The sequence below is a fragment of the Pseudorhizobium marinum genome (assembly GCF_000705355.1).
GTDB lineage: Bacteria > Pseudomonadota > Alphaproteobacteria > Rhizobiales > Rhizobiaceae > Neorhizobium > Neorhizobium pelagicum.
This window is the reverse complement of record NZ_JMQK01000008.1, coordinates 1-55,470: the sequence shown is the minus strand read 5'-3', so window position 1 is coordinate 55,470 and position 55,470 is coordinate 1. Positions and strand designations below refer to the sequence as shown.

Annotated in this window: 57 protein-coding genes (1 of these 57 only partly in view); 31 read left to right on the top strand and 26 right to left on the bottom strand. The window is 64.0% G+C overall.

Annotation, left to right across the window (positions count from 1 at the left end):
• Positions 1-1,116: the 3' portion of an ATP-binding protein gene (locus tag EO99_RS0111165; RefSeq protein ID WP_029618722.1), read on the top strand. Its footprint begins 264 nt before the window's first position; 1,116 of the gene's 1,380 nt are visible here — the last part of the coding sequence; its start codon lies off the left edge, out of view; the stop codon is at positions 1,114-1,116.
• Positions 1,117-1,118: 2 nt separating this feature from the next.
• On the opposite strand, the gene EO99_RS0111160 is transcribed toward EO99_RS0111165, so the two are convergent.
• The 4 genes from EO99_RS0111160 to EO99_RS0111145 all read right to left on the bottom strand — a co-directional run bounded on the left by EO99_RS0111160 (position 1,119) and on the right by EO99_RS0111145 (position 3,437).
• On the bottom strand, positions 1,119-1,460 hold the full coding sequence (locus EO99_RS0111160) for a tRNA-binding protein (RefSeq protein ID WP_029618721.1): 342 nt from the start codon (positions 1,458-1,460) through the stop codon (positions 1,119-1,121).
• An 8-nt stretch (positions 1,461-1,468) separates the two neighbouring features.
• Positions 1,469-2,278, bottom strand: a complete 810-nt coding sequence (gene proC, locus EO99_RS0111155; RefSeq protein WP_029618720.1) for a pyrroline-5-carboxylate reductase — start codon at positions 2,276-2,278, stop codon at positions 1,469-1,471.
• Positions 2,278-2,778, bottom strand: coding sequence for a type III secretion system chaperone family protein (locus EO99_RS0111150; RefSeq protein WP_029618719.1), 501 nt, complete (start codon positions 2,776-2,778; stop codon positions 2,278-2,280). Before EO99_RS0111150 ends, proC begins: the two co-directional genes overlap by 1 nt.
• Before the next feature lie 401 nt (positions 2,779-3,179).
• A complete protein-coding gene (locus EO99_RS0111145; protein ID WP_029618718.1) occupies positions 3,180-3,437 on the bottom strand; it encodes an accessory factor UbiK family protein in 258 nt (85 codons plus the stop codon).
• Between the two features lie 156 nt (positions 3,438-3,593).
• Here EO99_RS0111145 and lgt point away from each other — a divergent pair, with 156 nt between their 5' ends.
• From lgt to EO99_RS0111105, 8 genes are all read left to right on the top strand, one after another.
• Positions 3,594-4,448 (top strand): prolipoprotein diacylglyceryl transferase, encoded by an 855-nt coding sequence (lgt, locus tag EO99_RS0111140; RefSeq protein ID WP_029618717.1) that lies wholly within the window; start codon positions 3,594-3,596, stop codon positions 4,446-4,448.
• A 23-nt stretch (positions 4,449-4,471) separates the two neighbouring features.
• Positions 4,472-5,569 carry a class I SAM-dependent methyltransferase gene (locus EO99_RS0111135; protein ID WP_029618716.1) on the top strand — a complete coding sequence of 366 codons (1,098 nt, stop codon included), beginning with the start codon at positions 4,472-4,474 and terminating at the stop codon, positions 5,567-5,569.
• Between the two features lie 126 nt (positions 5,570-5,695).
• Entirely contained in the window at positions 5,696-6,490 is a 795-nt protein-coding gene (pgeF, locus tag EO99_RS0111130; RefSeq protein ID WP_029618715.1) for a peptidoglycan editing factor PgeF, read from the top strand.
• A gap of 1 nt (position 6,491) precedes the next feature.
• A complete protein-coding gene (locus EO99_RS0111125) occupies positions 6,492-7,643 on the top strand; it encodes a M24 family metallopeptidase (protein WP_029618714.1) in 1,152 nt (383 codons plus the stop codon).
• Positions 7,644-7,723: 80 nt separating this feature from the next.
• The gene (locus EO99_RS0111120) at positions 7,724-8,494 is read left to right on the top strand and encodes a hypothetical protein (protein ID WP_029618713.1); all 771 of its coding nucleotides are present in this window, start codon (positions 7,724-7,726) and stop codon (positions 8,492-8,494) included.
• Positions 8,495-8,607: 113 nt separating this feature from the next.
• A complete protein-coding gene (locus EO99_RS0111115; RefSeq protein ID WP_029618712.1) occupies positions 8,608-9,540 on the top strand; it encodes a ribose-phosphate pyrophosphokinase in 933 nt (310 codons plus the stop codon).
• Between the two features lie 211 nt (positions 9,541-9,751).
• Positions 9,752-11,911 (top strand): methyl-accepting chemotaxis protein, encoded by a 2,160-nt coding sequence (locus EO99_RS0111110; RefSeq protein WP_235776806.1) that lies wholly within the window; start codon positions 9,752-9,754, stop codon positions 11,909-11,911.
• Between the two features lie 133 nt (positions 11,912-12,044).
• Positions 12,045-12,296 carry a hypothetical protein gene (locus EO99_RS0111105; protein ID WP_029618710.1) on the top strand — a complete coding sequence of 84 codons (252 nt, stop codon included), beginning with the start codon at positions 12,045-12,047 and terminating at the stop codon, positions 12,294-12,296.
• Between the two features lie 33 nt (positions 12,297-12,329).
• On the opposite strand, the gene EO99_RS0111100 is transcribed toward EO99_RS0111105, so the two are convergent.
• Positions 12,330-14,390 (bottom strand): putative bifunctional diguanylate cyclase/phosphodiesterase, encoded by a 2,061-nt coding sequence (locus EO99_RS0111100; RefSeq protein WP_029618709.1) that lies wholly within the window; start codon positions 14,388-14,390, stop codon positions 12,330-12,332.
• Positions 14,391-14,653: 263 nt separating this feature from the next.
• Here EO99_RS0111100 and EO99_RS0111095 point away from each other — a divergent pair, with 263 nt between their 5' ends.
• The 5 genes from EO99_RS0111095 (at position 14,654) to EO99_RS0111075 (ending at position 19,949) form a co-directional block, all read left to right on the top strand.
• Complete coding sequence (locus EO99_RS0111095; protein WP_029618708.1) at positions 14,654-15,271, top strand: 50S ribosomal protein L25/general stress protein Ctc; 618 nt, start codon at positions 14,654-14,656, stop codon at positions 15,269-15,271.
• Between the two features lie 250 nt (positions 15,272-15,521).
• Positions 15,522-17,897: an EAL domain-containing protein gene (locus EO99_RS0111090; protein ID WP_029618707.1), complete on the top strand. Its 2,376-nt coding sequence runs from the start codon at positions 15,522-15,524 to the stop codon at positions 17,895-17,897.
• A 282-nt stretch (positions 17,898-18,179) separates the two neighbouring features.
• Positions 18,180-18,677, top strand: a complete 498-nt coding sequence (locus EO99_RS25655) for a substrate-binding periplasmic protein (protein WP_051679806.1) — start codon at positions 18,180-18,182, stop codon at positions 18,675-18,677.
• A 76-nt stretch (positions 18,678-18,753) separates the two neighbouring features.
• Positions 18,754-19,485: an aminoacyl-tRNA hydrolase gene (gene pth, locus EO99_RS0111080; RefSeq protein WP_029618706.1), complete on the top strand. Its 732-nt coding sequence runs from the start codon at positions 18,754-18,756 to the stop codon at positions 19,483-19,485.
• Positions 19,482-19,949 carry a GNAT family N-acetyltransferase gene (locus EO99_RS0111075; protein WP_029618705.1) on the top strand — a complete coding sequence of 156 codons (468 nt, stop codon included), beginning with the start codon at positions 19,482-19,484 and terminating at the stop codon, positions 19,947-19,949. Before pth ends, EO99_RS0111075 begins: the two co-directional genes overlap by 4 nt.
• A gap of 40 nt (positions 19,950-19,989) precedes the next feature.
• Here EO99_RS0111075 and clpS read toward each other — a convergent pair whose 3' ends face one another.
• Entirely contained in the window at positions 19,990-20,298 is a 309-nt protein-coding gene (clpS, locus tag EO99_RS0111070) for an ATP-dependent Clp protease adapter ClpS (protein ID WP_037111663.1), read from the bottom strand.
• A 177-nt stretch (positions 20,299-20,475) separates the two neighbouring features.
• Here clpS and ychF point away from each other — a divergent pair, with 177 nt between their 5' ends.
• The gene (gene ychF / locus EO99_RS0111065) at positions 20,476-21,579 is read left to right on the top strand and encodes a redox-regulated ATPase YchF (RefSeq protein WP_029618703.1); all 1,104 of its coding nucleotides are present in this window, start codon (positions 20,476-20,478) and stop codon (positions 21,577-21,579) included.
• A gap of 61 nt (positions 21,580-21,640) precedes the next feature.
• Here ychF and EO99_RS0111060 read toward each other — a convergent pair whose 3' ends face one another.
• Positions 21,641-21,847, bottom strand: coding sequence for a YgaP family membrane protein (locus tag EO99_RS0111060; RefSeq protein ID WP_029618702.1), 207 nt, complete (start codon positions 21,845-21,847; stop codon positions 21,641-21,643).
• Between the two features lie 65 nt (positions 21,848-21,912).
• The gene (locus tag EO99_RS0111055) at positions 21,913-22,590 is read right to left on the bottom strand and encodes a Crp/Fnr family transcriptional regulator (protein WP_156034734.1); all 678 of its coding nucleotides are present in this window, start codon (positions 22,588-22,590) and stop codon (positions 21,913-21,915) included.
• A gap of 67 nt (positions 22,591-22,657) precedes the next feature.
• Here EO99_RS0111055 and EO99_RS0111050 point away from each other — a divergent pair, with 67 nt between their 5' ends.
• Complete coding sequence (locus tag EO99_RS0111050) at positions 22,658-23,128, top strand: MaoC family dehydratase (protein ID WP_029618700.1); 471 nt, start codon at positions 22,658-22,660, stop codon at positions 23,126-23,128.
• The gene (locus EO99_RS0111045) at positions 23,125-23,592 is read left to right on the top strand and encodes a MaoC family dehydratase (protein ID WP_029618699.1); all 468 of its coding nucleotides are present in this window, start codon (positions 23,125-23,127) and stop codon (positions 23,590-23,592) included. The genes EO99_RS0111050 and EO99_RS0111045 overlap by 4 nt, the downstream gene beginning before the upstream one ends.
• A gap of 18 nt (positions 23,593-23,610) precedes the next feature.
• Here EO99_RS0111045 and EO99_RS0111040 read toward each other — a convergent pair whose 3' ends face one another.
• The 4 genes from EO99_RS0111040 to petA all read right to left on the bottom strand — a co-directional run bounded on the left by EO99_RS0111040 (position 23,611) and on the right by petA (position 27,056).
• Complete coding sequence (locus EO99_RS0111040; RefSeq protein WP_029618698.1) at positions 23,611-24,150, bottom strand: adenine phosphoribosyltransferase; 540 nt, start codon at positions 24,148-24,150, stop codon at positions 23,611-23,613.
• A gap of 115 nt (positions 24,151-24,265) precedes the next feature.
• Complete coding sequence (locus EO99_RS0111035; protein ID WP_029618697.1) at positions 24,266-25,147, bottom strand: cytochrome c1; 882 nt, start codon at positions 25,145-25,147, stop codon at positions 24,266-24,268.
• 27 nt (positions 25,148-25,174) lie between these two features.
• Entirely contained in the window at positions 25,175-26,464 is a 1,290-nt protein-coding gene (locus EO99_RS0111030; RefSeq protein ID WP_029618696.1) for a cytochrome b, read from the bottom strand.
• 13 nt (positions 26,465-26,477) lie between these two features.
• Positions 26,478-27,056 (bottom strand): ubiquinol-cytochrome c reductase iron-sulfur subunit, encoded by a 579-nt coding sequence (petA, locus tag EO99_RS0111025; protein ID WP_029618695.1) that lies wholly within the window; start codon positions 27,054-27,056, stop codon positions 26,478-26,480.
• A 357-nt stretch (positions 27,057-27,413) separates the two neighbouring features.
• Between petA and EO99_RS0111020 the strand changes: the two genes are divergently transcribed.
• On the top strand, positions 27,414-28,355 hold the full coding sequence (locus EO99_RS0111020; protein WP_029618694.1) for an endonuclease/exonuclease/phosphatase family protein: 942 nt from the start codon (positions 27,414-27,416) through the stop codon (positions 28,353-28,355).
• Positions 28,356-28,361: 6 nt separating this feature from the next.
• Here EO99_RS0111020 and EO99_RS0111015 read toward each other — a convergent pair whose 3' ends face one another.
• Positions 28,362-30,224, bottom strand: coding sequence for an ABC transporter ATP-binding protein (locus EO99_RS0111015; RefSeq protein WP_037111658.1), 1,863 nt, complete (start codon positions 30,222-30,224; stop codon positions 28,362-28,364).
• 180 nt (positions 30,225-30,404) lie between these two features.
• A complete protein-coding gene (locus EO99_RS0111010) occupies positions 30,405-32,258 on the bottom strand; it encodes an ABC transporter ATP-binding protein (RefSeq protein WP_029618692.1) in 1,854 nt (617 codons plus the stop codon).
• A 378-nt stretch (positions 32,259-32,636) separates the two neighbouring features.
• On the opposite strand from EO99_RS0111010, the gene EO99_RS0111005 reads away from it, so the two are divergent.
• Positions 32,637-33,101, top strand: coding sequence for a tRNA (cytidine(34)-2'-O)-methyltransferase (locus EO99_RS0111005; RefSeq protein ID WP_029618691.1), 465 nt, complete (start codon positions 32,637-32,639; stop codon positions 33,099-33,101).
• A gap of 18 nt (positions 33,102-33,119) precedes the next feature.
• On the opposite strand, the gene EO99_RS0111000 is transcribed toward EO99_RS0111005, so the two are convergent.
• Entirely contained in the window at positions 33,120-33,377 is a 258-nt protein-coding gene (locus EO99_RS0111000) for a hypothetical protein (RefSeq protein WP_029618690.1), read from the bottom strand.
• Between the two features lie 157 nt (positions 33,378-33,534).
• Here EO99_RS0111000 and hemF point away from each other — a divergent pair, with 157 nt between their 5' ends.
• From hemF to EO99_RS0110985, 3 genes are all read left to right on the top strand, one after another.
• Complete coding sequence (hemF, locus tag EO99_RS0110995; RefSeq protein WP_029618689.1) at positions 33,535-34,449, top strand: oxygen-dependent coproporphyrinogen oxidase; 915 nt, start codon at positions 33,535-33,537, stop codon at positions 34,447-34,449.
• A gap of 100 nt (positions 34,450-34,549) precedes the next feature.
• Complete coding sequence (locus EO99_RS0110990; RefSeq protein ID WP_029618688.1) at positions 34,550-34,837, top strand: hypothetical protein; 288 nt, start codon at positions 34,550-34,552, stop codon at positions 34,835-34,837.
• 90 nt (positions 34,838-34,927) lie between these two features.
• The gene (locus EO99_RS0110985) at positions 34,928-35,113 is read left to right on the top strand and encodes a DUF1059 domain-containing protein (protein WP_029618687.1); all 186 of its coding nucleotides are present in this window, start codon (positions 34,928-34,930) and stop codon (positions 35,111-35,113) included.
• On the opposite strand, the gene EO99_RS0110980 is transcribed toward EO99_RS0110985, so the two are convergent.
• The 3 genes from EO99_RS0110980 to EO99_RS0110970 are packed head-to-tail and all read right to left on the bottom strand — an operon-like array spanning position 35,110 to position 37,635.
• Positions 35,110-36,384 (bottom strand): CCA tRNA nucleotidyltransferase, encoded by a 1,275-nt coding sequence (locus EO99_RS0110980; RefSeq protein WP_029618686.1) that lies wholly within the window; start codon positions 36,382-36,384, stop codon positions 35,110-35,112. The genes EO99_RS0110985 and EO99_RS0110980 overlap by 4 nt on opposite strands.
• A complete protein-coding gene (locus EO99_RS0110975; protein ID WP_029618685.1) occupies positions 36,381-37,016 on the bottom strand; it encodes a CoA pyrophosphatase in 636 nt (211 codons plus the stop codon). The genes EO99_RS0110980 and EO99_RS0110975 overlap by 4 nt, the downstream gene beginning before the upstream one ends.
• Complete coding sequence (locus EO99_RS0110970; RefSeq protein WP_029618684.1) at positions 37,009-37,635, bottom strand: DUF1285 domain-containing protein; 627 nt, start codon at positions 37,633-37,635, stop codon at positions 37,009-37,011. The genes EO99_RS0110975 and EO99_RS0110970 overlap by 8 nt, the downstream gene beginning before the upstream one ends.
• A gap of 168 nt (positions 37,636-37,803) precedes the next feature.
• Between EO99_RS0110970 and EO99_RS0110965 the strand changes: the two genes are divergently transcribed.
• From EO99_RS0110965 to EO99_RS0110945, 5 genes are all read left to right on the top strand, one after another.
• Positions 37,804-38,817 carry an AAA family ATPase gene (locus tag EO99_RS0110965; RefSeq protein ID WP_029618683.1) on the top strand — a complete coding sequence of 338 codons (1,014 nt, stop codon included), beginning with the start codon at positions 37,804-37,806 and terminating at the stop codon, positions 38,815-38,817.
• A 29-nt stretch (positions 38,818-38,846) separates the two neighbouring features.
• Positions 38,847-39,770, top strand: coding sequence for a DUF58 domain-containing protein (locus EO99_RS0110960; RefSeq protein WP_029618682.1), 924 nt, complete (start codon positions 38,847-38,849; stop codon positions 39,768-39,770).
• Complete coding sequence (locus tag EO99_RS0110955) at positions 39,767-42,574, top strand: DUF4159 domain-containing protein (protein WP_029618681.1); 2,808 nt, start codon at positions 39,767-39,769, stop codon at positions 42,572-42,574. The genes EO99_RS0110960 and EO99_RS0110955 overlap by 4 nt, the downstream gene beginning before the upstream one ends.
• 13 nt (positions 42,575-42,587) lie before the next feature.
• On the top strand, positions 42,588-44,654 hold the full coding sequence (locus tag EO99_RS0110950; RefSeq protein ID WP_029618680.1) for a membrane protein: 2,067 nt from the start codon (positions 42,588-42,590) through the stop codon (positions 44,652-44,654).
• A 71-nt stretch (positions 44,655-44,725) separates the two neighbouring features.
• Positions 44,726-45,145: a GNAT family N-acetyltransferase gene (locus tag EO99_RS0110945; protein ID WP_029618679.1), complete on the top strand. Its 420-nt coding sequence runs from the start codon at positions 44,726-44,728 to the stop codon at positions 45,143-45,145.
• Positions 45,146-45,153: 8 nt separating this feature from the next.
• Here the strand turns inward: EO99_RS0110945 and EO99_RS0110940 are convergent, their stop codons facing one another.
• Positions 45,154-46,467, bottom strand: a complete 1,314-nt coding sequence (locus EO99_RS0110940) for an MFS transporter (RefSeq protein WP_029618678.1) — start codon at positions 46,465-46,467, stop codon at positions 45,154-45,156.
• A 73-nt stretch (positions 46,468-46,540) separates the two neighbouring features.
• Positions 46,541-47,056, bottom strand: coding sequence for a GNAT family N-acetyltransferase (locus EO99_RS0110935; protein WP_029618677.1), 516 nt, complete (start codon positions 47,054-47,056; stop codon positions 46,541-46,543).
• 248 nt (positions 47,057-47,304) lie between these two features.
• Between EO99_RS0110935 and EO99_RS0110930 the strand changes: the two genes are divergently transcribed.
• Positions 47,305-48,288: a glutathione S-transferase family protein gene (locus EO99_RS0110930; RefSeq protein ID WP_029618676.1), complete on the top strand. Its 984-nt coding sequence runs from the start codon at positions 47,305-47,307 to the stop codon at positions 48,286-48,288.
• On the opposite strand, the gene EO99_RS0110925 is transcribed toward EO99_RS0110930, so the two are convergent.
• Positions 48,289-48,687, bottom strand: coding sequence for an NUDIX domain-containing protein (locus EO99_RS0110925; RefSeq protein ID WP_081852039.1), 399 nt, complete (start codon positions 48,685-48,687; stop codon positions 48,289-48,291). It lies immediately after the preceding gene.
• A gap of 152 nt (positions 48,688-48,839) precedes the next feature.
• Here EO99_RS0110925 and EO99_RS0110920 point away from each other — a divergent pair, with 152 nt between their 5' ends.
• From EO99_RS0110920 to EO99_RS0110910, 3 genes are all read left to right on the top strand, one after another.
• Positions 48,840-49,793, top strand: a complete 954-nt coding sequence (locus EO99_RS0110920; RefSeq protein WP_029618674.1) for a metallophosphoesterase family protein — start codon at positions 48,840-48,842, stop codon at positions 49,791-49,793.
• An 81-nt stretch (positions 49,794-49,874) separates the two neighbouring features.
• The gene (locus EO99_RS0110915) at positions 49,875-50,357 is read left to right on the top strand and encodes an RNA polymerase sigma factor (protein WP_029618673.1); all 483 of its coding nucleotides are present in this window, start codon (positions 49,875-49,877) and stop codon (positions 50,355-50,357) included.
• Entirely contained in the window at positions 50,357-51,178 is an 822-nt protein-coding gene (locus EO99_RS0110910; protein WP_029618672.1) for an anti-sigma factor family protein, read from the top strand. The genes EO99_RS0110915 and EO99_RS0110910 overlap by 1 nt, the downstream gene beginning before the upstream one ends.
• Positions 51,179-51,181: 3 nt before the next feature.
• On the opposite strand, the gene leuA is transcribed toward EO99_RS0110910, so the two are convergent.
• The 5 genes from leuA to EO99_RS0110885 form a co-directional block, all read right to left on the bottom strand.
• A complete protein-coding gene (leuA, locus tag EO99_RS0110905; RefSeq protein ID WP_029618671.1) occupies positions 51,182-52,906 on the bottom strand; it encodes a 2-isopropylmalate synthase in 1,725 nt (574 codons plus the stop codon).
• Positions 52,907-53,212: 306 nt separating this feature from the next.
• Entirely contained in the window at positions 53,213-53,461 is a 249-nt protein-coding gene (gene brnA / locus EO99_RS0110900; protein WP_029618670.1) for a type II toxin-antitoxin system BrnA family antitoxin, read from the bottom strand.
• On the bottom strand, positions 53,442-53,711 hold the full coding sequence (locus EO99_RS0110895; protein WP_029618669.1) for a BrnT family toxin: 270 nt from the start codon (positions 53,709-53,711) through the stop codon (positions 53,442-53,444). The genes brnA and EO99_RS0110895 overlap by 20 nt, the downstream gene beginning before the upstream one ends.
• 41 nt (positions 53,712-53,752) lie before the next feature.
• Positions 53,753-54,931 (bottom strand): benzoate/H(+) symporter BenE family transporter, encoded by a 1,179-nt coding sequence (locus EO99_RS0110890; protein ID WP_029618668.1) that lies wholly within the window; start codon positions 54,929-54,931, stop codon positions 53,753-53,755.
• A gap of 122 nt (positions 54,932-55,053) precedes the next feature.
• A partial coding sequence (locus EO99_RS0110885; RefSeq protein ID WP_029618667.1) for an ATP-binding cassette domain-containing protein occupies positions 55,054-55,470 on the bottom strand: 417 nt, incomplete at its 5' end.

Below are 55,470 nucleotides of genomic sequence, written 5' to 3'. Positions count from 1 at the left end.
AGCAACGACAATTACGCCACCGTCACGCGAATCGCCGACCAGCAGCTGGACCTGAGCATCATCATCGAACCGGGCGGCGAACTGCCGCCGCCGCGGCGCAAGCCCTTCTTTTCCATCCTCGACGGGATCCTGTCCGACCAGATCAGCGACCGGATCCAGCGCCCGTTCTGGATCGACACGGTCGGCGACAGCCGACTGGTGGAAATCCGCATAAAACTCGACAGCAACATCCTTCGGGTCTTTACCCGGCGCAACCAGACCTATGCGTCGAATACGCATATCTTTCTGGTCTGGATGGCCGGGACGGCCTTGTTGCTGACGGCCATCTCGGTTCTGTTCCTGCGCGGCCAGATCCGCCCGATCCTCTTCCTCGCGCGCGCTGCCGAGGCCTTCGGCAAGGGGCAGAGGATACCGGACTTCACCCCGCGCGGTGCCGACGAAATCCGGATGGCAGGGTCGGCCTTCATCCTGATGCGCGAACGCATAGAGCGGCAGATCGAGCAGCGGACCGCCATGTTGTCGGGCGTCAGCCACGATCTGCGCACGATCCTGACGCGCTTCAAGCTTCAGCTGGCGCTGGCGGGCGACAAGCCCGAGCTGCAGGGCATGAGCGAGGATGTCGACGCGATGCAGAACATGCTGGAAGGCTACCTGTCCTTCGCCAAGGGCGAATCCGAGGAGGACGTCGGCACGCTGCGACTGAGCGATCTTCTTGGAAAGGTCAAAGGCGATTTCGAGCTCAAGGGCAAGACGATGACCTACGAGATCGACGGCGACGACACCATAGCGGTACGCCCGAACGCGTTTTCCCGCCTCGTCGACAACCTGGCCGGCAACAGCGGACGCTATGCCGACCGCCTCCATGTCGAAGCCCGGCACACGGCCCGCTGGCTGACCCTCACCTTCGACGACAATGGACCCGGGATACCGGCGGCTGCGAGGGAAGATGTCTTCAAGCCGTTCTTCCGGCTGGATGAGGCGCGCAACATCGACACCTCCGGAACCGGGCTCGGCCTGTCCATCGTCCGCGATATCGCCCATGGCCATGGCGGCAACGTCACGCTCGGGGACAGTCCTCTCGGCGGCCTGCGGGCGACGGTTCGCGTGCCGGCCTGACGCTACATCAGCTTGCGACCGTTCGGCACCGGCCGCTCGACGGCCGCAAGCACGATCGCGCCGGTCTCATCCTCGAAACCCAGCGTCAGCACCTCGGACCGGAATGGACCGATCTGCCGGGGTGGAAAATTCACGACAGCCAGAACCTGACGGCCAAGCAGTTCATCCGGCTGATAGTGGACGGTAATCTGCGCCGAGGATTTCTTCACGCCGATCTCTGGCCCGAAATCGATCTTCAGCTTCCACGCCGGCTTGCGGGCTTCCGGAAACGGCAGCACTTCGATGATGGTACCGGTGCGGATGTCGACCTTCTCGAAGTCGTCGTAGGTGATCTCGTTCGCCATATCGAACCTCAGCTGCCGAGTTCTTCAGCCCGTCTGCGGGCTTCGGCAAGCGCCTTGTCGAACAAGGGCTGCATGCCGTCTTCCGCCATCAGCACGGCGAGTGCCGCAGCAGTCGTCCCGCCCGGCGAGGTCACGTTCTGGCGAAGCCGGGACGCCGGCTCCGGTGAACGGTGCAGGAGTTCGCCCGCACCGGAGACCGTTTCCCGCGCCAGCCGCATGGCAAGATCCGCAGGCAAGCCGAGCTTGCGACCCGCTTCGGCCATGCATTCCACGAGATAGAACACATAGGCCGGCCCGCTGCCGGAAACGGCAGTGACGGCATCGATGTCATGCTCCTTGCCGACCCATTCGACCGGGCCGCTGACCTTCAGGAGCGCATCGACCTGCGCCTTCTGCACATCGGTGACCTTGGGATTGGCGAAGGCGCCGGTCACGCCACGGCCGATCATCGCCGGCGTGTTCGGCATGGCCCGAACCATGGCAGCCTCGCCAAGATGGCTTTCGAGAAAGCTCAGCGTCGTGCCGGCAGCAACGGAGACCACCACGGTTTCGGCGGAAACGATCCGTCTCAGCGGCGGCAACACCGTTGCCATCGCCTGGGGCTTCACCGCCAGAAAGATCACCTCGGCCAGCAGCCTTTCGGGTGGCGCCGTGAAATGTCGCGCGCCCCCCTCCTCGATCTGCTGCGCCATCACTTCCGATGGCGAGGGATCGAGGACAGTGATGCTGGCGCCGGGAATGCCGTTCCTCAACCAGCCCGAGAGCATGGCGCCCCCCATATTGCCGGCGCCAACGAGAACGATCGATCCGGAGCGCATCAGGCCTCGCCCACCGTTTCGAACAGGACGGCATCCATGGCGCTCTTGGCATCGAGGCCGGACCAGACGACGAACTGGAAAGCCTGGAAATAGGTCTCGCAGGCTTCCAGAGCGCTGGAGAGCAGCACCTCAACCTGTTGGTTAGTCGGCTCGGCACCGCCTGCCAGGAGCAGGGACTGACGGAAGATCACCACGTCCTCCTGGCGCCAGAGGTCGAAATGCCCCATCAGCACCTGGCCGTTGATGTGCGACAGCAGCCGGATGACCTCGTTGACGCGGATGTCGGGGATTTTGATGGAGAAGGCACAGGCGAGATGCAGCGCCTCGAAATCCTCCATCCAGGAGAAGGAGACATGGTAGTCGGCCCAGCGGCCTTCTACCGTCATGGCAATCTCATCCTCTCCGGATCGTTCGAACGTCCAGTCGTTCGATGCGGCCACGACCTCGATCATGTCGACGGGATTGGACTGTCGCTCGAAAGCAAAATCTATGAGACTCATGCAGCACCTTCTTGACCGGGGATAATGCGGCGTTCGTGAAAGTACGCGAGACGCAGAACGGACCACCGGAAACACCAATTCAGATGATCGTCCGACAGTGGCACCATAACGCCGCCACCCTGCCTCAAGCTTACCAGCCGTTTCGAATCATCATTTAAAATCAGTGTATAGTCACGGAGTCCGACTGCCAGCCCCCAGTCCTGCAATTAGCGGTGGAGAGATGTCGAGGCTCCTCCGGCAGGAGATCAGCCGGGACTCTTAAGAGACTCTGCGGATTGCGTTTTTCGAGATGTCCACAGGCTGCAAAAATTAATCAATTGTTAGCCATCTCATGGCGCCGGAAACGCCAATGCGAACGGTGGCGGAAGACCACCGTTCGCCAGGTTCGAAACGTGGTGAGATCAGCCCTGGGAACCAAGCTTTGATTCAAGCGCCTCGATGCGAGCCTTGAGGGCCTCGTTCTCGTCGCGGGCGCGCGCAGCCATCTCGCGAACGGCTTCGAATTCCTCGCGCTTGACGATGTCCATGTTGTTGAGGAAGCGCTCGGCCTGTGCCTGGAAGGCCGTCTCCGCCTCGCGGCGCAGGCCCTGGGCTGCGCCCGCAGCATCGGTCATGAGCTTGGCGAAGTCGTCGAGGATACGGTTGGTGCCGCTGGACATGGTCTTCAACTCCATCGTTTTGGCCGAGGCCTGCAATCATCTCTGTGGATGAAGTAGGGTTTGGCAGCCCGCCTTGCAAGCACGATTGCCTGTCGGAAGAGATTCACCTTGACCACCGTAGGGGCTGTCGTCATTTTCGCGCGCACTTATGCACAGATGGATACTTCCGTTTTGACCGATAGCCTGAAGCTGTTTGCGCTCCTGCCCTTTCCGGAGATCGATCCGGTTGCCTTTTCGCTTGGGCCGATTGCCGTGCATTGGTATGGGCTGGCCTATGTCGTCGGCATCCTCTGCGGCTGGTATTATGCGCGGCAGATCGCGCGGCGGGATCACCTGTGGCCGCACGATCGCTCGCCGATCACGGCGGCCCATCTCGACGACTTCATGGTCTGGGTCGCGGTCGGCATCGTTCTTGGCGGGCGGCTCGGCTATATCCTGTTCTATGATTTTGCGGCGATCGCGCAGAACCCGATCCGGGCGATCGAGATCTGGAATGGCGGCATGTCGTTCCATGGCGGTTTTGTCGGCGCGATCCTGGCGATCATCCTCTTTTCGCGCCGCAACGGCATTCCGGTGCTCAGCATGCTGGACACGATCGCGGCCGTCGTTCCCTTCGGCCTGCTGTTCGGCCGCCTTGCCAATTTCGTCAACGGCGAACTCTGGGGACGCCTCAGCGACGCCCCCTGGGCCGTCGTCTTTCCGACCGGCGGCCCCTTCGCCCGCCACCCGAGCCAGCTCTACGAGGCAGGCCTCGAGGGCCTCCTGCTGCTCGTGGTGCTGGCAATGCTGGTGTTCTGGGCCAAGGCCTTGAAGCGCCCCGGCTTCATCGCGGGCGCCTTCGGCGTCGGATACGCCCTCTCCCGCATCTTCGTGGAGTTCTTCCGCGAGCCCGATGTCCAGCTGGGCTATCTCGCCTTCGGCTGGCTGACCATGGGCATGCTGCTGTCGCTGCCGATGGTGGCCGTCGGGATCTGGCTGATGGCGCGTGCCCGCGTCAGTCCTTCGTCGTGATCGTGGGGAAGGATGGTCCGCCCATGAGTTCACCGCTGGCGCAGAAGATCAAGGCTCTGATCCGTGCGACTGGCCCGATCAGCGTCACCGACTATTTCTCGATGTGCCTCGCCGATCCGCGATATGGCTACTATCGCACCCGCGAACCCTTCGGCACGGCCGGCGACTTCATCACCGCTCCCGAGATCAGCCAGCTCTTCGGCGAGATGGTCGGCATCTTCATGGTCCACGCCTGGCAGCGCCACGGCTCGCCCTCCGGGGTGCAGCTGGTCGAAGTCGGCCCGGGACGCGGCACGATGATGGCCGACATGCTGCGGGTCATCAGCAGGCTGTCGCCACAGATGTTCGACGACATGACCGTCCATCTGGTCGAGACCAGCGAGCGCCTGAGGGGCATCCAGCGGGTGACGCTGGAGGCCTATTCGACAAAGGTCCAGTGGCACGACAGCTTCGAGAATGTGTCGGACGGCTTCACCCTGATCGCCGCCAACGAACTCTTCGACGCCATCCCCATCCGCCAGTTCGTCAAGACGCCGACCGGCTTTCGGGAGCGGCTGGTCGGCCTGGATGCCGACGACGAACTGACCTTCACAGTCGGCGTCGCGACGCTCGATCCGCAGATCCTGCCCGCCGGAGCGCCGCCGCCCGACGGCACGATCTTCGAGCTTGCGCCGGCGCGCCAGGCGGTCATGCTCGCGCTCTGCGAGCGGCTTCGCCAGTCCGGCGGCACCGCGCTCATCATCGACTACGGCCATATGGTCACCGGCTTCGGCGATACGCTGCAGGCGCTGCGCGCCCATGAATATGATCCGCCACTGGCCCATCCCGGCGAAGCCGACCTCACCAGTCATGTCGACTTCGAGGACCTGGCCAGGGTTGCCGTCGGAGCCGGCGTACATCTCAACGGCGGGCTGCGACAGGGCGACTTCCTCTATGGTCTCGGCCTTGCCGAACGCGCAGCCGCTCTCGCGAGAGACAAGGAACCTGCCGCGCAGAAACTTGTAGCCGCAGCCGTGGACCGACTCGCCGGAGAGGGCGCCGGCAAGATGGGCGAACTTTTCAAGGTCATCGCCGTTTCCTCCCCGGCTCTCGACCTGACGCCATTCCGTCCGGTTGGATAAGCAGTCTCGCAGATTGACAGCCGGCGCGCGGATACGCCAACATCGGGGACAGAAGCAGCACCCGAACCTGCGCCGCTGCCGTGCGCGGCCACCTCATCCTCCATAAAACAGCGAGACAGCCGCCCCATGAAGGACCAATCCGCGCCGACGCCGATCGAAAGCCGGCTCCTGGCAGACCGTGGCAGGGGACGTATCCGCCATGGCTTCTTCACCCGCCAGGGCGGTGTTTCCCAGGGCATCTACCAGGGCCTCAACGTCGGCGTCGGCTCCAGCGACACGATGGAGCACGTGATGGAAAATCGTGCCCGGGTGGCCGGCTGGTTCGCCCGCCCGCTTGAAAGTCTGGCAACGGTGCATCAGATCCATTCCCCGGATGTCGTCGTAGTCGACGGCAGCTACGATGGCGAGCGCCCGAAGGCCGACGCGCTGGTCACGGCATCGCCCGGTGTGGTTCTGGGGGTTCTGGCCGCCGATTGCGGACCGGTCCTGTTCTGCGACGGTCAGAACGGCATCATCGGTGCGGCACATGCCGGATGGAAGGGCGCATTGGGAGGGGTTTTGGAGAACACCATCGAAGCAATGGTCATGCTCGGGGCAGACAGGGGCGCGATCACCGCCTGCCTTGGACCGTCCATAGGCCAAAGGAGCTATGAGGTGGGTCCGGAGTTCGTCGAGCGGTTCATCGGCTTCGATCCCGCCTACGCCGAATTCTTTTCGCCATCGGAGAAAGATGGCCATGCCTATTTCGACCTGCCTGCCCTCACCGTCAGGCGGTTGACGAATGCCGGCATCGAGGCCACCAGCCTCGACCTCGATACCTATTCCGATGAGGAGCGCTTCTTCTCCTATCGGCGCACGACACATCGTGGCGAACCCGACTACGGGCGCCAGATTTCTGCAATTGCAATCATGGAGGCTTGAGATGGCCCTTCACTTCGAACGAAGCGAATTTGACGAGAGGCTCGCCCGTCTTCTGGACAGGATGCGCGAGGAGAAGCTCGACGCCATGCTGCTGTTCGCCCAGGAGAGCATGTACTGGCTGACCGGCTACGACACCTTCGGCTACTGCTTCTTCCAGACGCTTGTCGTCAAGGCCGACGGCACGATGACGCTGCTGACCCGGTCGGCCGACCTGCGACAGGCGCGCCAGACATCGGTCATCGACAACGTGGTCGTCTGGGTCGACCGGGTGAACGCCGATCCGACGCTCGACCTGAAGAACCTTCTGGACGACATGGACCTGCTGGGCGCCCGCATCGGCGTCGAGTACGACACGCATGGCATGACGGGCCGTGTGGCGCGGTTGCTCGACAACCAGCTGTCGTCCTTCGGCCAGATCACGGACGCCTCCTACCTCGTCAGCGGACTGAGGCTCACCAAGAGCCCGGCGGAGATCGCCCACGTGCGTCGTGCGGCGGAACTCGCCGACGATGCCCTCGACGCGGCACTGCCGCTGATCAAGGCCGGCGGCAGCGAGGCCGACATCCTGGCCGCGATGCAGGGCGCCGTCTTCAGCGGCGGCGGCGACTATCCGGCCAACGAGTTCATCATCGGCTCCGGCGCCGATGCCCTGCTGTGCCGCTACAAGGCAGGCCGCAGGACGCTCGACGTGAACGACCAGCTGACGCTCGAATGGGCCGGCGCCAGCGCCCATTACCACGCGGCGATGATGCGCACCGTGGTGATCGGCGAACCGACACCGCGCCACCGGGAACTCTACCGGGCCTGCGCCGAGACCATTGCGGCCATCGAGTCGGTGCTGAAGCCGGGCCATACCTTCGGCGACGTCTTCGATACGCATGCCCGCATCCTCGACGAGCGGGGCCTGACCCGCCACCGGCTGAACGCCTGCGGCTATTCCCTCGGCGCGCGCTTCTCCCCCTCCTGGATGGAGCACCAGATGTTCCACGTCGGCAACCCGCAGCCGATCCTGCCGGACATGAGCCTCTTCGTGCACATGATCATCATGGATTCGGAGTCGGGTACCGCCATGACGCTCGGGCACACCTATCTGACCACCGAGGACGCCCCCCAGGCGCTGTCGCGGCACGGGCTCGAGCTGATCATCAGCTGAGGCCGGCGAGAAGGCGCAATTGACACGGGGGAAAGCCGGCACATAAGGTCGCGTGGGCGGCGCAGAGGACGGAGGCGGACATGAAGATAGCGGCAACGGCCGTGGCGGTCGTCGGCTTGTCCGCCCTCCTCTCTGCCTGCAGCACGAGCGACGCACTGACACCGCAGGTGGACGTCGGCGGCGGACTTCGCCCCTCAACCCCTGTCACCCAGGCGGAGGCCGATCAGCTGGTGGGCAACACCGGACAGACCGCCTACGCGACCGATGGCGCCTCGGTCTATCGGACGGAAGAGGTGCGTCCGCCCCAGAACACGCTGGAAGCGCAGGCGCAGGCCCTGCAGGCCGGTCAACGGTCACCGTCGGCCTCCGATCCGCAATCCTCGTCGCCCCTTGCTCCGTCAGTGGCTGCACCTCCGCTCTCGGCAGCAGCGCCACCACCCTCCGCGCCAGCCATGGAAACGGTGACGGCACCGCCATCCGCGGCCAGTGGCACGATCCGCTTCCTGCCGATCATCGGGGCGCCGGTCCAGTCGGTCACGCCGCTGTCGCGCCAGCTCGGCGCCCAGGCGCGTGCCAGCGGCCTTGCCATCCGCGCCTCCGCCGACACCGGCACCGACCACATCCTGAAAGGGTACTTCTCCGCCTTTGAAGATGGAGAAGCCGTTACCGTCGTCTATGTCTGGGACATCCTCGACAACAGCGGAGCGCGCCTGCATCGGCTTCAGGGGCAGGAAAAGGTCCCCGCGGCCGGCAAGGAGACCTGGTCTGCGGTCCCGCCATCGACCATGGAAACCATCGCCACGAAGACAATCAACGAGTATGTGGCATGGAAGCTGGCACAGCAGGGCTGAGCCAACCGGTCACCGATTGTTCATAAAAAACATGGCCGCGCCGGAAACGCTCTTGCATTCGCATTGTGCAACGGTAAAAGGCGCCCATCCAGCGTCACAACGGGCGGACCGCAATGAAGGTTTTCGCAGGCAACTCGAACCGGCAACTTGCTGATGCGATATGCTCCTATCTCAATGTTCCACTCGGGAAAGCCACGGTCAGACGCTTTGCGGACCAGGAAATTTTCGTCGAGATCCAGGAAAACGTCCGCGGCGAGGACGTCTTCGTGATCCAGTCGACGTCCTTTCCTGCCAATGACCACCTGATGGAACTGCTGATCATGATCGATGCCTTCCGGCGGTCCTCCGCCAAGCGCATCACGGCAGTCCTCCCCTATTTCGGCTATGCCCGACAGGACCGCAAGGCAGGCCCACGCACGCCCATTTCCGCCAAGCTGGTGGCCAATCTGATCACCGAAGCCGGCGCCGACCGTGTCCTGACGCTCGACCTTCACGCCGGCCAGATCCAGGGTTTCTTCGACATCCCGACCGACAATCTCTTCGCCGTGCCGATCCTGGCCCGCGACGTGAAGGACTACTACGACGTCAACAACGTCATGGTCGTCTCGCCGGACGTCGGCGGCGTCGTGCGCGCCCGTTCGCTGGCCAAGCGCATCAACTGTCCGTTGGCCATCGTCGACAAGCGCCGGGAGCGAGCCGGTGAATCGGAAGTCATGAACGTCATCGGCGAGGTTGCCGGCCGGGATTGCCTGCTGGTCGACGACATCGTCGATTCCGGCGGCACGCTCTGCAACGCGGCCGAAGCGCTGCTGAACCAGGGCGCAACCAGCGTGACGGCCTATATCACCCATGGCGTGTTGTCAGGCGGCGCCGTCGCACGCATCACCTCTTCCAAGCTCCGCGAGCTGGTGATCACCGACACCATCCAGCCCACCACCGCAGTACAGTCTGCCCACAACATCCGTGTTGTCACCACCGCTAACCTGCTGGGTGAAGCGATCAACCGGACCGCTCTCGAAGAATCTGTCTCCAGCCTTTTCGACTGACCCTCCGGCGGCAGTATACCAGCGTCATTTGTTAAGGGTGCCGCAACGAATTACTGACAATGATTCCGCCACCAGTGTTTATGTGGGGGAAGTCACTGCCATGTTGCAGTCATCGAAATCTGCCGTTGCCGGTAGATCGCTGTCTATCAAAGCAAAGTTTGCAAGCCTGGTCGTTGGGGCGACCTTTATATCCTGCCTGTCGGTCGGACTGTTGAGCTACCAGATCGGCAAGGACGGATTGATCGACGCGAGCACGTTGCGGCTCGAATCCGTCGCCGGCAACCAGTCCAAGGCACTGGCCGACTACCAGGAGCGCATTTCTCAGTCCCTGGCTGATCTCGCCCAGAACACGGCGATCGGTCAGGCGGTGGAGACCATGACCAACATCATTCCGAGCGAAGGCGCGAGCGTCAAGGCGGAATACCAGAAGGCCGAAAAGACGCCGGAGGAACGCGCAAGCTTCGACGGCACCGGCCTGAAGCTTCTCTACGCCGTCCACCACAGCTCCATTCACGGCACGATTGCCAGCGCCTGGAAGAACACCCGGGTCAGCGACATCTACGTCACCGACATGAACGGCACGATCGTCTATTCGGTAACGAAAGGCAACGAGCTGCTGGAGAATGTGTCCGCCGTCCCGGCTATCGGCGATCTCTTCACCCGCATCCAGGCCGGCACGCCGGACGACGTCCAGACCTCACCGTTCTCGCCCTACGAACTCGACGGCGGCAAGCCGTCCGCCCTGATCGGCAAGCAGCTCGCCGTCGCCTCCTGGGGCAAGGTCGTGACCAAGGGCGCCGTCGTCTTCCGCATCTCGTCGGACGAGCTGACGCGCGCGGTCACCCCTGACGAGTTCGGCAAGTCGATCGATGAGGCCCTGCTTCTCGACAGCACGGGCAACTATCGCAGCGGCTCCTTCGTCGGCGGCCAGTCTCACGCTATCCCACCCGAACTGACCGAGGCGGCAGCAAACCAGACCGCGGGCTCCGGCTTTGCGACGGTTGCCGATCATCCGCTCTTCTTCGCCTATGAGCCGGTCACCCTGTTTGGCGAAAAGCACCTGTTGGCGATGGGTCAGGCCGAGGAGCAGGTTCTTGCCTCCGCACGCAACCTCGCGTTCTGGGCCATCCTCGCGACGCTCGCCGTACTCACCATCATGGGCATCGTCGGCACCTATATCGCCGCGCGCCTGACGCGTCCGCTGACGGAACTCGCCGGGCTGATGAACCGCCTCAACGATGGCGACAAGACGATCGTTGTCGACCACGTCAACCGTGGCGACGAAGTCGGCGTCATGGCCCGTGCGCTGGAATCCTTCCGCCAGGGCGCGCTCGACAAGGAGCGCATGGAAGAGGAAGCCTACCGCAAGACGGAAGAGATCGACGAAGAGCGCCAGCAGCGCGAAGCGGAAAAGGCCGCCAGCGCCCGCGAAATCGACGAAGCCGTATCCGCTCTGGCCACCGGCCTTGCCGCCCTGTCGCGCGGCAAGCTCGACCAGCGCATCGACCGTGCCTTCGCCGCATCGCTCGATCACCTGCGGCATGACTTCAACAACTCGCTGGCCGGCCTCGAAGCGACGATCGCCTCGATCGGCAACAGCGTCACGACCATCCGTGGCGGCTCTGGCGAGTTGAAGGCGGCCTCCGACGATCTGTCCCGCCGCACCGAGCGGCAGGCAGCAGCGCTCGAGGAAGCTGCCGCAGCCCTCGGCGAGATGACCGGTGCCGTCAACGGCGCCCTCACCCGCTGCGAAACGGCTGTCGACGTCGCCGCCGACACGCTGAAGGGCGCCCACACCTCCACGGCTGTGGTCCAGAACGCCATCCAGGCCATGGAGCGGATCGAAAGCTCCTCCTCCAAGATCCGTCAGATCATCGACGTGATCGACCAGATCGCCTTCCAGACCAACCTGCTTGCCCTCAATGCCGGTGTCGAAGCGGCCCGTGCAGGCGAAGCCGGCAAGGGTTTTGCGGTGGTTGCCCAGGAAGTCCGCGAGCTGGCCCAGAAATCGGCAACAGCGGCACGCGACATCGGACAGCTGATCACCGCCTCGGCGGCAGATGTCGAAAACGGCGTGGCGCTCGTCCTGAAGACCGGTGAAAGCCTGGAGCACATCCAGGGCAACATCCAGTCGATCAACGAGCATATCGGCGCCATCGTCACTTCGTCCCGCGAGCAGTCGGCGCGTCTGGGCGAGATCAACTCTGCGGTCAGCGGCCTCGATCAGGTAACCCAGCAGAACGCCGCCATGGTGGAGGAAACCTCCGCCTCGGCCCATTCGCTGGCCAACGAGGCCGAAGTGTTGAACGACCAGATCAGCCACTTCTCCGTCGGCGGCAGTTCCCTCGACACGGGCCGACGCGCCGCCTGAGGCAGCGACAGTCGCATCCACACACGGACGAGCGCCGGCCCAGACTTGGGCCGGCGCTTTTCGTTTTTTGCCTTGCATCTGCGCCAGCCGCGGCTAGTTGTGCGCATCCATCTCAGCGACCAACGGAGTCCCCATGGCAGCGCGCGACCGCTATTCGAGAAAGCTGGAATGTTCCCAATGCGGTCATTCCGGATACGCCGAAGTTTCGGAAAGCGACGAGCGTCGTGCCGGCAGCAGGGACTTTCAGATCGACGAAATGCCCACCGGCTTCTCGACCGAGTTCTCTTCCAAGGACCCGCGCAAGTACATGGTCCGCTGCCAGTGCGGCCACAAGTTCCGCTTCGAGCAGAAGACGGCCTATCCGCCGGGTGGGGAGCCACGCTAGCTGGAACCAGGACCCGCGCGGTCGACGCTGTTCTCAGGCGACCCGGGAACCGCTCGACTTCCTGCGCGACTCCGGTTGCCCGTTGACGATGGATTCGATCCCTTCGCGGGGTCCGGGCTTGCCGAAGAAAAAGCCCTGCACCTGGACGCAGCCTTCCTCCTTGAGGAACTTGATGTGTTCGTCCGTTTCCACGCCTTCTGCCAGCACCGGAATGCCGAGGCTTTCCGCCAGGATCAGCGTCGAGCGGACAATGGCCGCGGACTGGGAACTCGTGGCGACGCCATCGACGAACTGCCGGTCGATCTTGATCTTGTCGAAGGGGAACGTCAGCAGCATCGACAGCGAGGAATAGCCTGTGCCGTAATCGTCCATCGCGATCCTGACGCCCAGGCTCTTGAGATGGCGAATGGTCTGCAGGGCGCGCTGGTGGTCGGCGATGATGCCCGTCTCCGTGATTTCCAGCTCGAGCCGCGAGGGATCCAGGCCGGTTTCCTGGAGAACCCTCTGCACGAGCGTCGGAAAGTTGCGGTCGCTCAATTGCTGCGTTGCGACGTTGACGGCAATCGGGAGCGGGTTTCGCCAGCTTGCGGCCTCCCGGCAGGCCTCGCGAAGCACCCATTCGCCGAGATCGATGATGAAGCCGCTGCTTTCGGCAATCGGAATGAAGTCCAGCGGCGGCACCAGGCCGCGCACCGGATGGTTCCAGCGCAGCAGCGCCTCGAAGCCGACGACCTCCTCCGTGAATGTATTGTTCTGGCGCTGGTAGAACAGCTGGAATTGCCCTGACCGCAGCCCCGCCCGCATGTCCATGGCCAGGACGTTTCGCTCACGCACCGCCAGGTCCATCGATGCGTCATAGAAGCAGACACTATTGGAGCCGCTACCCTTGGCACGATACATGGCGACATCGGCTTGGGCCAGCAGATCGTCCAGTGAGGTATCATCGTCAAGCACCGCGATACCGACGCTGGTGCCGACACTCAGCGAATTTCCCTGCCACTCGATCGGCCGGCAGATCTCGTTGATGATCCGCTGGGCATAACGCGATGCGTCCGCCTTCACATAATAGCGACGGGTCAGCGCGATGAATTCGTCACCACCGACACGGGCGATGAACTCGCCTTCCCCCGTCACCCCGCCCAGCCGCTCCCCCAGCTCGCGCAGGACGGCATCACCTGCCGCGTGCCCATGCACGTCGTTGACTTCCTTGAACCGGTCGAGATCGAAGGACAGCACGGCGATCCGGGCATTGCCGTCGGTGGAACGTGAGGCGACAAGCCCCAGTTCTTCCGCAAAGGAAGTTCTGTTGGGCAGTCCCGTCAGCGGATCATGAAGCGAGAGGTGACGGTAGCGCTCGACAGCGTCGTTCATGGTGGTTGAGTCGATCAGATAGGTTGCGGCGGCAACGGCCAGGAGCACGAGCATGACGCCCAGCACGCCCAGCCCCAGCACGGACGGCGGAAGAATGGCGTCGGGAATGGCGAGCCCGCGATCCAGAACGACCTCGATGGCCGCCATTCCGAGAAAATGCGCGGACGCGATGGCGAGGATCAGCGCAACGGTGGCACCATAGTGGCAGAAAGGTCCGATCGGCCGTCCCACCCGATTGGTGGCCAAGCCCCCGAAGGCCGCACCGGCAACCAGTGACGCAGCCACATAGCGCCAGTCCCAGATGATGATGCCCTGGATCTCATAGGCCGCCATGCCAAGATAATGCATGGCCACGATCCCGAGCCCGAGAACGACGCCGCCCGCCTCCAGCAGCAGCGAGCGGCCACCATAGGCAGCAACGCCAAGTCCGGTGGTGACTGCGGCAATGGCGACACCGAGCGACAGCAAGGTGAGACCCGGCTCATAGCCGGCCATTCCGCCGCTCGTGTAACCGAGCATCGCCAGGAAATGCGTGCCCCAGGTCGCCGTCCCGCCGATGAACCCGGCCATGAAGAGCCGCAGGCCTTTCTCCAGGCCATGCGCTCGCCTAACCCGTGAAAACAGCCTGACGGTCAGTGCCGCACCCAGTGCGCAGACGAGAACGGCCGCGGCGACGTAGCGCAGGTCGTGGTCGACAAAGATGCAGGTGAAGAGACGGCTCATGAAACGACGATTCCAGATTAGAATATCCCGAACCTCTAACATTCAAAATATGTTGGAAGGGTTGTCCAAGATGGTAAATGACATCCATCCATACACCGCCCCGCCCATAGCTTGCCTTTGGGGCTCGGTTGTAATATAGGCCGCCAGTCCGCGTAGACACCCTTGGAGGCAACGCGGATGGAGCGCATCGCGAGGTGTCCTCCGGTCTACCGACACACAAACTGCGTCGGAAGGCTCTCCAAATAACCTCGAAAGGATTAGCCATGAGCCAGACATCTTATGAGCTCAAGGCCGAGGCGCGCGAACGGGTTGGTAAGGGGTCCGCCCGTGAACTTCGCCGCAACGGTTTGATTCCTGCTGTCATCTACGGAGACAAGCAGGCCCCCATCGCGATCGCACTCTCGACCAACGAAGTGACGAAGCGCATTCACGCTGGCGGTTTCATGACCACCATCGCGACAATTGAAGTCGATGGCAAGAAGATCCAGGTCCTGCCGAAGGACTACCAGCTGGATCCGGTCCGCGATTTCACCATGCACGTAGACTTCCTGCGCGTTTCCGCAGACACCGAAGTCACCGTGGACGTTCCGGTTCACTTCATCAACGAAGAGAAGTCCGGCGTGAAGATCGGCGGCGTGCTGAACATCGTCCGTCACACGGTCGAATTCCAGTGCCCGGCAGATTCCATCCCGGAATTCATCACGGTGGATCTCGCCGGCCACAAGATCGGCGACAGCATCCACATCTCGGAAGTCAAGCTGCCGAAGGGTGTGAAGCCGGTCATTACCGACCGCGATTTCACCATTGCGACGATCGTTGCTCCGGCAGCTGGCGTCGACGAAGAACAGGAAGAAGCACCGGAAGCACCCGCTTCCGAGTAAGTCCTCCTGGTTCTGATGAAAAACCCGCCTCTTGCAGGCGGGTTTTTTGTTTGTACTTTCTTTTCCTTGTTTGGCGATCATTGTTTGGACAAAACCGCCAGACGTTGCCTTCTCGTCCCTGCTGCAAGATGTTGCACGCTATTGCCGGATTTTAGCGAAGCTTAAGCAATTGGACTTACATTCGTCCTTTGCGCGAGCGAGCGTTTCGGCACGACTCCGCAATAGCGTCGGTGGGAGGCGGATAACCGCAATGAACCATTCGGTTGAAAGCCGCTTCATCACAATCGTTTCGGCTGCGCTCCTGGGCGTGGTCGTACCGCTCTTCACACTGTTTCTGGCGCTGTCATCGCAGCAGGTGGCGAGTGCGCAGCGCGATCAGATCGAGCTCCTCCTCTCTACAAACGCCCGCGCCCTCGGCAAGCCCGTCTGGGAACTCGACGAGGACACGATCCGGCAGACGGCACTGACGATCCTTGCGGATCCGTCCGTTCATTCCGTGACGGTGGACGACCGGCTCCGGAAGCTGAACGTGTCCGAGAGCGATCTCAAGGCGTTCGATCCCGACGGCATGGACAAGATATCTCTTCCCATCAGCTACAAGTCGATCCAGGGCGAGCAGATCGTTGGCGACATCGCCGTCTTCGTCGAGGCGCCGGGCTGGTTTGCGGCTCTGAACGAAACCGAGTTTGCCTTCATCTTCATCTTTGTGCTTGCGGTGCTGACGGTCTTCCTGGCGGCCCTGGTCGGCAACCGCCTGATGGTGATCACGCCGCTGATGCGCCTCGCCGCCGCCATTGAAGCAACCCGCAAGCTCGGCGCCCGCCACCATGTCGACTGGCGCTCCAACGACGAGATCGGCCGCCTCGCCACGTCGTTCAACGAGATGCAGATCCAGCTGGAGCGCGACGAGAAGGAGCTCAAGCGTGCGCACCAGCAGACGACCGAGATCTACAACCGCACACCCGCCATGCTCTTCTCGCTGGACCAGGAGGACCTGATCGGGGCCGTCAGCGACTACTGGCTTCTTGCCACCGGGTACAGCCGGGACGACGTGATCGGGCAGCCCTTCACCAACCTTGTCGTACCGGTCGACCATGCGGTATTTGCCGGCCGCAAGTCGAAGCTCCGCCACGATGGCCGTTCCGTCGAGGCAACCGTCCGTTTCGTGTGCCGCAACGGCAACGTCATGGACGTGCTGATCATCGAGCGCGAACTGGATGCCCAATACGGGACATCTGGTTCCTTGAACGTGATGACCGACATCACCGAGCTGAAGCAGTCGGAGCAGCGGAACCGCCAGCAAGCGATCACCGACCACCTCACCGGTTTGATCAACCGCCAGGGCTTCGAAGCCATCCTCGACCTCAAGATCAGCGAGGCCGACCGCAACGACATCCGCCTCGCCTGCCTGTTTGTGGATCTCGATCGCTTCAAGTCCGTCAACGACAACTTCGGACATGCCGCAGGCGACGACCTCCTGCGCCAGTTCGTGGCACGCATCCGGCCGCTTTTGCGCAGCGGCGACACCGCCTCGCGGCTGGGTGGCGATGAATTCGCGTTCCTGCTGGCGGGGGACGAGGATCAGTCCTGGGCTCACGAACTCTGCGACAAGATCGTCGAACTGTTCGAGACGCCGTTTGTCGTTGCTGGTGCAACGGTCCGCCTCAGCGCCAGCGTCGGCGTCGCCTTTTATCCTGATCATGCCTCGGGCGCAGCCGACCTGCTGCACAAATCCGACCTGGCCATGTATGCCCGCAAGCGCGACGGCAAGAACGGTGCCCAGATCTTCGACCCTGCCATCCTGGAAAAGACACGGGAACGGGCGGAGATCGAAAAGGATATCCAGGACGCCATCGCCGGCAACTGGTTCGAAGCCTTCTTCCAGCCGATCGTCGACCTGGAGGGCGGCGCCATCATCGGCTTCGAGGCGCTGATGAGAATGCGCCACCCGGTAAAGGGCATCCTCTCGCCTGCGGCGATCATCGAGGTTGCCGAAGAGAACGGTTCGGTCGGGACCATCGGCAACCTGATCCTGGAAAGCGCCGTGGCCAATCTGGCGCGTGTGCAGCAGGAATTCGGTCTGCCGGACGCCTATGTGGCCGTCAACTTCTCGCCGCTGCAGTTCGAGTGCTCGCTGCCGACACGCCTTGCCGCCCTTCTGGGACAGTACGGGCTCAGGCCAAACCGGCTTGTCATCGAGATCACGGAAGCGGTGCTGATGCACGACAACCCCGAGGTCCGCAACGTCCTGAACGAGATCCAGCAATTCGGATGCCGGATTGCGCTGGATGATTTCGGGACAGGTTATTCGTCGCTGAGCTACATGAGCCGGTTCCCGGTCGACATCGTCAAGATCGACCAGTCTTTCATTCGTTCGATCGAGGAGCAGACGGACGTCGGCCGCAAGAACCGCATGCTGGTCGAGGGGATCAGCGCCATCTCTCACAAGATGAACTGCAAGGTGATCGCCGAGGGCGTGGAGACGGCAGAACAGCAGGGCGTCCTGCGGAACATGGGAGTTGACTTCGCGCAGGGCTATCTCTTCTCGCGCCCCCTTCCCGTCGACGCTCTCCACTCTATCCTGTCGCACCGACAGCAGAGCTTGAACGGCACCATCGTGGCTTGATCTTGGGCGGCACGCCCTGCATGATACTGGCGCTATTAGGGCATACGAGGGGAAGGTGAATGATCCACATCGTGGTTCTGCTTCTGGTTGGCCTGATGTCCAGCTCGCCGGCGTTCGCGCAGGAACCCCTCACCTTCACGACGGAAGCCTATCCTCCCTTCAGCTACCGGGATGACACCGGTACCAATCGTGGCGCAGGCGTCGATCAGGTCACGACGATAATGGCGGATGTCGCCAGTCCCTTCCGGATCGAGATCATGCCCTGGGCGCGCGCGATTGCGCTTGCCGAGACGCAGCTGCGTCTTCGCCGCCGCGCGAACGCCCGAGCGGGAGAAGCGGTTCAAATGGGTCCTGCCCCTCTTCGTCGACCGCGCCATTCTCGTGACCCGGCAGGGGTCGGGACTGGCGTCCCTGGACATCGAGGCCGCCAAGGGCCGCCTCGTCGGAACCCACAGAGCCGACTATACCGAAGTTCTGCTCAAGGAGATGGGTTTCGGCAGCGTCGATGTCAGCGCCGACTTCGGCACCACGGTCCGCAAGTTGGTCGAGGGCCGCATCGAGTTGATGCCGATGTCGGAAAGCGTGTTCCTGGAGATGCTTGCCCAGGGAACGCCGCTTGAGCAAGGCGTCACGCTGAGCACCCAACCGCTCGGCTTCGCCTGTAATCTCGGCGTCCCGGACGCCCTGATCACGCAGATGCAGGCTGCTCTCGACGCGCTGATCTCGACAGGCGGGCAGGACCGCATCCTGGCCTCCTACGGTGTGGCGCGTCCCCGGTAACTCCCTCCGAAACACATTGACTTCCTCGCGCGTTCGCGCTGGAGAGGCAGGGAACCTTCGGAACTGGACAAAGACAATGCTGATCATCGCTGGGCTCGGCAACCCCGGAACGCAATACGCGGGCAACCGCCACAATATCGGCTTCATGGCCGTCGACGAAATCCAGCGACGGCCGGGATTCGCGCCGTGGTCGAAGAAGTTCAAGGCGCTGATCTCCGAAGGCGAGATCGCCGGCGAAAAGATCCTGCTGATGAAGCCGCAGACCTTCATGAACGTGTCGGGCGAATCCGTCGGCGAAGCCATGCGCTTCTACAAGCTGGGGCCGGAGAACATCGTGGCGGTCTACGACGAACTGGACCTCGTGCCCGGCAAGGCCCGCATCAAGACCGGCGGCGGCCATGGCGGCCACAACGGCATCAAGTCGCTCGATGCCCATTGCGGCAAGGACTATCGCCGCCTGCGGCTCGGGATCGGCCATCCGGGCCACAAGGACCGCGTCCAGGGCCATGTGCTCGGCGATTTCGCCAAGAGCGACCGCGACTGGCTGGAGCCCCTGCTCGCGGCCTTGGCCGACAATGCCGAGATGCTGGTGAAGGGCGAGGACTCGCAGCTCCTGAACAAGCTGGCGCTGGCAACAGGCACCAAAGCCGACGACGAGCCGGCAAAGCCCGCCAAGGCGCCGAAGCCGGCTGGCCAGTCCCATATCCGCCAGGCCCGCAATTTCAATCAGCCCAAGGCCCTGCCGACCACCGGCCCCATGGCCGCCATGCTGCAGAAGATGTTCGGCAAGAAGGAGAGCGACGAGTGAGCGATGCCGAGCCCTCCTCTTTCGTGATCCGGCCTCTGGTCCATGGCGATCTGGACTCGTTGCTGGTCCTTTATCGCCACCTGATCAGCGATGATCTCGACCTTCCGGGCGCGGTCGCGCAGGAGCGGTTCGCCGCTATCCTGACACAGCCCGGCATGACGGTCTTCGGCGGCTTCTCGGATGACGTTCTGGCAGCAAGCTGCACGCTGGCGGTCATTCCCAATCTCACCCGCGGCGGAGCATCCTACGCGCTGATCGAGAATGTCGTGACCCATGCCGACCATCGCCGCAGGGGTTACGGCCGTGCCATCATCGATACGACCGTGGCCGCGGCATTCGAGCAGGGCTGCTACAAGGTCATGCTGCTCACCGCCAGCCGCAACTCCGGCACGCTGGACTTCTATCGAAGCTGCGGCTTCGAGACGAGCAAGACCGGCCTCGAAATCCGCCGCCCGTCATCCTGACCGCAATGCGAATGGATGAGGCCCCTCGAAAAAAAAGCCTCTACTCTTCCGGTTCCGTCGTGAACATCAGCGGGAAGCCGGCCTCCTTGGCCAGGTCGATCGCCTCCTTCGACTTCGTCTCGGCAATGTCGCGGGCACAGACCAGCACGACAGCCACACCCATGCGGTGCGCCGTCAGCATGACCCGGGAGGCGGCCTCCTCGCTCATCCGGAAGACGGCCTTCAGCACCATCACCACGAACTCGCGGGGCGTGTAGTCGTCGTTGACGAGCATCACCTTGTAGAGCTTCGGTCGCTCCAGCTTGGGCTTCGTCTTGGGCAGGAGGGTGGTATCGTCCTTCGTCGGCATGATGGCTCGCGATGACGTTGCTCTTGATAGACCCCATTATCGCACCGGGTTTGGACCTGATCAACCCGTGTCCGGAGGTCCGCCCCTCGCCCGCCGCGGCGCCTAGGCCTTGACCCCTCCGGCCGTTTATCCCATAGCCAAGGCAACAATCGTATCAAGCAACAGGTAATTCGACCCATGGGTTTCAAATGCGGCATCGTGGGCCTGCCGAATGTCGGCAAGTCGACGCTATTCAACGCTCTGACCAAGACGGCGGCAGCGCAGGCGGCCAACTATCCCTTCTGCACCATCGAGCCGAACACCGGCGAAGTGGCCGTGCCCGACCCGCGGATGAAGAAGCTCGCCGATATCGCGGGCTCCAAGGAGATCATCCCGACCCGCATCTCCTTCGTGGACATCGCCGGCCTCGTGCGCGGCGCCTCCAAGGGCGAAGGCCTCGGCAACAAGTTCCTCGCCAACATCCGTGAAGTGGATGCCGTGGTGCACGTCCTGCGCTGCTTCGAGGACGACGACATCACCCACGTCGAGGGCAAAATCAATCCGGTCGGCGACGCCGACACGATCGAGACTGAGCTGATGCTCGCCGATCTGGACAGCCTCGAGCGCCGCGTCGAACAGACGCGCAAGCGGGCCGCCACCAAGGACAAGGAATCGGTCGCGCAGCTGCCGATCATGGAAGCGGTCGTCAAGCTTCTGCACGAGGGCAAGCCGGCCCGCATTCTCCTGAAGACGCTGGCTCCCGACGAGATCGAGATCCTCAAGGGTCTGAACCTCCTGACCTCCCATCCGGTCCTCTACGTCTGCAACGTCGCGGAAGCCGATGCCGTCGAAGGAAATGCCCATACCAAAGCCGTCGCCGAGATGGCGAAGGCGCAAGGCGCCGAATGCGTTATCATCTCGGCGGCCATCGAGTCCGAAGTGGCGCAGCTGCCGGAAGAAGAGGCGACGGAATTCCTCTCCGCTCTGGGGCTGGAGGAAGCGGGTCTCGACCGCCTGATCCGCGCCGGCTACCACCTGCTCGACCTGATCACCTATTTCACCGTCGGCCCGAAGGAAACCCGCGCCTGGACCATCGTCCGCGGCACCAAGGCACCCGCCGCCGCCGGCGTCATCCATACGGACTTCGAACGCGGCTTCATCCGCGCCTTCACGATCTCCTACGACGACTACATCGCCTACAAGGGCGAAGTGGGCGCCAAGGAAGCGGGCAAGGGGCGCGACGAAGGCAAGGAATACGTGGTCCAGGACGGCGACGTCATCCACTTCCGCTTCAACACCTGATCCGGACCATGACCGAACAGAAGGCGCCGCACACCCGTTGCGGCGCCTTTTTCTATGGAGTTCAGATCCTCTTTGCGGGGCAGGTCGAGATGCCCACCAGCGAATAGATCGGGCAGGTGCCGAAGGCCCCGGTCAGCAGAGGCACAAGCCCTATGAGGGCGTAATAGCGCCAGGCGGCCTGCGGATAGAGAAAGAACAGCGAGAGGATGGCGATCCCGGCGACGATCCGGAGAAAGCGATCGATGGGTCCAACGTTTCTGGCGAGCATGAGCACGTCTCCTTGAAGCTGTATTGCCGGTTGAAGCTTAGTCCTGCCATCGGCAGCGTCGGTGACTAAGTCACCAGCCTCTCAGGCCCGTCGCCCTGCGCCATCCGCAGCAGGGCTCTGCGGTCACGGATACGGACCCGTCCCCTTTCGTTCTCCACCACCCCCGTGGATGCCAGCGCCTCCAGCCGGCGCGACACCACCTCGCGCGCCGATCCGATTGCAACAGCCAGCTCCTGGTGGGTCGCCTGCACGAGGTCTCCTTCGCCTGCCCGGTCGACCAGTACGCGTGCCAGCCGCTCGCGGATCGAGGTGAAGGCCACCTGCTCCAGAAGCCCCATCATGTCGGCCAGGCGGGCGGCGAAACCCTTGAAGACAAACGCACGAAAGCACGCGGACTCTGCCATCAGCGTATCGAACAGCGACCGCGGGATCATGACGGCCACCAGATCGGTCTCCGCCAACGCTTCGCATCGATAGGCCGCATTGCCCAGCATGCCGAGCGTCGTCTGCACGCAGGTCTCACCGCCCTGCACCGCATAGAGCAGGATCTCGCGGCCATTGCGCCCCGTCAGGTAGACGCCGACGCGCCCCGACAACAGCACGAGAAAGGCCTGCGCCTGATCGCCCGGCCGAAACAGGATCGTGCCAGATCGCAGATGCACCGGTCGCAGGCCCTCCAGCAAGGCGGAAACATCCGGTTCAAGCGAAGCGGGGAAAACTGCTCGATCGAGCCATCTGATCATCTCGGCTCCTTGAAATCATACGGGTTGCTGCCCATTGTGCAGCCGAACGCACGGAGGAACGTTGCGGATGATCAAACCGCGGTACTATTTCGAAGATTTCACCTCCGGCCGCTCCCTGCCGCTCGCGGTTCGCACGGTCAGCGCCGAAGAGATCGTCGCCTTCGCCTCGGAGTTCGACCCGCAGCCGATGCACCTCTCGGAAGAGGCCGGCAAGGCCAGCATCCTCGGCGGACTTTCCGCCTCCGGCTGGCACACGGCAAGCCTTTTCATGCGCATGATGTTCGACGGCTGGCTGTCGGAAACGGCTTCGGAAGGCTCGCCCGGTATCGAGTTCATGGAGTGGAAGAAGCCGGTCCTGGCCGGAGACACGCTCTCCGGCACCTCGACCGTATCGGAATCCCGGCTGCTGCGGTCCCGCCCCGGCATCGGCCTCGTCAAGTTTCTGCACGAGGTCAGGAACCAGAATGGCGTCGCCGTCATGAGAGGTGAGAACCCGATCATGATCCGCCTTCGCACGCCGCAGGAGGCACAGGCATGAGACTGATCGACCTCTCCCCTCCCGGCAACCGAGTGGTCACCGGGACAGTGCTGTTCACCGCCGAGGACATCATCCGCTTTGCCCGCCAGTTTGATCCACAGCCCTTCCACATCGATGCCGAAGCGGCGAAGGATTACGTCTTCGGCGGCCTCTGCGCCTCGGGCTGGCACACCTGCGCCGGATGGATGAAGACCTATGTCGCCTATTGGAACGCGAAGGTGGAGAGCCTCGAGCGGGAAGGCCTCGTCGCGCCGAAGCTTGGCCCCTCGGCAGGATTCAAGAAGCTCCAGTGGTTGAAGCCGGTCTATGCCGGCGACGAGATCACCTATTCGGTGGAGGTCGTCGCCAGTCGCTCGCTGGCCTCTCGCTCAGGCATGCACCTCAACCTGACGGTGAATGAGGGCGTCAACCAGAACGGTGAGCTCGTCATGCGCTACGAAGGCACGGTGCTGGAGTTCGACTGAGCAACGCGCTGTCCGGCCTCAGTGGCCGGCAAACTCCATCAGCGTGCGCACCTCGACGCCGAGCGCCTCCAGCTTGCGGCGTCCGCCGAGGTCCGGCAGGTCGATGACGAAACAGGCGGAGACGATCTCCGCACCCTGCTGGCGCAGGAGCTTCACCGCACCTTCCGCGGTCCCGCCGGTGGCAATCAGGTCGTCCGTCAGGATCACCTTGTCGCCCGCCTTGACCGCATCCACATGCATCTCCATCTCGTCGACGCCGTATTCCAGGCTGTAGGCGATGCGCACCGTCTCGTGCGGCAGCTTGCCCTTCTTGCGGATAGGCACGAAGCCGGCGGAGAGCTGGTGAGCCAGTGCGCCGCCGAGGATAAAGCCGCGCGCCTCGACCCCTGCAATCTTGTCGATGCCCAGTCCGGCATAGGGGGCCACCAGCTCATCGACGGCCTGCCGGAAGGCAGCCGCATCGCCGAGCAGCGTGGTGATATCGCGAAAGACAATACCCGGCTTCGGATAGTCGACAATCGAACGGACGGAAGCGGCGAGGTCGATGGGCTTTGTCATGATGGACCGATGGTTTGAGGCGACTGGATCTTGGCGGGACGGTAGCAATTCCGGCACCGCCGCCCAACAAAAAAGGCGACCCGGAGGCCGCCTTTTTTCAACCTGAAGCCAAGCCTCAGTGGTCCTTGCTGGCGTAGACCGACTTCTTCGTCAGGTAGATCAGGCCGGTGAAGATCACCAGGAAGATCATGACCATGAAGCCCGTCTGCTTGCGCTCCTCGAGGTGCGGCTCGGCGGCCCACATCAAGAATGCCGAGATGTCCTTGGAGTACTGGTCGACGGTCTGCGGCGCGCCATCGTCATAGGTGACCTGGTCGTCCGAAATCGGCGGCGCCATGGCCAGCGATGCGGCGGCGATGAAGTGCGGGTTGTAGTAGGTGCCTTCAGGCACCTCCACGCCTTCCGGCGGCTCTTCGTATCCCGTCAGCAGCGAGTAGATGTAGTCCGGCCCGCCTTCCTGGTACTGGGTGAAGATGTCGAAGACGAACTGCGGGAACCCGCGGGTCACGCCGCGCGCCTTGGCAATCAGCGAGAAGTCCGGCGGAACCGCACCGTTGTTCGATGCCGCGGCAGCCTGCGGATTGGCGAAGGGCGACGGGAAGTAGTCCGAGGGAACGGCGGTCCGCTCGAACATGTCACCGGAATCATTCGGGCCGTCGGTCACCTGATAGTTGGCGGCGAAGGCCTTTACCTGATCCTCGGAATACCCCAGCTCCTCCAGCATGCGGAAGGAGACGAGCGACATCGAGTGGCAGGCGGAACAGACTTCGGTGTAGACCTTCAGGCCGCGCTGCAGCTGGCCCTTGTCGTAGTGACCGAAGGGACCGGCAAAGCTCCAGTCGATTTCCTTTGGATGCTTCAGCGGATAATGCGGCGTCGCACCTTCCGCATGAGCGCCTTCCGCTGCCGCGTGCTCTTCCTGCGCCACGGCGGCGACGCCGAAGCCAAGACCTGCCACCAGGGCCAGCGAAAGGACGCTTGTAACAAGCTTTTTCATACGATTATTCCCTCTCGATCGCGGCAATCAGGCGCTGGCTTCGCCAGGCTTGAGCTTTTCCATGTCGGACTTGTTCTTCTTGGCGAGCACCGCTTCGGTGATCGAGTTCGGGATACGCCGGGGTGTTTCGAACAGGCCGAGCAGCGGCATGATCAGGAGGAAGAACCCGAAGTAGTAGAGCGTGCCGATCTGCGACAGGATGACGTAGATCCCTTCAGCCGGCATGGCGCCGAGCCAGCCAAGCAGGATGGCGTTCGCGACGAAGATCCAGAAGAACAGCTTGTACCAGGGGCGGTACACGGCCGAGCGAACCTTGGACGTATCGAGCCAGGGAAGGAAGAACAGCACGATGATCGAGCCGAACATCACCAGGACGCCGCCGAGCTTGGAATCGATCGGGCCGACGTTGAAGGTGATGGCGCGCAGCATCGCGTAGAAGGGCAGGTAGTACCATTCCGGAACGATGTGGGACGGCGTCTTGAGGGCATCGGCCGGGATGTAGTTGTCCGGGTGGCCGAGGTAGTTCGGCATGTAGAAGACGAACCAGGCGAAGGCGATCAGGAAGACCGAGATGCCGAGCGCATCCTTGAGCGTGGCATAGGGCGTGAAGGCGACGGTATCCGTCTTCGTCTTCACCTCGACACCGGTCGGGTTCGTCTGGCCGGTGACGTGCAGCGCCCAGATGTGCAGAACGACGACGCCGGCGATCATGAACGGCAGAAGGTAGTGCAGCGAGAAGAAGCGGTTCAGCGTCGGCTGATCGACGGCAAAGCCGCCGAGCAGGAACTGCTGGATCCACTCGCCGATGAGCGGGAAGGCCGAGAAGAAGCCGGTGATGACGGTCGCGCCCCAGAAGGACATCTGGCCCCAGGGCAGAACATAGCCCATGAAACCGGTCGCCATCATCAGCAGGTAGATGACAACGCCGAGGATCCAGAGGATCTCGCGGGGTGCCTTGTAGGAGCCGTAGTAGAGGCCGCGGGCGATGTGCAGGTAGACGGCGATGAAGAAGAATGACGCGCCGTTGGCGTGCATGTAGCGCAAGAGCCAGCCGTGGTTGACGTCGCGCATGATCTTTTCGACCGAATTGAAAGCAACGGTCGTCTCGGCGGCATAGTGCATGGCCAGCACGACGCCGGTCAGGATCTGCACGATCAGCATCACCGACAGCATGGCGCCGAAGGTATAGGCGTAGTTCAGATTGCGGGGAACGGGATAGGCAACGAAGCTGTCATGCATCATTCGCGGCAAGGGAAGCCGGGAATCGATCCATTTTTCGATGCCGGAAGCCGGCTGGTATGTGGAATGACCGCTCATAAGTTAGAACCCCTCACCCGATCTGGATCACTGTGTCGGACGTAAATGTGAAAGTCGGCACCGGCAGGTTGGTCGGCGCGGGACCTCTCCGGATCCGGCCCGCCGTATCGTAGTGCGAGCCATGGCAAGGACAGAACCAGCCGCCGAAGTCACCGGACTGGCCGAGAGGAACGCAACCGAGATGGGTGCAGGAGCCGATCATGACGATCCAGTTTTCCTTGCCCTCGCCGGCGGAACGGGCAAGATCGGTCGCTTCTGCAGCGGCATCGATATTGTCGTTGCGGGCAATCGGATCCTTCAGCTCGGCGAGCTGGACCGCGTTCGCCTCTTCGACTTCCTGCGCCGTCCGGTTCCGGATGAACACCGGCTTGCCGCGCCACTTGACGGTCAGCGACATGCCCGGCTCCAGCGCCGAAACGTCGACCTCGATCGAGGCCAGCGCCAGTGTCGACGCGTCGGGACGCATCTGGTCGATGAACGGCCAGGCGACGGCCACCGCACCGACGGCAGCGGCCATTCCGGTCGTCAGGTAAAGGAAATCACGACGGGTCGGTTCGCCCAGTGTTTCGCTGTGTGTTTCGTGCTCGCTCACGGCTCAAACATCCTTCTCACGCATTTCGCGAAAAACCGCGTTTGCCCTTACGACGGGAAACTGATTCTGGCCACAATTGGGACACAGATTCCCCGGCAATTTCGCGCCTTCTATGCTTGATCGCAAAATATGTCCAGTCTTGGCAAGAGCATAGAAGCCAGTTTGTCGCGGCAAATCCAGCCTTCGTTTCAACCGCATCGTCGACCGTCCCGGCCGAGCCCCGGACGCCTGGCGCGGGCTATCCTCTACGGACGAGCCGAATACCCCTTCCAGCTCGCCACAATAGGCTCTTCGCATTGCAGCAATGGGTGCCCCGTGGTACGTCCGGCGGACCAGACGACCGGCGGGACAGGCTGAATGAGACACTTTGTATCGAGTGCGATCTGCGGCATCGTGTCGCTCGTACTCTTGGCCATCGGCATCCGCTATGTGCGCAGCGTCTGGATCATCGGCACCGTCGAGAGCCTGCAGCTGCATCTGTCGATCGCCAGTGTTGCGGCTCTGCTGCTTGCGCTGAGCCTCAGGCGCGCCATCCTCCCGGCAGCTCTGCTGGCCGTGGCCCTGCTTTTCCTTGCACATTCGATATGGATGCCGCGCGACTTCGCTCAGGCACCGATCGCGGTCGCGGCAACCGACGAACCTCTGCTCCGGCTGATGTCCTTCAACATCCTGATGGACAACATCGACAATGGCCAGGTGATCGCAGAGACGATCCTCCGCTCCGGCGCGGATGTCGTGAACATCATGGAGGCAGAGCCCCTGATGGCGCATCTCCCGGCGCTTTCGGTGGTCTATCCGTACCGCATCGGCTGCGGCGAGATGACCAGGCGATGCGACCTGATGATGCTGTCGAAGCACCCTCTCCTCGACCCTTCGGTCGCCAGCCTGAGCAATGTCTTCGAGGAACGGATGCTGCTGGCCAGGCTGGACTTTGGCGGTCGTCCCCTGCACGTCGCGGCAATCCACACCACCAAGCCCTATTTCGACAATTTCCAGAGGTATGAATTGCACAATGCAGCCCGCCGGCTGAACCGCATCGCGGGGCCGCTGATCCTGTCAGGCGACTTCAACGCATCCAGTCTCGCATCCAACGTCCGCGGCTTTTTGCAGGATACGGGCCTGAGAACCGCCGGACGGGAACCGGCAACCTGGCCGGTTGAGGCAGGCCCCATCGGCGTACCTATCGATCACATCTTCGTCCGTCCGCCGCTCGGCATCGCCGCGCTGCAGCGGCTCCCGGATGCCCTGGGATCCAATCACTTTGGCCTGATCGCCGAGATCGCCGTCCCGACGAACTGATCGCCCTCACTGCGCGGCGTCGGCGGCCAGAAAGCCGCCGGATTGCCGCGCCCAGAGATCGGCATAGATGCCGTTTGCGGCCACCAGCTCGTTGTGCGTCCCCTGCTCCACGATCCGGCCCTTGTCGACCACGATCAGCCGGTCGAGGGCTGCAATCGTCGACAGCCGATGGGCGATGGCGAGCACCGTCTTGCCCTGCATCAGGCGCACGAGGTTCGACTGGATGGCGGCCTCCACCTCGGAGTCGAGCGCCGATGTCGCCTCGTCGAGCACCAGGATCGGCGCATTCTTCAGCATCACCCGGGCGATCGCGATCCTCTGCCTCTGCCCGCCGGAAAGCTTCACGCCACGCTCGCCGACATGGGCGTCGTAGCCCTTGCGTCCGCGCTGGTCCTCGAGGGAGGCGATGAAACCATCGGCTTCGGCGCGCTCCGACGCCTGTCGCAACTGCTCCTTCGTGGCATCCGGCCGCCCGAACAGAATGTTGTCGCGGATCGACCGGTGCAGCAGCGAGGTGTCCTGCGTTACCATGCCGATCTGCGCCCGCAGCGATTCCTGCGTCACCTGAGAAATGTCCTGTCCGTCGATCAGGATGCGGCCGGATTCGATGTCGTAGAAGCGCAGCAGCAGGTTGACGAGCGTCGACTTTCCGGCACCGGACCTGCCGACGATACCGATCTTTTCGCCCGGCTGAACGACGAGCGAGAGGCTGTCGATGACGTCCCTGCCGTTGCCATAGTCGAATTGGACGTTCTCGAAGCGGATCTCCGGCACCTTGACCGTCAGCGGCTTGGCATCGGGTGCATCGACGAGACCGATCGGCTTGGAGATCAGATCCGAGGAATTCTGGATCGTGCCGATGTTGCGCATCAGGCCGTTCAACTGCGTCATCAGCCGTCCAAGCAGGAAGTTCAGCCTCAGCATCAGCGCCAGCGTGAAGGCCACCGCGCCGGAGCTGATGATCCCGCCGAGCCAGAGATGGATGCTGAGCCCCGCCATCACCACGATCATCGTGCTGGAAAGCAGCGCCATGGACGCCCGCACGCCGGTCAGCATCCGCGTGAACCGCAGGATGGTCGCCTGGAAGCTGTTGAAGCCGTCCAGCATGTAGCGGTCGTTGGCCTCGTCGCTGCCGAACAGCTTCAGCGTCTGGATGTTGGAATAGGCGTCCACCATGCGGCCGCTGATCATCGAACCGGCTTCGGCCGAAGCCTTGGCATTCTCCCGGATGCGCGGCACGAAGTACCGTGCAAGGGCCGCAAAGACGGCAAGCCAGACCAGCACCACCCCGGCCATTCTGAGATCGAGCTGCGCCACCAGCACCAGGGTGGAGACCGAATAGATCAGAACGAACCAGACGCTTTCCATCAGCGTGGTCAGCACATCCCCCGTCGCCTGCCCCGCCGACCAGACCTTGGTGACGATGCGGCCGGAAAAATCGTTCTGGAAGAACGACAGCGATTGTCGCGAGACGTGCAGATAGGATTGCCAGCGCACCAGGTTGTAGAACCCCGGCGTGATGATCTGCTGGTCGATCAGGGCCGTCAGGAACGCGATCAGAAACCGCCCGACGCCGACCACCACGGCCATGAACAGCAGCTCTCGGCCATGCGAGGCCATCAGCCCGCTCCAGCCATCGGCGGGTTGGATGGTGTCGAGGATGTCGACCAGCCGGCCGACGAACCAGAACATCGCTGCCTCGACGCCGGCCGCCAGTCCGCCCAGGACCAGCATGGCCAGGAACGGCAGCTTGGCCTGGCGCACGTAGAACCAGACGAAGGCAACAAGTCCTTCCGGCGGCTTCAGGTCGTCATGCCTCGCGAAAGGCTGAATCCAGTTCTCGAATATGCGGAAGGTGGCTCTGATCATGCGCCCGATATAGTCCGCTTCGCGAGGCCGGCAAAGGGCATCAGCGCTTACATTTCTGTAATCGCGCGCAGGCGGCGATCGCCTCCGGGAAAGCTCCGGGCGGCACGCACATACGGTGCCGACGAAAAAGCCTCCGCGGGCGGGGCCGCGGAGGCTGGGATCAGGGCATGGCAATCACGCTTATTCGGCGGCAGTGTCTTTTGCAGCCTCGTCGCCGATGAAGCCGCCGGACTGGCGGCTCCAGAGATCGGCATAGATGCCGCCGGAATTGGCAAGCTCCTGGTGCGTTCCCGTCTCGACAATCCGGCCCTTGTCGAGGACAATCAGCCGGTCCATCTCCGTCAGCGTCGACAGCCGGTGCGCGATCGCGATCACCGTCTTGCCTTCCATCAGCGAGAACAGGTTCTCCTGGATCGCCGCCTCCACCTCGGAATCGAGCGCAGACGTCGCCTCGTCGAGAACGAGGATCGGCGCATCCTTGAGGAAGACCCGCGCGATCGCGATCCGCTGCCGCTGGCCGCCCGAGAGCTTGACGCCGCGCTCGCCGACATGGGCATCGAGCCCGGTGCGGCCCTGCATGTCGGACAGCCCCTGGATGAACTCCCAGGCATTGGCCCGCCGGGCGGCCTCGATGATCTCGGCGTCGCTCGCCTGAGGCTTGCCGTAGGCGATGTTGTCGCGGATCGACCGGTGCAGCAGCGAGGTATCCTGCGTCACCACGCCGACGAGCGCCCGCAGGCTCTCCTGCGAGACCTGCGAGATGTCCTGCCCGTCGATGGTGATGCGCCCGGACTCCAGATCGTAGAAGCGCAACAGGAGGTTCATCAGCGTCGTCTTGCCGGCACCCGAGCGTCCCACGAGACCGATCTTCTCGCCCGCGCGGATGTCGAGCGTCAGGTCGTCGATGACGCCCTCCGTCTTCCCGTAGTGGAAGCGGACGTTCTCGTAGCGGATATGCCCCTTCTTCGTCTCCAGCCGGGTAGCAGTCGGAACGTCCGTCACGTCATGCGGCTTCGTCATCATCGACATGCCGTCGTAGACCGTGCCGATCGCTTCGAAGAGCGCCGAGACTTCCCACATGATCCACTGCGACATGCCGTTGATGCGCATGGCAAGGCCGATCGCCACCGCCACAGAGCCGACGGAAACCTCGCCGGTCAGCCAGAACGATATGCTCGCCGCCGCCACCGCAAAGATGGTCAGCGCGTTGTTGATGTCGACGCAGATGTTGAGGAGCGAGATCTGCCGCATCTGCCGGTGCACCGTGCCGAGGAACTCGTCCATGCCTTCGCGGGCATAGCTTTCCTCGCGGCCGGCATGGGAGAAGAGCTTCACCGTGCCGATGTTGGTATAGCTGTCGACGATCCGGCCGGTCATCATCGAACGGGCGTCCGCCTGCTCGCTCGACGACTTCCTGAGCTTCGGGATGAAGTACCAGAGGATCAGGCTGTAGAAGACGAACCACATCACCAGCGGCACGACCAGCCGCCAGTCGACGACCAGCACCAGCGCCAGCATCGAGATGAAGAAGCTGATCGCATAGACGAAGACGTCGATGATCTTCATCACCGTCTCGCGGATGGCAAGCGACGTCTGCATCACCTTGGTCGAGACGCGGCCGGCGAACTCGTTGGCGAAGAAGGTCATCGAGTGCCGCAGCAGGAAGCGGTGCATCTGCCAGCGGGCGATCATCGGGAAATTGCCGGCCAGCACCTGGTGCATGGTCATCGTATGGATGGCCCCGGCAAGCGGCAGCACCAGCAGCAGGACAACCGCCATCCACGTCAGGCGGCCGCCCTCCTGCTGCAGGAAGGTGGCGCGGTCGGCGTCCGACAGCCAGTCGATGATATTGCCGAGGAACTGATAGAGGAAGACTTCCGCCACCGCTATGACCATCGAGCAGATGCCGAGCAGCAGAAGCCACGGCCAGGTCGGCTTCGTGTAGTGCCAGCAGAAGGCGAACAACCCCTTCGGCGGCAGCCCGGGCGGGTCGGCCGGATAAGGGTCGACACGGCGTTCGAACCAGGAAAACATCATTATCTCCAAAAGGCTGGCGTCGGAACCGCATCCGCGGAGACACGCGAACGTCGGGACACCGGAAACTGGGACCGAGGCCGGGAACGGCCACGAGGGGAATCGGAAAATTTCAGGATGCGAAGGGCCGCAGAACGCCTAGCGCGTTGCAGGACACATCCGAGCCGGAAGGCGGGTGCGCACGGCTATATCCATGTAGGCCTCCTGAGGCTCGCATTAAACACCTTGTCCTTTTAGCGCTCCGCCGCGGCGATGGAAAGATCAAACTGCCACGACCGTTCAGACGCGATTGCTCTCCACCTTGGCTGTTGCCCCGTGGGCACGGTGGGCGGGCGAAGATCTTTGACGGAGGAAGTCCGCTGGCGTATGACCCTGCTCATGTCCAGTCTCCGCATCGCCCTCTATCAGCCTGATATCCCCGGCAATACCGGCACGATCCTGCGGCTTGCCGCATGCCTCGGCCTCGGTGTCGACATCATCGAGCCGGCAGGCTTCGACATCTCGGACCGCAACCTGAAGCGGGCGGGCATGGACTATCTGGCAAGCGTGTCGCTGGTCCGGCATGTCGACTGGCAGGCTTTCGAGACCTGGCGCGCCGCAAGCGGGCGCCGCCTCGTCCTCGCCTCCACGAAAGCCGCAACGCCCTATGTCGAGCATGCGTTTCTCGCCGATGACATCCTGCTCTTCGGCCGCGAGAGCGCCGGCGTGCCTGACCATGTCCACGAAGCGGCAGCGGCCCGAATACTCATCCCCATGGTGGAAGGCCAGAGATCGATCAATGTCGCCGTGTCTGCCGCCATGATCGCCGGCGAGGCCCTGCGCCAGACCAGTTGGTCCGCGTAAGAACCATCGGAGCAATGCCTAGTCTGCCGTCGGCAACCGGCGCATCGTGAACTCGATCTGGCCGCCCTCGAGCTGCCGCCAGCTTTCGACCTCGGTCCAATAGGCTTGCTTGGGAAAGGCATCGAACCATTCGCGCGCCTTGTGGCGGGCCTCCTCGCGGGACATGCGGAAGGTCTCGCGGACAAACATGCCGGAGGTCCGGCTCGACGTTTCCTGCCGATGCCGGTCAATTCTACGCTTCAAGCCGTCGAGCGGCGGCGGGGTGAACTTGGCCATGCACTACCTCTCTGAGCTGAAGATAATGCGGGAATTCCCGCTTTGCGAGTCGGAAATCTCGCACTTTTTCCTGAAGCCGGCCGCTCGGAATGGTTCGCGAAAGCCATAGCTGTTAAAGGCTTTCGGAAAGAGGAATCAGCAATCGAGGTGTGCGACGATGGAACGGCCAGTTTTGCCCAGGGACCTGCCGGACGACCTCGAGGACAAGAAGGTCATCGCCCGCCAGTGGTTTGAAAGCCTGCGCGACACCATCTGCGCCTCCTTCGAAGCGCTGGAGGACGAGCTAGCCGGCCCGCTCTCCGACCAGCCCCCGGGCCGCTTCGTCGCCAAGGACTGGCTGCGGGAAGAGGGCAAGGGCGGCGGCGGCCGGATGTCGATGATGGAAGGGCGCGTCTTCGAGAAGGTCGGCGTCCACACCTCGACGGTACACGGCGAGTTTTCGGCCGATTTCCGCAGCCAGATGCCCGGCGCCGACGAGGATCCCCGCTTCTGGGCCTCCGGCATCTCGCTGATCGCCCATCCGGTCAACCCCAATGTTCCGGCCGTCCACATGAACACCCGCATGGTCGTCACCACCAGCCAGTGGTTCGGTGGCGGCGCCGACCTCACCCCGGTGCTAAACCGGCGGCGGACGCAGGAAGACCCCGACAGCGCCCTCTTCCACCGTGCCATGGAGATCGCCTGCCGGCGCCACGAGACGGTCGCCGACTACGAACGCTACAAGGCCTGGTGCGACGAATACTTCTTCCTGAAGCACCGCAACGAGCACCGCGGCATCGGCGGCATCTTCTTTGACTGGCTGCATTCCGACGCGGAGAAAGGCGGCTGGGACGCGGACTTCGCCTTCGTCCAGGATGTCGGGCGCGCCTTCAGCATGGTCTATCCGCGGATCGTGCGCACCAACTTCAACGAGCCGTGGACGGAAGCGGATCGTGACGAGCAACTGATTCGGCGGGGCCGTTACGTGGAGTTCAACCTCCTCTACGACCGCGGCACCATCTTCGGATTGAAGACCGGAGGGAACGTCGAATCCATCCTGTCGTCGATGCCGCCGGTCGTGCGCTGGCCCTGATCCGGAAATTCACACAATATGTCACATTGCTAACATTTGGCATATTCAGACTCTGGCTTTGATGTTAGCGTTCTCCTGTCAGCACCGGAGGAGAAACGCCATGATCGCGTCAGACAGCATGCCAGTGCCTCGCAAGTCCCTGCCCGATGGAGGATCGGAACGGGGGCGTCTCATGGACACTCCCGAATTTGTCGAGAAGCTCGCAAAGGAGCTTCGCCAGCGAAGCGATCCCCACCTGCCCCACGAGTTCTATCTCGAGCAGGTCAGGCGGCAGCTGGCGGGACGTGCGGGCCTGTCGGGCACCGCCGCCCGTGACGCAGTGCTCGGCTCGCGGAAGACGCCCCTGCAATCGGCGTCCGTGTTCCGCGCCTGGGCCATGCCCGAATAAAGACGGGAACGCTCAAAGCCTTCTCTTGTTAACCACACAAGGACGGCGTGCCGGACTTTGCGTCGCCCTTGGCCACCAAAGGAGGATTCGATGAGACTGTTCGAATGCGGAACCCTGGTGCCCGGCTGCCCGTGGCACACACGCGCAAACGAGGATGCGGAAGTGGTGCGTCGCGCCGTCGAGCATCTTCGCACCACCCATGGTGAAGAGATCATCCGCGAAAACATGGTCGAGAACATCAAGGCCCGGATCCGCGACGACGCCGAAGCAGCCTAGTCGCCGCGGCCCGGTTCTTCCCGGACCATCTCCTCGAGCCGGGCGGCAAGCGTCGCCCGGTCCAGCGAGAAGTTGCGCTCGACCCAAAGGGTCTCCAGCGTCGAAAGAATCTCCCCGACCCGCTTTCCGGCCGGAATGCCGGCCGCTAGGACGTCTGCGCCCGTGAGTGGGAAGACTGGCTTTTTGTAGCGCTCGCAACGATCCAGAAGCACCGATAGCCGTGCCGCCTTGCGCATCGCGACCGGATCGCCTTCGGCGGAGCTGCGGGCGATGGAGAGGTCGAGCCTCAACCGCACCGAAAGCCCCTCCGGCCCGTGCCGGTAGAGAAGCCGGTCGAAGCCGACGTCCGTGATTTCGTCGGGAAGCGTCGGCGCGGTCGCAAATCGCTGCAATCGCCCCGCATCGGCATTGGACAGGCGCAGCCGCTTTGACAGTGCCTCCAGGCGCGCCGCATCCGGCGGCACGATGCCGGCAAGCCGCACCAGCGGATCGGGCGTCCACTGGAGTGCCTGCTCCGTCACCACCAGACCGTGGATGGCATCGATTCCCCACTTCTCGGTTTCCGGCAGGACTTCGGTCAGCACGCCGGTCTGCCGCATCCACAGGAGCGCCCGCGATGGATCGGGCGCCGCCAGCAGCTTTTTCATCTCCGCCCAGATTCGCTCGGCAGACAGCGTCTTCAGCCTGTCCTTGGCCTTCGCCGAAGCTCTCAACCCATCCGCATCCGGTCGTCCGCTGCCGTAGTAGGCAAAGAAGCGGAAGAACCGCAGCACGCGCAGATAGTCTTCCGCAATGCGGGTCGCGGCATCGCCGATGAAGCGGATCGTGCGGGTCTCGATGTCGCCGAGCCCCCCGACCAGATCGATCACCTCGCCGTCCGCATCCGCGTAGAGCGCATTGATCGTCAGGTCGCGCCGCTCCGCATCGGCCGTCCAGTCGGTGCCGAAGGCCACCTGCGCATGCCGTCCGTCGGTTTCCAGGTCCCGACGCAGCGTCGTGACCTCATAGCCTCGCCCCTCGAGCACCAGCGTCACGGTACCGTGGTCGATGCCGGTCGGCACTGCCTTGATCCCTGCCGCCTTTGCCCGTTCGATCACCTGCTCCGGCACCAGTGTCGTGGCGATATCGATGTCGCCGACCGGCAGCCCCATCAGCGTGTTGCGCACGGCCCCGCCGACGACACGCGCTTCACCGCCCTCCCCGTTCAGGAGTGCGAGGATGCGGGTCAGGGCCGGATCCTGGAACCAGGCCTCGTGGGCGACTGAAGTCATGCATAAAGCCTTTCGTAGAGGGTCCGCACGATGCTGGCGGTGATGCCCCAGATGGTCCGTTCCTCGAAGGAAAACTGGTAGAAATGCCGTTCGCTGCCGTCCCAGACCCGGCTGCCGCGCTGATGGTTCTTCGGGTCCATCAGGAAGGACAGCGGCACCTCGAAGACATCGTCCACCTCGTGCGGGTTGAGCTTCAGGTCGAAGCCGCGCTGGACGACCGACAGGATCGGCGTGATCCGGAACCCTGTGGCGGCAAGATACTGCGGCAGGCGCCCGACCGGCTCGACAAACTGCGGCGCCAGGCCGATTTCCTCTTCCGCCTCGCGCAGCGCCGCCTCTTCCGGAGAAACGTCCTCCGGATCGATCGCGCCGCCGGGAAAGGCGATCTGCCCGGAATGCTTGCGCATCGTCGCGGTCCGCTTGGTGAAGATCACCTTGGCCTCGTCGCCGTCGTCGACGACCGGCACCAGGACGGCGGCATCGCGCAGATGCAGCCCCTCGACGATCGGCATCAGGCTCGGGTTGAGCAGATGATCGCCGTGGTCGCGCCACGACTGGTCGATCGGACCGCCGTTCTGGTTGAGCGCCCGCGCGCGAAACACCTCGGCGGAAAATAGGCCAGCCTCATTCATGCGAGAGCCGGTCCAGTTCGGCAGCCGGCATGACCGGGAACACCTCGCCCCCCGACCGGATCGCGAACATGGCGACGCCATCCATGTCGATCGTCTCGCCCAGTTCGACCAGGTCGTACATGAGGGCCCGCGAGACGAGCGCCTCGAGCCGTCCCCGCACCATGAGATAGGGCTTCAATTCACTGTTACCGTCAGCCATCTCGAAGCGCAGCGGATGGTCGGTGCCAGCCTCCACCACGTCGCCGACATTGGTGCGGAAAACCAGCGTCTTTTGCCCGTCCTTCTCCGACACGCGCATCTCGACGGCGAGGAACGGCGCATCCTGGACCCGGATCCCAACCTTTTCCACAGGCGTGACGAGATAGGTCCTGCCGTCCTCGTCCTTGCGAAGAACCGTTGAAAACAGGCGCACCAGTGGCTGCCTGCCGATCGGCGTGCCCGTGTAGAACCAGGTGCCGTCGGCACGGATTTCCATGTCCAGATCGCCGCAGAACGGGGGATTCCAGCGCTCGACAGGGGGCAGACCGGGTTTGCCGCCCGCTTTCAGGTCCGAGGCGCGTGCAATCATCGCGGCAAGGCCCGCGGCGTCAGACGCTGTCTGAATGGTGTCGTCTGCCATCTTTCAGTCCCGGTTCCGCTTTAAATCATTCTGTCACGAGATAGTCATTCCGGACGTTCTTGTCAGCCGCTCCGGCGGGAATAAGTTTATGTGGATGTGGCGAATGCCGCACTGCAGCGATTCGCAGCCCGGCATGACGCCGTGGTCCACGCCCGATGGAGAGCGCAAATGGGTATGATGAATTCCACCGAAGCCGTTCTCGACGAGAAGGCCGTCATTGCGGCCGCCGAACGGGCGCTGGCGGATGTCGCCGCGGTCCGAACCGAAGTCGGCAAGGTCATCTTCGGCCAGGAGCAGGTGGTGGAAAACACCATGCTGGCGCTTCTCTCGGGCGGCCATGCGCTGCTCGTCGGCGTTCCGGGCCTCGCCAAGACGAAGCTGGTCACCACGCTCGGCACGGTTCTCGGCCTTCAGGCCAGCCGCATCCAGTTCACGCCCGACCTGATGCCCTCCGATATCCTCGGCTCCGAAGTCATGGATCAGGACGAGAACGGCCGCCGCTCCTTCCGCTTCGTCAAGGGCCCGGTCTTTGCCCAGCTGCTGATGGCCGACGAGATCAACCGCGCGTCGCCCCGCACCCAGTCGGCGCTGCTGCAGTCCATGCAGGAGTACCACATCACGGTGGCCGGCCAGCGCTATGACCTGCCCGCCCCCTTCCACGTTCTGGCAACGCAGAACCCGCTGGAGCAGGAAGGCACCTATCCCCTGCCCGAGGCCCAGCTCGACCGCTTCCTGCTTCAGGTCGACGTCCTCTACCCCGAGCTCGATGCCGAACGGCAGATCCTTCTCGAAACCACGGGACGCTCCGAGGCCAGGCCGCGCGAAGTGATCGTGGCGGGCAGGCTGCAGGAAATCCAGTCGCTGATCCGTCAGATGCCGGTGAGCGATAAGGTCGTCGACGCCATTCTGAGCCTCGTCCGTTCGGCACGTCCGGGCCATGGCAATGCCACCACCGACAAGAACGTCGCCTGGGGGCCTGGTCCCCGCGCCGGCCAGTCGCTGATGCTGACCGCCCGTGCCCGCGCACTTTACGAAGGCCGTCTGGCGCCCTCGCTGGATGACGTCTACGCGCTCGCCGAGCCGGTGCTGCAGCACCGCATGGCGCTCACATTCGCGGCCCGTGCCGAAGGCATGTCGGTCCGCGACGTGGTTGCCGGCCTCGTCAAACAGGCGCGCGGCTGACGCGGCCACGGCCATAGAAAGGACCCCGCGTGGCATCCATCGGCCAGATCGTTGAGCAGACAACAGGCGGCGAAGTCCTCTCCCGGGCAAGGGCTCGGGCCGCCCTTGTTCCCGACTGCATGGTCGAGGCAAGACGCATCGCCAACACCGTGATTGCCGGCTGGCATGGCCGCCGCAAGCGCGGCATCGGTGAAAACTTCTGGCAGTTCAGGCCCTATGCCGAGGGCGAAAGCCTCGCGGCGATCGACTGGCGCCGGTCCGCCCGCGACGACCACACCTATGTGCGCGACCGCGAATGGGAAGCGGCCCATACCGTCTGGCTCTGGGCGGACCTGTCGCCCTCGATGATGTACAAGTCCACCTTCGGCGCCGTCTCCAAGGAAAGTCGAGCGCTTGTGCTGATGCTGGCGCTGGCCGAGATCCTGGCCCGCTCCGGCGAACGCATCGGCTGTCCGGGCATCATGGAACCGGTGTCCGCCCGCAATGCCGCCGAACGGCTGGCAACGGCCATCATGCATGCGCCGCAGACCGCCGGCCTGCCGGAGACGGGGATGATCCGCGGCCACAGTGACATCGTCCTGATCGGCGATTTCCTCGATGACGCCGACCGGATCATGGAGCGCATCACGCCGCTTGCCCGGCGCGGCCTGCGCGGCCATGTCGTCGAGATCGCCGACCCGGCGGAAGAAACCTTCCCCTATTCCGGGCGCACCGAGTTCACCGATCCGGAAACGGGCGAGAAGCTTGTTTCCGGTCGCGCCGAAACCGTCCGGGAGGATTATCGGCGGGCCTATCTGTCGCGCCGGGAGACGCTGGGTGAATCGTTGCGCCGCCTCGGCTGGAGCTTCGCCTTCCATCGCACCGATCATCTGGCCTCCGAAGCCCTCGTCACGGTCCACGGCTATCTGTCGGGACTGCCGGCCGGGGGTATCAATGGTGGGACCCGGACATGAGCGCATTTGCCTTCGCCAATCCGGCCATCCTGATCGGCCTCCTCGCACTTCCGGTCATCTGGTGGCTGCTCCGGCTGACGCCGCCCCGCCCGAAGAGCGAAGTCTTCCCGCCGCTGCGGATCCTCGCCAGCGTCCTCAAACGCGAGGAAACGCCGGCCAACAGCCCCTGGTGGCTGACACTGCTGCGCATGGCGCTGGCAGCAGCCATCATCCTGGCGATTGCCAATCCGGTAATCAACCCGCGCGCCAACTCGTTGAACGGCAGCGGGCCGCTCGTGCTGCTCGTCGACAACAGCTGGGCCACCGCCCCCGATTGGGATCGCCGCGTGCAGACGGCCGAGGCACTGATCGCTGATGCAGAGGATGCGGGCGTGCCGGTCTCGGTGACCTTCACCGCCGACACCACCCATGACGCCGTGCCCGGCAGCGCCGCCGCCGCGCGCGAAAAACTGGCCGCCGCAGCTCCAAAGCCGCTGGTGCCGGATCGGGAGCGCGCCGCAGCCGCCGTCACCGAAGCGATCAAAGGCACGCGGCCCGGCACGGTCGTCCTGCTCTCGGACGGCGTCGCCAACGCCGCCGACGAAACCGCCCTCGACGCCCTCGCATCGCTGTCGCCGGCGGAGATACGGGTCATCGAAGGCGACGGTGCCCGCACGATCGCCCTGACCGAGGCGACCAACAACGCCGATGCGATGTCCGTGACCGCCACGCGCCTGGTGACAGGCATGCCGCGGAGCATGACCGTCAACGCGCTGGACCCGCAGGGCCGCGCCCTCGCCTCCGGCACGCTCGACTTTGCCGCCGGCGCCGCGACCGCGACGGCAGAGATCTCGGCGCCCTTCGAGCTGCGCAACGACTTCGCGCGTCTGGCCGTCGCCGACCTCGCCACCGCCGGCTCCGTCCGCCTGCTCGACGACGGCTTCCGGCGTCGGCGCGTCGCGCTGATTTCCGGCGACAGCGGCAGCGACTTCCAGCCCCTGCTGCAGCCGCTCTACTACATCAGCCGCGCGCTGCAGCCCTATGCCGACCTGATCGAGCCCACCACCGCCGATCTCTCCGTCTCCATCCCGCAGATCCTCGAGGGCAATCCCTCGGCCATCGTCATGGCCGACGTGGGCCGCCTGCCGGCCGACGTCTATGAGCCGCTGCAGCAGTGGATTTCTCGCGGCGGCACGCTGATCCGCTTTGCCGGCCCGCGCCTCGCCGCCGCCCCGGCTGACGATCCGCTGGTTCCGGTGATCCTGCGCCAGGGCGAACGTGCGCTGGGCGGCGCCATGTCCTGGTCGGAGCCGCAGGCGCTGGCCGATTTCCCGGCGACCGGTCCCTTCGCCGGACTGCCGCGAGCCGGTGACATCACCGTCAACCGCCAGGTTCTGGCCGAACCGACCCCCGATCTCGCCGACCGCACCTGGGCAAGCCTCGCCGACGGAACGCCATTGGTGACCACAAGGGAACAGGAGGCCGGACGCATTGTTCTCTTCCACACCAGCGCTGAAGCCACGTGGTCGAACATGCCGCTGTCGGGGACCTTCGTCGAGATGTTGCGCCGGCTCGTGCAGATGGCGCGCGCCGGAGGTGCGGCCAGTGCGACGGCGGATACTGCTGCCGCCCTGCCACCCTTCCGCCTGCTGAACGCCGACGGCACCCTGACCACCGAGACCGGCATCGCCCGGCCGATCACCATCGCGGCGGGTGCTACGCCCGTCGCCAGCTTCGACCATCCACCCGGCCTCTACGGGACGGAAGATGGCTTCAGCGCCGTCAACCTGCTGGCGCCCGGCACCGAGCTTCAGCCCTTCAACGCCAGCCTCGACGGCGTGAACGTCGTCCGCGAAGGCCTGATCGGCGGAGAGGCGCAGTCGTTGCGGCCGCTGCTGTTTGCGCTGGCCTTCCTCTTCATCGTCCTCGACAGCCTCGTGGTGCTCTTCATGAACGGCGCATTCTCCCGCCTTCCGCGGCCCGGCCGCTCCGCGGCCGCCGGGCTTGTCGCCTTGGCAGGCCTGCTCCTCGTCGCCCATCCCGGCGAGGGTCTGGCGCAGGATGCGCAGCCCGGCGACGACGTCATCATGGAGCATCTCGACACCACCCATCTCGCCTATGTCGTCACCGGCGAAGCGGAGGTCGACCAGCTTTCCGAGCAGGGCCTGCAGGGCCTGACGCAGTTCCTGACCTACCGGACGACGCTGGAGCCCGGCGCGCCGGTCGGCGTCGACATCGCCACCGACGAGCTCGCCTTCTATCCGATCATCTACTGGCCGATCTCCGCCAACGCCCCCATGCCGTCCCAGGCCGCGATCTCGCGCATAGATGCCTATATGCGCAATGGCGGCACCGTGCTCTTCGATACCCAGGATCAGTATTCCGGCCTCAACAGCTCCGGCATGACAACGCCGAACGGCGAGCGGCTTCAGGCAATCCTCGGCAATATCGACATTCCTCCTCTGGAGCCGACGCCGGAGGACCATGTCCTGGCGCGCTCCTTCTACCTGCTAAACGATTTTCCCGGCCGCTACGCCGGAAGCCCGCTCTGGGTCGAGGCGCGGCAAGAAGCCGCCCAGACCGGCAGTGAACTCTCCTCCTCCGGCGACGGCGTCACCCCGCTCCTGATCACCGCCAATGATCTCGCCGGCGCCTGGGCCGTCGATGCGCAGGGAACGCCGGTGCTGCCGACCGTCCCCTCGGATGCGATGCAGCGCGAATACGCCTACCGCGCCGGCGTCAACATCATGATGTACATGCTCACCGGCAACTACAAGGCCGACCAGGTGCATGTCCCGGCGCTCCTCGAGCGGCTCGGCCAATAGGAAACCTGACGGCATGACCATCGACTTCGCCCCCTTCTTTTCATGGCCGATCATGGCGGCCCTTGCCGTCTTCGCGGCGATCCTTGCCGCTCTCGGGCTCTGGCGCGGTATCCGCGGTGCGACGCTGCGCACGCTCGCACTCGCCGCCCTGCTTCTGGCGCTCGCCAATCCGATCCTGAACCAGGAGGACCGGGAGCAGCTGTCCACCGTCGTGCCGATCGTCGTCGACCGCTCGCAGAGCCAGGAAACCGCCGGCCGCGACGGCCAGACCGATCAGGCACTGGCAGAGCTGCAGGAGCGCTTCTCGCGCTTTCCGCGCATCGAGACGCGGGTCGTCGAGGTCGAGGACAACGCCGAGACCGATACGCCGTCGACGAAGCTGTTCGGAGCCCTCTCCTCGGCCCTTTCCGACGTGCCGCCCGCCCGCGTCGGCGGCGCCGTCTTCCTGACCGACGGGCAGATCCACGGTCTTCCCGGTATCAATCAGGACCTCGGCTTCAACGCACCGCTGCATGGCCTGATCACCGGTCAGCCGGACGAATTCGACCGGCGCGTCCAGATCGTCAGGGCACCGCGCTTCGGCATCGTCGGCGAAGAACAGCAGCTGACGCTGCGCGTCTTCGACGACGGCCGCAGCACCGGAGGCACCGCCGACGTGACGGTCAGCATGAACGGCGAGGAACTGGAGACGTTGCAGGCGACACCCGGTGTCGACACGCCCTTCCCCTTCACCGTGCCGCGCGGCGGCAATAACGTCATGGAATTCTCGGTGGCCGAAGTCCCCGGCGAGGTGACGGCCGTCAACAATCGCGCCGTCCATGTCATCGACGGCATCCGCCAGAACCTGCGCGTCCTGCTCGTCTCCGGCGAGCCGCATGCGGGCGAGCGGGCCTGGCGCAACCTCCTGAAGTCGGATGCCTCCGTCGACCTCGTCCACTTCACCATCCTGCGTCCGCCCGAGAAGCAGGATGGTACGCCGATCAATGAGTTATCGCTGATTGCTTTCCCGACGCGTGAACTCTTCGTCGAGAAGATCGAGGACTTCGACCTGATCATCTTCGACCGCTACACCCACCGCAACGTGCTACCGATCCTCTACTACGACTACATCTCGCAGTATGTGGAAAACGGCGGCGCCCTGCTGATCGCGGCGGGCCCCGAGCATGCCGGCGAAAACTCGATCGCAACGACCCCGCTCGCCCAGGTCCTGCCGGCGAGCCCCACCGGCGATGTCCACAATGCCGGCTTCTTCCCGCGTCTCTCCGACGAGGGCCAGAAGCATCCGGTCACCCGCGGCCTCGACGGCACCGGGCAGGAGCCGCCGGCCTGGGGCCGCTGGTTCCGCTCGATCGATGTGGCCGAGCCCGAGGGGCAGACGGTGATGCTCGGCGACGACAACCGCCCCCTCCTCGTGCTCAACCGCGAGGGAGAGGGCCGCGTTGCCATGCTGCTGTCCGATCACGGCTGGCTCTGGGCCCGCGGCTTCGAGGGCGGCGGCCCGCATGTCTCGCTCTACAGGCGCATCGCCCACTGGCTGATGAAGGAGCCGGAGCTCGAGGAAGAGGCCCTGACCGCCCGCGCCGTCGGCCGCACGCTGGAAGCCACCCGCCAGACGATCGGCGACGATCCCGGCCCCGCGACGATCACCTATCCCTCCGGCCGCACCGAGACGGTGCCCTTCACCCAGAGCGGTCCTGGTCTCTACCGGCTGGAGCAGCGGACCGAGGAGACCGGCCTCTTTGAAGTCACCAATGGCGATTTCTCTACCCTCGTCCACGTCGGCACCGTCGATGCTCCGGAATTCCAGGCGATGATCTCCACCGAGGAGACACTGGCGCCCTATGCGGAACGCACCAAGGGACTGGTTGCCCGGGTGGCTGACGGCGACGGCGTCACGCTGCCGACCATCCTGCCGGTGCGCGGCGAAGTGCGCATCAACGATCCGGACCGCATGGTGATCCGCCTGACCGACGAGACGGTTCTGCGCGGCGTCAACACTCTTCCCCTGTTTGCAGGCTTCGCCGGCCTCTCCGCCCTGCTCTTTGCGGTCGCCGCCATGTGGTGGCGCGAAGGCCGCTGAGGCAATCTGCCTTGGCGTCCTCCGCGACAAGGGCGCGGCTATCGGATTGAACGTATCCATGGTGACTGGGCATGACATCTGAACTCAGGGTGACGGATCACGCCACGCCGGCAGAAGAAAAGGCAATCTCTGAAAGGCTTCAGGCCTACAGCAACAAGAACTTCGGCACCAGCGATCGCCGAGAGCTGGCGATCATCCTGTACGACGCAATGGGCAATCCGGAGGGCGGCCTGATCGGCCGCACAGCGCGGGGCTGGCTCTACGTCCAGATGCTCTTCGTGCCGGGCCACCGACGCGGCCAGGGGCTGGCAAGCCGGATGCTGCAGATGGCGGAACGGGAGGCAAAGATCCGCGGCTGCCTCGGCAGCTATCTCGACACGATGAGCCCGCAGGCGCTCGGCCTCTACCGGAAGCAGGGGTACGAGATCATCGGGCAGCTGGAAGACCTCGCCGGAGGCCACACCATCAGCTGGTTGAAGAAGCGCTTCTGACGCTTCTCTTACGCAAGCGAGGCGGCCCGCGTCTCCGTGTCGATCAGGAACGCGGCGATGGCCGCCAGCAGCAGTAGCCCGGCAAAGATCGCCACAGCCAGCCCGAAGCTCTGCGCCACGATCAGCCCCACCAGCGAAGGGGCGAGAAGCCCGCCGAAGCGTGCCATGGCACCCGCCGCTCCCATGCCCGTCGCCCGCGAGGCGGTCGGGTAGAGTTCCGGCGTGATGGCATAGAGGGCGCCCCAGGTGCCGAGCAGCGCAAAGCTCATGATCAGCAGCGAGGCGCCGACGACGATGGCGCTGCCCGCCACGACGAACAGCAGGCAGCCGGCCGAGGACAAGAGGCAGAAGCCGATCAGCGTCGGCCGGCGACCCCATTTCTCCACCCCGTAAGCGGCGAGCGCATAGCCCGGCAGCTGTGCAAGCGCGATCAGCACCAGGAAGCCATAGCCGCGCACGAAGCCGAAGCCCTCCCCCGCCAGCCGCGGTGGCATCCAGGCAAAGACGCCGTAATAGGAGACCGACACCAGGAACCAGATCGCCAGGATCATCAGGCTGCGCCGGCGCAAGGGTCCGGAGAAGATCCGGACTTCGCCGACGGAGGGCGGCGTCTCCAGCTGCTGCCCCGCCGGCAGCGCAGGCTTGCCGTTGACGACGAGGATCTCGTCGATGATCGATTTCGCCTCGTCGCTCCGGCCGGCGCGCATCAGGTACAAGGGAGATTCCGGCACAAGGAAGCGCAGGCCGATGCCGATCACAGCCGGCAGCGCCGTGACGGCGAAGATGTAGCGCCAGGCGTCCTCGACACCGGCCAGGCTGGTCGCCCAGGCAGCGAGTGCCACGACCAGCGTGCCGACGGCCCAGAAGCCTTCCAGCAGGACGAGCCAGCGTCCGCGGTTCTTGGCCGGCAGGAATTCGGCCATCATCGCGTAATCGACCGGCAGGGTGCCACCGACGGCCGCGCCCGTCAGGAAGCGCAACAGCAGGAGGATCGTGAAGTCGGGAGCGAAGACGGAGAGAATGCCGAAGACGGCGTCGCAGGAGACGGTGACGATCAGGACGGTGCGCCGGCCGATCCGATCGGCGAGGCGCCCGAAGCCGAGCGCACCAAGCAGCATCCCGAGAAAGAACAGCGTTCCTGTCTGCAGCGCCTGCGGAACCGTGAGGTCGAAGGTGACGGCAATGGAGGCGGCCGTGAAGCCGACGGCGAGCACCTGCATCGCATCCGCGGCCCAGACCAGCCCGAAGATCCCCACCAGGCGCTTCTGGTACGTTCCGGTCCCGGCGCGGTCGAGCGCTTCGTCGATCGTGATTGCCGCCATTCCACCGTCCCCCAAGCTCAGGAAAGGGATGCCGGCGACCGCCGGACCCTATCGCCTGATTAGATGACTTGTCTCATCCGCGCCAGCAGATTGTTCCTTTGAGACGCGGATGCACATCCTCGGCCAGCGGCACGACGAGCACCCGGCCGGGATCGACCGGCCCCGGGAACTGCAGGGCGTCGTAGGCGACCTTCTCGAAGCCGAGCGGCATGTAGTAGGGCGGGTCGCCGACCAGGATGACGGCCTCCGACCCCTGCCGGCGCGCCGCCTCGATGGCGATCCGCACCAGTTCCCGGCCGATCCCCCTGTTCTTGTGGGAGGGACGCACCGCCAGCGGGCCGAGAAGATGACCCTTGACCTCACCTGCAGCGATCGGGGTCATGCGCACGGAAGCGATGGTTTCCCCGTCATCGGCGCAGACAAAGGACAGCGCACGATCATGCGGCCCCTGCTCGCGGATGCGGGCAGCCGCGCGCGTGTGGCGACCGGGACCGAAGGCCTCGGCATTGATCAGTTCGATGACGGCATCATAGGATGCGTCTTCGGTGAGATAGACGAGGTCATGCTTGGGAAGAATTTGCGCAGTCATGGGTGAACCGAAACCGTGAAAAGGACAGACAGGACAAAGGGATCTCGAGATGCTGGGTCAGCATCTTGCCAGGATCAGCGTCGTCGCAGTGTCCGTGCTTCGGTCATCGGGCTTCCTCAAAAGGTGACAAGCGCAATATCAGGAAAGAAATCCGCCGCCAACAGGAAAAACACAGCGTTCGTCTTTTGACGTCTCGCAATTCCCCGGCGCTGCCGTAAGTAAGTCGGCAAGAGGTGAAGGAGAAACACATGGGCATGCTGGTCGACGGAAAATGGCAGGACGTCTGGTACGATACGAAATCGACCAAGGGCCAGTTCAAGCGGTCCGAATCGCAGTTCCGCAACTGGGTGACCGCGGACGGTTCCGCCGGTCCGAGCGGTCGCGACGGTTTCAAGGCCGAGGCCGGGCGCTACCACCTCTACGTCTCCTACGCCTGTCCCTGGGCCCACAGGACACTGATCTTCCGCAAGCTGAAGGGACTGGAGGACCTGATCTCCGTGTCCGTGGTCGATCCGCTGATGGTGGAAAACGGCTGGGAATTCTCCGGCAAGGATGGTGCGACGAAGGATGACCTCTTCGGCTCGGACTATCTCTACCAAGTCTACCTGAAGGCCGACCCCAATTATTCAGGCCGCGTCACGGTGCCTGTCCTGTGGGACAAGCGGCAGGAGACGATCGTCTCCAACGAGAGCGCCGAGATCATCCGCATGTTCAACGGCGCCTTCGACGGCCTGACCGGCTCCTCGGATGATTTCTACCCGCAGGACCTGCGCAACGAGATCGACGATATCAACGCCACCGTCTACGACACCGTCAACAACGGCGTCTACAAGGCCGGCTTCGCCACCACCCAGGATGCCTATGAAGGCAATGTCACGGCGCTGTTCGAGACACTCGACATGCTGGACAAGCGGCTGGCCTCGCAGCGCTATCTGGTCGGCGACCGGCAGACGGAAGCCGACTGGCGGCTGTTCACCACGCTGGTCCGCTTCGATCCGGTCTATGTCGGCCACTTCAAGTGCAACATCCGCCGCATCGCGGACTATCCGAACCTCAGCGCCTACCTGCGCGACCTCTACCAGGTCCCGGGCATTGCCGAGACGGTGCATTTCGACCACATCAAGCAGCACTACTACCGCAGCCACAAGACCATCAATCCGACCGGCGTCGTGCCGGTCGGACCGGAGATGGATCTTCAGTCCCCCCATGGCCGGGAGCGGTTGGGGGCCTGATTACCAGAGGTCGGCGGGCGGCACGGCACCGGAAAGCTCCCGGACCCGGGCAAGCGTGGCCGTCGTGGTATTCTCCGGCAGCGCGTCGAGAGAAAAGAAGCCGGACTCGGCAATCTCGCGGTCCGGCAATCTCGGAGCCGTCTGCTCCACCTGGACCCGGTAGAGAAGCACGTGGTCGCGCTTGCTGATGCGGCTGTTGTAGTAGACGTGGAAGAGCGACGGCGCCGAAGTCATCACCAGGTTGCCCTCCTCCCGAATCTCCTTCTCCAGGGCTTCCAGCACGGTCTCGTTGCGCTCCACGCCGCCGCCCGGCATATACCAGCCAGGAACATAGGTATGCCGGACGAGGAAGATGCGGCCCTCGCTGTCGAAGCAGGCGGCCCGCACGCCGAGAGTCATGCCGCGCGTGAGGATGAAGACACGATGGAAAAGCCACACCGCCACGCGACTGCGCAGCCCGCTGACTTCGGGGATACCGGTGGCCACTATTCACATCTCCGCGACGAAGAAATTAGATAACCATTCATGGCTTCGTGCGTTAAGTCTGCGCCATGTTTAAATTCGCTCATATCTCCGACATCCATCTGGGCCCGCTCCCGAGGCTCACGCTTCGCGAACTGATGTCGAAGCGCATCACCGGCTTTGTGAACTGGCACCGCAACCGGAGCAAGCATCTTTTCGTCAACACGCTGGATCTGCTGATCAGCGACCTCAAGACCCGCCAGCCGGACCACCTGATGATCACCGGCGATCTTGTCAACCTTGCGACCACCATCGAGACGCGGCTTGCCGGAGAATGGCTGCAGACGGTGGGCGATCCGAACGAGACCACCGTCGTGCCCGGCAATCATGATGCCTATGTCCCAGGTGCGCATGAACGCTCGGTCAACGAATGGTACCCCTATATCATCGGCGACGACGGCACCCGCAGCTGGCAGGACGAGACGAAGATCTTCCCGACAATCCGTCGCCGCGGCCCGCTGGCCATCATCGGCTGTTCGACCTCCGTCGCCACACCGCCGTTTTCCGCCTCGGGCTATTTCAGCCCGCGTCAGGCCCGCGAAACGGTCAATCTTCTGCGGAAGGCCGGCGACGAAGGTCTCTTCCGGGTGGTGCTGATCCATCACCCGCCGATTCGCGGCGCCGCGTCGTCCCACAAGCGGATGATCGGCATCCGCCGATTCGCGGCCGCGATTTCCACGGGCGGGGCCGAACTCGTCCTCCACGGCCACACCCACCTCAACACCGTCTACTGGCTGAAGAGCCACCACGGTCAGATCCCGGTGGTCGGCATAGCCTCGGCATCCCAGGGTCCCGGCGGCCACAAGCCGCGGGCCGCCTACAATCTCTTCACCCTCTCGGGCGAGCCGGGGGCCTGGAACCTCAGCTGCGACCGCCACGCGCTGACCGAGGCTGGCGACGGTGTCGAGCTCGACAACAGCCATGTCTTCTACGGTGAAGCGCCCTCTTCCGTGTCCATTCCGGAAGCTGCCCGGTTGATTTAGGCAGCCGACTTGCACCTTTGCCTTATTCGATTCATATCTTGGGGTTAGGGAAACCTATCAGCATTATAAGGCCTCCTCGATTTGACAGCTGCATCAACCGCACCGGTCGACATACGGCGCGAATTCGTCGCTCTTCTGCCACGCCTGCGCCGTTTTGCGCTCACGCTCAGCGCGAGCGTGGACGATGCGGATGAGCTGGTGCGGGCCGCCTGCGCGAAGGCGATCATCAAGGGCCAGTGTCCAACCGACGACAATCCGTCGGCACCATGGCTCTTCCAGCTGATCCGCCGCGTCTCCTCTGACATGGCCAAAAAGCGCAAGCCGAAGCCGCGCGAGCCTGCCGGAGAAACCAGGGATAAGGCCGGCACCGAGCAGCAGCATGCGGTACTGGCTATGCCCGCGGGTCAGGCGAGCGCCTTCCTGCTGGTCGAGATCGAGGGCTTCTCCTACACCGAGGCGGCTGAGATTCTGGGCATCCCGACCGAACGTCTGGCCTCCCACCTCTGCGCGGCCCGCCTGAGCTTTGCCGCACGCGACGCCACGAGCGCGAAACGGAGAGCCTGATGGCATCGAACAGGGAGACCATGGACCTGAAGGTGAGCATGCTTCTGGATCGCGAGCTCGACAGCCGCGAACAGCAGGAGGTCGAAGCGGCATTGCGCGGCGATCCCGACGCATCTTCGCTTCATGAAGCATTGCGGCTTGGCAGCCGCTGCGGACGCGATGTCTTCGACGATCTCCTGAAGGAGCCGGTTCCCCTCGACCTGGTCCGCATGATCAAGACCGCCCCGCCGCCGCGCCGGGCGGTCCGCCTGCCGTCAGAGCACCGGCCCGGCTTCTCCTTCAGGCCGACGGCCACCCAGGCGGCTCTCGCAGGTTTCGTGCTCTTCGCGCTCGGCGGCGGCTTCGGCTATACGCTTGGCCAGCAGCCGAGCGTTGCGGCGCAGTCCGCCGTGGCGGAAGCCGGCGGTGACTGGCTTGATGACATCGTCGCCCACTACCGCGTCTTTTCGCGCCAGCCGGATCGCCTCGTCGAAATGCCGGCCTCTGATCCCGCCGCCATCGTCGAATGGCTGCTCACCAGCACCGGCGTCAATTTCCGCATCCCGGACCTTGCTGACAACGATCTCACCTTCCAGGGCGCCCGGCTCCTCACGGCCGGCGGCATGCCGGTCGGCGAGCTCCTCTATACATCCGGCGAGGGTGAGGTCATCGCCATCCTGTTTCGAAAGATCCAGCCGGACGATGACGGCTTCTCCGACCTGATCCGCGACAACATCGCGCTGATGTCGTGGAAGGGTGCGACGGCAACCTATGTTGCCGTGGGTCCCTCCTCCGCCGCCTCTCTCGACGAGATCGCGGCGAAGGCTGCCGGCCTGATCTGACGATCAGGCCTTCTTTTCTGCGATGATGCGGTTTGCCGCCGAGACGATCGCCTCCAGCGAGGCGGCGACGATGTTGGTGTTGATCCCGACACCGAACAGCTTGCCGCCCGGGTGCTCGACCTCGACATAGGCAATGGCCGAAGCATTCGAGCCGTGCTGCAGCGAGTGCTCGGAATAGTCGGCGACCGACAGCGCAACACCCAGGTAGCTCGACAGCGCATCGATGAAGCCGTCGATCGGCCCCGTTCCCTTGCCCTCGATCCGCTTCGTCTCGCCGCGGTCGGTGATTTCCGCCGCCACGACCCGGACGCCCTTATGATCCGTCCCGGCCGGATAGGTGTGGTGGTCGACGAACTTCAGCCGCGCGTCCGGCTGCTCCACATAGTGGTTCAGGAAGTGCTGGTGGATGCGCTTCGACGGAAGCTCCACGCCCTCTTCGTCGGTGATCCGCTGGATCTCCTCGCGGAACTCCACCTGCAGGTTGCGCGGCAGATTGATGCCGTAGTCCGCCTGCAGGATGTAGGCGATCCCGCCCTTGCCCGACTGCGAGTTGATGCGGATGATCGCCTCATAGGTGCGCCCGACGTCCTGCGGGTCGATCGGCAGATAGGGAACCTCCCATACCGGGTGGTTGGCAACCTTGATCGCCTTCATGCCCTTGTTGATGGCATCCTGGTGCGATCCCGAGAACGCCGTGTAGACCAGCTCGCCGACGTAGGGGTGACGCTCCGGGATGACCATCTCGTTGGAATACTCGTAGACGGCCTTGATCCGCTCGATGTCGGAGCAATCCAGCTCCGGATCGACCCCTTGCGTGTACATGTTGAGCGCCAGGGTGACGATGTCGACATTGCCGGTGCGCTCGCCGTTGCCGAACAGCGTGCCCTCGACACGGTCGGCGCCGGCCATCAGGCCCAGTTCCGTGGCGGCAATCCCGGTGCCCCGGTCGTTGTGCGGATGCAGCGAGATGATCACGTTCTCTCGGTTGTCGATGTTGCGGCACATCCATTCGATCTGGTCGGCATAGATGTTCGGTGTCGCCATCTCGACGGTCGACGGCAGGTTCAGGATCAGCTTGTTGTCGGCCGTAGGCTTCACTTCCGCGATCACGGCGTTGCAGATCTCCAGCGCCACCTCCAGCTCGGTGCCGGTGAAGCTTTCCGGCGAATACTCGAAGCGGTAGCCCCCATTTCCCCCATTGGCGGCCTTCGCCGCCATGTCCATGATCATCTTCGCTGCATCGACGGCGATCTGCCTGACGCCCGCGACATCCTTGCCGAACACCACGCGGCGCTGCAGTTCGGAGGTCGAATTGTAGAAGTGGATGATCGGATTGCGCGCACCCTGCAGCGATTCGAACGTCCGGGTAATCAGCTCCGGCCGGCACTGCACCAGCACCTGCAGCGAGACGTCGTCCGGCACGCCGCCCTCTTCGACGCACCAGCGCGCAAAGTCGAAATCGGTCTGCGAGGCCGATGGAAAGCCGATCTCGATCTCCTTGAAGCCCATGTCGAGCAGCAGCTTGAACATGCGCGCCTTGCGGTCGTGCCCCATCGGGTTGACCAGCGACTGGTTGCCGTCGCGCAGGTCGACGGAGCACCAGATCGGCGCCTTGTCGATGGTCTTGCTGGGCCAGGTGCGATCGGAAATGTCGATCTGCGGATAGGGCCGATACTTTGTCGCCGCATCGGGCATGCCGTTCTTGGGGGATGAGGTCTTCGCGTCCATGGTCTTGTCTCGTCTCGCTTCACGCGCCGCAGCACAGGTGCCGTCGCAGGCGCAGACCCGGGGGTCTTTCAAAATTCAGGTGTGAATGGTGATGAGAGGAGCTCTTACGCCGGCAGGCTTCTCGGCCGCCGGGCGCTCCTCAACGGACCCGGCAACCGCGCGTAAGGTCGAGGGTAAGAAGCGAGTTTGGCACCGACGCGACAACGCCGGCCGCAGTGCGGGCCGTCATCTCAGTCACAGCAATGGTCGAGCCGTTGATCTTCATGGCACAACTGGTAGCGCGCAGGAATGAATCGCGCAAGAGCGTTATTCGGCGGCTGAGACAGATGCCGTATCGAGCTTTTCACGCAACAACTCTTCCAGAAGAGAATCTGCAGAGACACCAAGCTCCCGCGCTTGTCGCTCCAGCCTGAGCTTTGTGCCGAGTGTGACAGTCACGGTCATCGTTACCGGCTCAAGGTTGGGACGCGTCGCCTTGCTCCAGTCGATGTATTCGCTGATATCCTCGCCATCATCGAACTTCCGATCGAATTCTTCAGCGCTGATTGTCTTCATAACGACGCCTTTCCTGAATTCTCGCTCGCCGAACGGAAATGATCCGAATGCGCTCGCCACGCAGCACGTAGACACCAGTCCACAGGACACCAAAGATTCGACCTATTCGGATCCGCCTTGGCTCTGCAGAGTATCCGGCATCCGCATCGACGGCGAACAGATCGTACCACAACTCCCGCGCCGCCACGAAATCTATCCCGTGCTTCGCCCTGTTCGCCTCGCTTTTCGCCGGATCGAATTCGAATTCCATACCGTATCACAGCATGGTTTCTTTGCGAAATCGAGGGCGCCTCAACCCCGCCGCGCGACCCGCTGCAGCCCCATCATCAACCCGCCGGCGATCAGCCCCCAGAAGGCGCCGGAGATGCCGGCGAACGAGACCCCCGAGGCGGTGATCAAAAAGGTCACAGCGGCCGCCTCGCGCGTCTCGGGCTCGCGGAACGCCGCCACCGCGGATCCGGAGAAGGCGCCGATCAGCGCCAGCCCCGCCACCGCCTGGATCAGCACCGGCGGCGCCAGCGACACGAAGGCGGTGACGGCGCCGGCCAAAAGCCCGAGCACGATATAGCCGGCACCGCCGATGATCGCCGCCCAGTAGCGTCGGGCGGGATCGGGATGGGCATCCTCGCCCGCGCACATCGCCGCCGTGATCGCCGCCAGATTGACCGCATGCCCCCCGAAGGGTGCCGACAGCAGGGAGAAGAAACCAGTGACGGCGAACAGCGGCCCCGGCTGCGGATCGTAGTCATGGACCTTCAGCACCGCGATGCCGGGAATGTTCTGAGAGGCCATGGTGACGATGAAGAGCGGCAGCGCGATCGAGACCAGCGCCGGCAGCGTGAAGACCGGCAAGACCAGCGCCAGCGGCGGCGCCAGTCCGGCCGTCCAGCTTGCCATCGCACCGTCCGGCAGGTCGACGCCGAAGATCATCACCGCAACGAAGGCGACGAGCGCCGCCGGCACCGCATAGAGCCGCTTCACCGTGGCCACCACCGCCCAGGCGATCAGGATCGGCAGCCCGAGCCATGCATCGAAGGCGATTGCCTTGAACGGCGCAAAGCAGAGACCGAGGATCACGCCCGCCAGCATGGCGTTGGCCAGCGGCGCCGGAATGGCGGCGACCGCCCGGCCGAGCGGACGAAAGAGGCCCGCAATGACGATCAGCACACCGCAGACGAGAAATGCGCCGACCGCGGCGGGAAAGCCGCCCTCGACGGTCCCCGCCGAAACGAGCAGTGCCGCGCCCGGCGTCGACCAGGCGATCGAGATGGGCAGCCGCGTCCAGGCGCTGAGCACGATGGCGCAGACGCCCATCGACACCGACAGCGCCATCAGCCCCGAGGCCGCCTCGTAATCGGTGGCGCCGACGCCCTTCAGCCCCTGCAGCACGACCGCAAACGAACTGGCAAAGCCGACGAAGGCGGTCAGCACGCCCATGAAGAAGGATTGCGGAGAAAGGTCTTTCAACATGGGAGACTCGGCGACAGGCGTGGAATGGATGGCGCTACCGAAGCCGGAATACCGGGCCTTTGCAAGCCTTCATCCCCATCAAACCGTTCGACGTCGGACACGCAGTGCTGGATCTTCTTCCATCAGACCAGTCCCGCCCGCGACATCCTGTAGAAGGTACCGCTCCGGTCCGTCAGCAGCGCATCGTGCGAGCCATGCTCGACGATCCGGCCGCCGTCGACCACGAGGATGCGGTCGGCCTTGGTGATCGTCGACAGCCGGTGCGCGATCACCAGCGTCGTGCGGCCCTCGGCAAGCTCGGCAAGCGACGCCTGGATCGCCTGCTCGGTCTCCGTGTCGAGCGCCGAGGTCGCCTCGTCGAGAATCAGGATCGGCGGGTTCTTCAGGAAGATCCTGGCGATCGCCAGACGCTGCTTCTGGCCGCCGGACAGTTTCACGCCCCTCTCGCCGATGATCGTGTCGTAGCCCTCCGGCAGTGCCGCGATCATGTCGTCGAGACGCGCCCGCCTTGCTGCATGCCGCACCTCCTCGTCGCTGGC

What these genes read in the sequence shown, in the direction of transcription:
- EO99_RS0110940 (WP_029618678.1), bottom strand. Translation starts at nt 46,467, where the DNA reads ATGGCGGCAATCACGATCGACGAAGCGCTCGACCGCGCCGGGACCGGA.
- EO99_RS0111000 (WP_029618690.1), bottom strand. Translation starts at nt 33,377, where the DNA reads ATGGCCAAGTTCACCCCGCCGCCGCTCGACGGCTTGAAGCGTAGAATT.
- EO99_RS0110945 (WP_029618679.1), top strand. Translation starts at nt 44,726, where the DNA reads ATGACATCTGAACTCAGGGTGACGGATCACGCCACGCCGGCAGAAGAA.
- EO99_RS0110965 (WP_029618683.1), top strand. Translation starts at nt 37,804, where the DNA reads ATGGGTATGATGAATTCCACCGAAGCCGTTCTCGACGAGAAGGCCGTC.
- EO99_RS0110985 (WP_029618687.1), top strand. Translation starts at nt 34,928, where the DNA reads ATGAGACTGTTCGAATGCGGAACCCTGGTGCCCGGCTGCCCGTGGCAC.
- EO99_RS0110950 (WP_029618680.1), top strand. Translation starts at nt 42,588, where the DNA reads ATGACCATCGACTTCGCCCCCTTCTTTTCATGGCCGATCATGGCGGCC.
- leuA (WP_029618671.1), bottom strand. Translation starts at nt 52,906, where the DNA reads ATGGACGCGAAGACCTCATCCCCCAAGAACGGCATGCCCGATGCGGCG.
- EO99_RS0111050 (WP_029618700.1), top strand. Translation starts at nt 22,658, where the DNA reads ATGATCAAACCGCGGTACTATTTCGAAGATTTCACCTCCGGCCGCTCC.
- EO99_RS0111030 (WP_029618696.1), bottom strand. Translation starts at nt 26,464, where the DNA reads ATGAGCGGTCATTCCACATACCAGCCGGCTTCCGGCATCGAAAAATGG.
- EO99_RS0111100 (WP_029618709.1), bottom strand. Translation starts at nt 14,390, where the DNA reads ATGAGCCGTCTCTTCACCTGCATCTTTGTCGACCACGACCTGCGCTAC.
- lgt (WP_029618717.1), top strand. Translation starts at nt 3,594, where the DNA reads ATGGATACTTCCGTTTTGACCGATAGCCTGAAGCTGTTTGCGCTCCTG.
- EO99_RS0111005 (WP_029618691.1), top strand. Translation starts at nt 32,637, where the DNA reads ATGTCCAGTCTCCGCATCGCCCTCTATCAGCCTGATATCCCCGGCAAT.
- EO99_RS0110920 (WP_029618674.1), top strand. Translation starts at nt 48,840, where the DNA reads ATGTTTAAATTCGCTCATATCTCCGACATCCATCTGGGCCCGCTCCCG.
- pth (WP_029618706.1), top strand. Translation starts at nt 18,754, where the DNA reads ATGCTGATCATCGCTGGGCTCGGCAACCCCGGAACGCAATACGCGGGC.
- EO99_RS0111120 (WP_029618713.1), top strand. Translation starts at nt 7,724, where the DNA reads ATGAAGATAGCGGCAACGGCCGTGGCGGTCGTCGGCTTGTCCGCCCTC.
- EO99_RS0111090 (WP_029618707.1), top strand. Translation starts at nt 15,522, where the DNA reads ATGAACCATTCGGTTGAAAGCCGCTTCATCACAATCGTTTCGGCTGCG.
- EO99_RS0111020 (WP_029618694.1), top strand. Translation starts at nt 27,414, where the DNA reads ATGAGACACTTTGTATCGAGTGCGATCTGCGGCATCGTGTCGCTCGTA.
- EO99_RS0111160 (WP_029618721.1), bottom strand. Translation starts at nt 1,460, where the DNA reads ATGGCGAACGAGATCACCTACGACGACTTCGAGAAGGTCGACATCCGC.
- EO99_RS0110990 (WP_029618688.1), top strand. Translation starts at nt 34,550, where the DNA reads ATGATCGCGTCAGACAGCATGCCAGTGCCTCGCAAGTCCCTGCCCGAT.
- EO99_RS0110980 (WP_029618686.1), bottom strand. Translation starts at nt 36,384, where the DNA reads ATGACTTCAGTCGCCCACGAGGCCTGGTTCCAGGATCCGGCCCTGACC.
- EO99_RS0111125 (WP_029618714.1), top strand. Translation starts at nt 6,492, where the DNA reads ATGGCCCTTCACTTCGAACGAAGCGAATTTGACGAGAGGCTCGCCCGT.
- EO99_RS0111035 (WP_029618697.1), bottom strand. Translation starts at nt 25,147, where the DNA reads ATGAAAAAGCTTGTTACAAGCGTCCTTTCGCTGGCCCTGGTGGCAGGT.
- EO99_RS0111115 (WP_029618712.1), top strand. Translation starts at nt 8,608, where the DNA reads ATGAAGGTTTTCGCAGGCAACTCGAACCGGCAACTTGCTGATGCGATA.
- hemF (WP_029618689.1), top strand. Translation starts at nt 33,535, where the DNA reads ATGGAACGGCCAGTTTTGCCCAGGGACCTGCCGGACGACCTCGAGGAC.
- EO99_RS0110925 (WP_081852039.1), bottom strand. Translation starts at nt 48,687, where the DNA reads ATGACTCTCGGCGTGCGGGCCGCCTGCTTCGACAGCGAGGGCCGCATC.
- EO99_RS0110890 (WP_029618668.1), bottom strand. Translation starts at nt 54,931, where the DNA reads ATGTTGAAAGACCTTTCTCCGCAATCCTTCTTCATGGGCGTGCTGACC.
- clpS (WP_037111663.1), bottom strand. Translation starts at nt 20,298, where the DNA reads ATGCCGACGAAGGACGATACCACCCTCCTGCCCAAGACGAAGCCCAAG.
- EO99_RS0111040 (WP_029618698.1), bottom strand. Translation starts at nt 24,150, where the DNA reads ATGACAAAGCCCATCGACCTCGCCGCTTCCGTCCGTTCGATTGTCGAC.
- EO99_RS0111135 (WP_029618716.1), top strand. Translation starts at nt 4,472, where the DNA reads ATGAGTTCACCGCTGGCGCAGAAGATCAAGGCTCTGATCCGTGCGACT.
- EO99_RS0111060 (WP_029618702.1), bottom strand. Translation starts at nt 21,847, where the DNA reads ATGCTCGCCAGAAACGTTGGACCCATCGATCGCTTTCTCCGGATCGTC.
- EO99_RS0110955 (WP_029618681.1), top strand. Translation starts at nt 39,767, where the DNA reads ATGAGCGCATTTGCCTTCGCCAATCCGGCCATCCTGATCGGCCTCCTC.
- ychF (WP_029618703.1), top strand. Translation starts at nt 20,476, where the DNA reads ATGGGTTTCAAATGCGGCATCGTGGGCCTGCCGAATGTCGGCAAGTCG.
- EO99_RS0111055 (WP_156034734.1), bottom strand. Translation starts at nt 22,590, where the DNA reads ATGATCAGATGGCTCGATCGAGCAGTTTTCCCCGCTTCGCTTGAACCG.
- EO99_RS0111105 (WP_029618710.1), top strand. Translation starts at nt 12,045, where the DNA reads ATGGCAGCGCGCGACCGCTATTCGAGAAAGCTGGAATGTTCCCAATGC.
- pgeF (WP_029618715.1), top strand. Translation starts at nt 5,696, where the DNA reads ATGAAGGACCAATCCGCGCCGACGCCGATCGAAAGCCGGCTCCTGGCA.
- EO99_RS0110930 (WP_029618676.1), top strand. Translation starts at nt 47,305, where the DNA reads ATGGGCATGCTGGTCGACGGAAAATGGCAGGACGTCTGGTACGATACG.
- EO99_RS0111010 (WP_029618692.1), bottom strand. Translation starts at nt 32,258, where the DNA reads ATGTTTTCCTGGTTCGAACGCCGTGTCGACCCTTATCCGGCCGACCCG.
- EO99_RS0111095 (WP_029618708.1), top strand. Translation starts at nt 14,654, where the DNA reads ATGAGCCAGACATCTTATGAGCTCAAGGCCGAGGCGCGCGAACGGGTT.
- EO99_RS0111150 (WP_029618719.1), bottom strand. Translation starts at nt 2,778, where the DNA reads ATGAGTCTCATAGATTTTGCTTTCGAGCGACAGTCCAATCCCGTCGAC.
- proC (WP_029618720.1), bottom strand. Translation starts at nt 2,278, where the DNA reads ATGCGCTCCGGATCGATCGTTCTCGTTGGCGCCGGCAATATGGGGGGC.
- EO99_RS0111145 (WP_029618718.1), bottom strand. Translation starts at nt 3,437, where the DNA reads ATGTCCAGCGGCACCAACCGTATCCTCGACGACTTCGCCAAGCTCATG.
- EO99_RS0110910 (WP_029618672.1), top strand. Translation starts at nt 50,357, where the DNA reads ATGGCATCGAACAGGGAGACCATGGACCTGAAGGTGAGCATGCTTCTG.
- EO99_RS0111045 (WP_029618699.1), top strand. Translation starts at nt 23,125, where the DNA reads ATGAGACTGATCGACCTCTCCCCTCCCGGCAACCGAGTGGTCACCGGG.
- EO99_RS0110970 (WP_029618684.1), bottom strand. Translation starts at nt 37,635, where the DNA reads ATGGCAGACGACACCATTCAGACAGCGTCTGACGCCGCGGGCCTTGCC.
- EO99_RS0110975 (WP_029618685.1), bottom strand. Translation starts at nt 37,016, where the DNA reads ATGAATGAGGCTGGCCTATTTTCCGCCGAGGTGTTTCGCGCGCGGGCG.
- brnA (WP_029618670.1), bottom strand. Translation starts at nt 53,461, where the DNA reads ATGAAGACAATCAGCGCTGAAGAATTCGATCGGAAGTTCGATGATGGC.
- EO99_RS0110895 (WP_029618669.1), bottom strand. Translation starts at nt 53,711, where the DNA reads ATGGAATTCGAATTCGATCCGGCGAAAAGCGAGGCGAACAGGGCGAAG.
- EO99_RS0110935 (WP_029618677.1), bottom strand. Translation starts at nt 47,056, where the DNA reads ATGACTGCGCAAATTCTTCCCAAGCATGACCTCGTCTATCTCACCGAA.
- EO99_RS0111015 (WP_037111658.1), bottom strand. Translation starts at nt 30,224, where the DNA reads ATGATCAGAGCCACCTTCCGCATATTCGAGAACTGGATTCAGCCTTTC.